Raw genomic sequence first — 54,024 nt, 5'->3', positions numbered from 1 at the left:
GAGGAGTATAGAATCTTTCATGGAAAAGCTTTTTGGAGGATCAGTGATGGTTCTTATGAGTATTGGATTTATATGGTTTGGAATTAAACTTGATAAAGAATCTTATGAACAACATTGTAGTAATTCATTTTTATTTAATTTATTTGATCCATTTTCACTAGTATTGTCAATAAGTTATATTCTTTGTAAAGTATTCATGATAGGTTTAGGAGTGCTTTTATTATATTTAACTTTTTCTGGTAAAATCGACCTTGAATAATACAAAACCTTTCAAAGTATTCGTGAAGTATAAGTTTAAATAAGACCTTATTTTATTGAAAAAACGTGAAAGTGAAATGCTATAAAGAGAAAATATTACTATTTTTAGAGACAAAAAACAGTAGCATTTTATTACTAGTAAAAGAGTTGAGGTACAATATACTAGCTATTGGCAACATCCTGTTTTAAGTATGAAGTTATTTTTATAGTGGTATATCTTTTATGAAAAGCGGATAAATTTTTTGTGGAAAAACAGACCGAACCGTCCAGTTTTGTAATTTAACTTACTAGATGAAAGAAGCATTGTCTGTTAATGCGAGATCTTTGGAGAAGATGTTTGATGGGAAGTAATTAAATTGGATAAAAAAAGAGACACCATATCAGGTAGTAGGTTGATATGGTGTCTCTTTTTTTATGACCCCGGAGAGGCTCGAACTCACGACCTCCACCCTGTCAAGGTGGCGCTCTCCCTGCTGAGCTACGGGATCTTCAAAAATGCTTATGTAATAGCATCTTTAATCATTATGCTAAAGCAATTATATATAATTAACTGAAATTTTACAATATTTTTATAGTAAGTTTTTAAAGAGGGAGCATGCGCAAGTATATTAGTAGTGAATAAAGGGAGAATTAATAAGGAGAGAACTGAATAGAAAGTAGGTTTTGAATGTAGCGGTTATATTATTTTCGATATTTATCTAAAGGATTTTCGTCACTTAGATCAACAAGTAAAGGACATAAGAATAGCAAAGGTAAAGCGGCGTTAGCATGATGAAAGGTATCATTAGACATATATTGCCGTCCGAAACAATACGGACAATCTTTTTCAAATGTCGTGAGTATCGACCAAACCTCTTTTACTTTCCACTTCGTTTTACAATACGTACAACGCGCCATGGAGTTCCTCCTCATTTCAAGGTGTTTTCTAATATATTCCACTTAATTGTACTAAAGTCAAGTGTAGTTGGTGTGATAAAATGTAAGTTGTTTTATTTTTTTATATGGATGTATTACGCAATTTATGATCAAATGAATGTAGTTTGAGAATTATATAATAAGAGATTTTCATTTTCAGTATGCGATTTGGCCAATATATCCTTTTTACAATTTTCAAGAAATCATGTATAAATGAAGTACAAGATATTTATAAATATTCAGGAGTAGAGGGAGAATTATTGTAATGGTAAGAAAAACGTTCAAGATGCGCGTGTCTAGAAATAGAACGATTTCAATTAATGGATCGATTCTTGATGTGGATGTGACACATGATGAGTTTTTGCAAGAGTTTGTAGAGTGGGTTGATTCTAAAGGTTGGTCGTTTATGGGTATGACGGATGAGATTACAGCCGAGGAAGCTGGGCAAAAGTTAATAGATTCGTTGATTGATGAGAAGGATAAGAAAGAGTAATTCCTTCTTATTTTTTGTTGTATATTTATGTTCCTCATCGTAAAAGTGTGATATAGTAAAAAATAGTGAATATCCTTCCAATTTAATACAAATTACATATAGATTGGTAGAGTTATTTTATAGAATGTGAAAGTAAAGTGAAAAGGGAGAGTCATATGGTAAATTTTAAGAAAATTTCGGTTTTTATTATGGTTATTTGTTTATTTTTTTTGACACCTATGACGTTATATGCTGAGACGAATATTGGAGTAAATCCGGAGCAAGTGGCACCGCCGCCTGCGGAAGGGCCGAATGTTTTTAGTCAGTTTGCGACTACGATTGATGCGAAAACAGGAGATGTGTTGTACGACAAAAATGCACATCATCGTGCGTTTCCTGCTAGTATAACGAAAGTGTTAACGGCGATTTTACTGATGGAACATACGAAGCCAGAGGATCAATTTACGTTTTCACAATTAGCATTAGATCAAGAGAAGAGCAATTATCAAATTGAGTTTCAACCTGGTGAAACTATTAATAGAAATACTGCACTTATGATTTTAATGGTGCTGAGTGCGAATGATGTGTCGTATGCGATTGCGGAGCGTATTGGAGGAAGTGTTGAAAATTTCGCTAATATGATGAATGAAAAGGCGAAACAATTAGGGGCGAAAGATAGCCATTTTGTAACGCCAAATGGATTGCATGATCCAAATCATTATACGACGCCATATGATATGGCCATGATTACAAGAGGGGTGCAGAAGTATCCTGAGATTTTACAAGCGATGAATACGAAAAGGACGACGGTTACGACGTCTAGCCAGACGGTTTCTATTTTTAATAAGTCTACTTATTTTGAAAATCCATATAGTATTGGTGGTAAGACGGGTTTTACGAATGAAGCGCGCAATACGCTCGTTTTATTAAATGAGAAAGATGGAAATCGTATTATAAATGTAGTAATGGCTTCTCAAAGACCTGAAATTTATGAAGATTTAAAGCAGATGGCGGAATATTCTTTTGGTCAATTTGTGAAGCAAACGGTACTAGATAAACATAGTTGGCATCAAAAGACAACGTATTTAAATAAAGATATTGATAGTGAACTTGAAAAAAGTGTAGAACTTATGCTTAAGAAAGATGAAGGAAAGAATGTGAGAACGGCTTTCCGGGCGGCTTCATTAGATAAAGATTCGTTGTATCATAAAGGAATCCACCGTGGTGAGGTAGTTGGTGCAGTGGATATCACGAAGAATAATCAAACAATTGCGACGATAAATGTTCTTTCAAAAGAAGATGTTACTTTTACGATGCCTAAAAAAGATACAGTTGAACCTGAAGTAAAGGAATCGAATGTGAAAGTGATAAGTGTTGGAATAGGTGCGATTGTATTATTTGGAGCGATTTTATATGTAGTGCTGCGCCGAAATAACCAAGGGATGAAATCAGAAGAAAAATAAAATGGCTAGTGTGGAGACTGTGATGAGATTTTGTCACGGTCTTTTTTTGCGTTAATACACCCCTTATTAATAACTAATAATTGTAAATTTTCTTATTGCATTCCTCTAATGTTCGTTATATTATTTAGTTGTGTTCTCGTTAAAGAACTAAGGTGGGTATTGCATACTTCAAATAATATAAAACAACGGAGAGGGAGAGAGACGATGAAATTAATTTGGAAGGTGATTAGCAACGTTATCTCATTTGTTTTATTTGCAGTAATGGTTTGTTTAGCTTTTGTAGTTATTTCTTCAAAAGCTAGTGGTGGGGACCCGACAGTGATGGGCTATCAATTTAAGAGCGTTCTTTCAGGGTCGATGGAACCGACATTTTTAACAGGATCAATCATTGCGATCGAGCCAACGAAAGATGGTTCTAAATATCAAAAAGGTGATGTTATTACGTTTAAAGAGAAAGATAACAAAATTGTCACTCATCGTATTATCGGTGTGAAAGATATAAACGGAAAAGTAATGTATGAAACAAAAGGGGATAACAACAACGGACCAGATTTAGCACCAGTACTTGCAGAGAATGTAATCGGAAAATATGCAGATATTACAGTTCCATACCTTGGTTATGGACTGAATTATGCGAGTTCAAAAGCGGGAGCAGCATTACTTCTTATTATTCCAGGAGTCCTTTTACTTGGCTATTCCGCGATTTCTATTTTTGGCGCTATTCGTAGCATCGACGGAGAAAAGAAAGATAAAAAAGTAGAACAATCCGTCTAGTTATCTTAGTTATAATTTCCTACTAGGAAATTAACAAATATATATTATGGGGGATTTGGACATGACTTTAAAGAAAAAATTAGGGATGGGTATCGCATCGGCAGTACTAGGAGCAGCATTAGTTGGTGGAGGAACATTTGCATTCTTTAGCGATAAAGAAGTGTCAAATAATACATTTGCGTCTGGTACGCTTGATTTATCATTAAATCCATCAACAGTTGTTAACGTATCGAATTTAAAACCTGGTGATACAATTGAAAAAGAATTTAAACTAGAAAATAAAGGTTCTTTAGATATTAAGAAGGTTCTATTAAAAACAGACTATAGTGTAGAAGATACGAAGAAAGATAATAAAGAAGATTTTGGCCAACATATTAAAGTAACATTCTTAAAAAATGTAGATAAGCATGAGACGATTGTGAAAGAAACTACATTAGATAAATTGAAGGGTGATACACTTACAGCAGTAAATAATGATTTAGCTGCTTGGTTCTGGGATGAAAAAGGTATTTCTGCAGGTAAATCTGATAAATTCAAAGTGAAATTTGAATTCGTTGATAATAAAAAAGACCAAAATGAATTCCAAGGCGACAAGTTACAATTAACTTGGACGTTTGATGCACAACAAGGCGATGGTGAAACGAAATAATAATGACAACAAAAAGAGACTATCAAAGGTAGTCTCTTTTTGTGTTAAAAGAGAAATGTAAAAAGAAACATAATTTGTATTTCATTTTGTAATTCACTTTATTATAATAAAGATATAGTTCTTGATAAAGAACGAGTTGTTCGATAGGAGAGATTAAGATGCTGAAGGCACCTCGCAAATTCAAAAAGATGCTTATATTGCCATGTTTGTGCTCTATTACTTTTTATTTAGGTTCTCAAATGATGACTTATACAGAGGCGGCTTTTGTTCATGAGACGAAAGTGCAGGCTACTATTTCTACAGCAAGTATTTTTCCAAAAACAGTTGATCAGTTAACAGAGCAAGCTAAGCAACATAAGGACGTTATTTTGCATGAGTATGAAGAGATGAAATCAAAATTAACTTTCACTTCCACTCAAGAGTTAGAGCAGGTGCTTGCTACGTGGAAACAAGGACGTGAGAAAATTGTTGCGGAGAGGGAACTGTTACAAAAAGTATATGTATCAATAGAAAATCCGTATAACAAAGTGAAAGAAGAGTTAAAGGAAAATAAAAGTGAATCCACTAAGCAAGTATTCTCTTATGTGAATGCTGGTTTTCATATAGTGAAAGAAAACTGTGAGTATGTTGATAAAGAGGTTAATTTACAGGTAATTGATAAACAAATTCAAGCTTTTGAGAAATTATTAGTAGATGAAACAACAAAGCAAAAGAACCTTGAAGAGAGTAAGAAACAGGAAGAAGCGAAAAAGCTAGAAGAGAGTAAGAAACAAGAAGAAGCGAAAAAGCTAGAAGAGAGTAAGAAGCAAGAAGAAGCGAAAAAGCTAGAAGAGAGTAAGAAACAAGAAGAAGCGAAAAAGCTAGAAGAGAGTAAGAAGCAAGAAGAAGAGAAAAAACTAGAAGAGAGTAAGAAGCAAGAAGAAGCGAAAAAGCTAGAGGAAAGTAAGAAGCAAGAAGAAGCGAAAAAGTTAGAAGAGAGCAAGAAACAAGAAGAACAGAAGAAATAGGAATAGCAAGTAAAATACAGCAGCATTTCGGAAGGTATAAATACAATCATAAGACAAATAGATGAGAGAGCCCTACTACTCATCTATTTGCTTTGTTTTTTTGAAGGTATAAGGGCCAAAAAATTCAACGAATGCGAAGAAGTTAGTTGGCCGCACACTATTTGGTGAAGGTTAATAATCAGTGGGGATGGACAAAAAACACTGATTAAAGTTTCACTTTATTTCTCAATACTTTTCTGAAAAAAAGAAAAATTGTTGATAAATAAAAATAATCAAAAAATATATTGTGTTTATATAGTTTCGTTCGTTATAATGAACTTAAGGTTTTTAAAAAGAACAAATATTAGCTAAGCTAATATAGTTTTAGTTACACCTCTTATTTTGAAATAAGAGATAAAAATACAAAAAACAGCTAGGGGGAATTGATTGTGAGTCTGAAAAAGAAATTAGGTATGGGAGTTGCATCAGCGGCATTGGGGTTATCTTTAATTGGTGGAGGAACATTTGCATTCTTTAGCGATAAAGAAGTATCAAACAATACATTTGCAGCTGGGACGTTAGATCTTACATTAAACCCTAAAACGCTTGTAGATATTAAAGATTTAAAACCAGGGGATTCTGTTAAGAAAGAGTTCTTATTAAAGAACGATGGGACGTTAGATATTAAAGAGATTAAACTAGCGACAAAGTATGATGTAACGGATGCTAAAGGCGATAACGCGGGAGAAGATTTTGCTAAGCACATTAATGTGAAATTCATTTGGAATTGGGATAAGGGAAGTCAGCCTGTATATGAAACAACATTAGCAGACTTAAAAGATGAAAGTCCAGATGTAGTAGCGAAAGAAATCTTTGCTCCTGAGTGGTCAGAAAACGGTGGTTTAGCAGCTGGTGATCAAGATTACTTATGGGTGGAATTTGAGTTCGTAGAGAATGACAAGGATCAAAATAAATTCCAAGGTGATTCATTAAACTTAGAATGGACATTTAATGCTAAGCAAAAAGATGGCGAAGAAAGATAATAAATCAAAAGCGGGTATCCCCCGCTTTTTTTTATAAAGAAAAAGAAGTGCCGATTTTAAGCACTCCTTACTATGTATTATTGTTGATTTTTCTTCCATTGTGTAAATTCGAGAAATTCACGAAACTGTTCTTTTGAGACACCAGAGCTCATCGCATCTTTAACAAGCTGGGTCCATTCGGAGTCTAGATGACTTTCCGTTGTTGTTTCATCGTGAAGTAAAGTATCAACTGGAATTTGTAGAACAGCTGCAATTTTTTCAAGAAACTGGATGGAAGGGTTTTTTTGTAAATTTCGTTCTATAGAACTAATGTAAGATTTAGCAACACCAGCTTTTTCGGCGAGTTCTGTTAGTGAAATGCCTTTTTGTAAACGAAGGCGTTTTATACGTTCTCCTATCATATTTGCGCACCTTTCTATCAATATGTAGTCGTCTTATGATGTGATTATTATAACATAAAATTCGTTAAAAAGAACGAGGCTATTGAGCCTGGCTCGTATGCTTCATACGTTGAAAAAAGTGTTCAATATCTTGCAGGGCAATGCCAGCATCTAGAGCCTCAAGTATTAAATCAATCCATTCTTGATCTAGTGAGTCAGCCTTATCTTTGTACAAGTGTAATTCCTCCCTAATTATTGGTCATAATTGCTGCTACATAGTAGACGATAATTAACCGACTTTTATATTTTATGTGTCAAATTATCGAATATTGTGTAGGTGAAACAAAGATAAAATCCCCATTAAATTCCCTCTATGGAAAGTATAAGGTTTCTGTCAAAACTTTTCAATATTTTCTGAAAACATTGTTGAATTATGATATATTCGTATACTAACTAAGAAATTTTTACAAATATATTAAAAAAATTACATAACATGACTAAATATTGAAAAAATACTGAATTTTTAATAAAATACAATGTGTAATACATATTTTTTTATTAGGGGAGGAAATAAGGGATGAAAAAGAAACCGTTTAAAGTGTTATCATCAATCGCTTTGACAGCTGTTCTAGGCTTGTCACTTGGTGCTGGAAGTCAGCCTACATATGCTGAAACGCCGGAGAACAAGACAGCTACAAGCCCAGTTGATGATCACTTAATCCCAGAAGAGAGATTAGCAAATGCGCTAAAAAAACGTGGGGTAATTGATGCATCTGCTTCAGAGACAGAAACAAAGAATGCTGTCGAAAAGTATGTAGAGAACAAAAAGGGTGAAAATCCTGGGAAAGAAGCGGCAAATGGGGACCAACTTACGAAAGATGCATCTGACTTTTTAAAGAAAGTGAAAGATGCGAAAGCAGAAACGAAAGAAAAATTAGACCAACCTGCGACAGGTACACCTGCAGCGGCAGGCCCAGTTAAAGGCGGGCTAAATGGTAAAGTACCAACTTCACAAGCAAAACAAAAAGAGTATAACGGTGAAGTTCGTAAAGATAAAGTACTCGTTTTACTTGTAGAGTATGCTGATTTCAAACATAACAATATTGATAAAGAACCTGGTTACATGTATTCCAACGATTTTAATAAAGAACATTATGAAAAAATGTTATTTGGTAACGAGCCGTTTACGTTAGATGACGGAAGTAAGATTGAAACGTTTAAACAATATTATGAAGAACAATCTGGTGGTAGTTACACTGTGGATGGAACAGTTACAAAATGGTTAACAGTTCCTGGTAAAGCAGCTGATTATGGTGCAGATGCTGCAGGCGGCGGCCATGACAATAAAGGCCCAAAAGGACCACGTGATCTAGTAAAAGATGCATTAAAAGCAGCAGTAGATAGCGGTATTGATTTATCAGAGTTTGATCAATTTGACCAATATGATGTAAATGAAGATGGAAATAAAAATCAACCTGATGGTTTAATCGATCACTTAATGATTATTCATGCGGGTGTTGGACAAGAAGCTGGCGGCGGTAAATTAGGTGATGATGCAATTTGGTCACATCGCTGGACAGTTGGACCAAAACCATTCCCAATTGAAGGAACAAAGTCGAAAGTTCCATATTGGGGCGGAAAGATGGCTGCGTATGATTACACAATTGAACCAGAAGATGGTGCAGTTGGTGTATTCGCACATGAATATGGTCATGATTTAGGTCTTCCGGATGAGTATGATACACAATATAGCGGTCAGGGTGAGCCGATTGAAGCTTGGTCTATTATGAGTGGCGGAAGCTGGGCTGGTAAAATCGCAGGCACAACGCCAACAAGTTTTTCACCGCAAAATAAAGAGTTTTTCCAAAAAACAATCGGTGGTAACTGGGCAAATATCGTAGAAGTAGATTACGAGAAATTAAATAAAGGTATCGGTCTAGCAACATATTTAGACCAAAGTGTTACGAAATCTGACCGACCAGGTATGATTCGTGTTAACTTACCAGATAAAGATGTAAAAACGATTGCACCAGCATTCGGTAAACAATATTATTACAGCACAAAAGGTGATGACCTTCACACAAAAATGGAGACACCGCTGTTCGATTTAACGAATGCAACGAATGCGAAATTCGATTTCAAGTCATTATATGAGATTGAAGCAGGTTACGATTTCCTTGAAGTACACGCTGTAACAGAAGACGGTAAACAAACGTTAATTGAACGTCTTGGTGAGAAAGAAAATAGTGGAAATGCAGATACGACAAATGGAAAATGGATTGACAAATCATACGATTTAAGTCAGTTCAAAGGTAAGAAAGTGAAATTAACATTTGATTACATTACTGATGGTGGTCTAGCATTAAACGGATTCGCTCTTGATAATGCTTCATTAACAGTAGATGGTAAAGTTGTATTCTCAGATGATGCAGAAGGTACACCACAATTAAAATTAGATGGTTTCGTTGTATCTAATGGAACAGAGAAGAAAAAACATAACTACTATGTAGAGTGGAGAAACTATGCTGGTGCAGATAAAGCATTGAAATTTGCTCGTGGTCCAGAATATAACACAGGTATGGTTGTATGGTATGCGGATTCAGCTTACACAGATAACTGGGTTGGTGTACATCCAGGACACGGTTTCCTTGGTGTAGTTGATTCTCATCCAGAAGCGATTGTAGGAACTTTAAATGGTAAACCGACAGTTAAGAGTAGTACACGATTCCAAATCGCTGATGCGGCGTTCTCATTCGACAAAACGCCAGCTTGGAAAGTTGTATCTCCAACGCGTGGAACGTTTACGTATAATGGCTTAGCGGGTGTACCGAAGTTTGATGATTCTAAAACGTATATTAATCAACAGATTCCAGATGCAGGACGTATTTTACCGAAGCTTGGTCTGAAGTTTGAAGTAGTAGGACAAGCTGATGATAATTCTGCAGGTGCTGTTCGTTTATATCGTTAATACAGTAAAACTACCGAGAGATTTTCTTTCGGTAGTTTTTTGTGAGCAATGAATTTTAAATAGCTGGAAAAGTCATATATAATGTAACTTTACGAATAGAAATTTGTTACATATAAAATCTATATAAATAATGAAAGAATTGGATAAAAATAGTGGAAGCAGGTGAGTGAATGAGTAGTTCCTCTATTGTAAATAAACAAAAGGAATATTTTTATAAAGGACATACGAGAAGTGTAGAAACGAGAAAGAATAATTTGAAGAAGCTTTATGAAGGAATTCAGCGTTTTGAGGATGAGATTTTTCAAGCGTTGAAATTAGATTTGAATAAATCAGTTCACGAATCATTTACAACAGAAATTGGATATGTATTAAAAGAGATTTCGTTTCAAATGAAGCATATTTCCTCTTGGAGTAAACCAAAGCGAGTTCGCACAGCACTGACTCATTTTGGATCAAAGGGGAAAGTAGTGCCAGAACCGTATGGTGTGACTCTTATTATCGCACCGTGGAACTATCCGTTTCAATTAGCAATTGCACCACTTGTAGGAGCGTTGGCAGCCGGAAATACAGTTGTTTTAAAGCCATCAGAATTAACACCAAACGTCTCAAAAGTGCTTACGAGAATGATAGAAGAATTATTCCCAGAAGAGCTTGTATCGGTAGTAGAAGGTGGTGTTGAGGAAAGCACTGCACTTTTAAAGGAGCCATTTGATTATATTTTCTTTACAGGTAGTGTTGGAGTCGGAAAAGTTGTGATGGAAGCAGCGGCGAAAAAATTAACACCTCTTACGTTAGAACTTGGCGGGAAAAGTCCATGTATTGTACATAAAGATGCGAAGCTAGATGTAACTGCAAGACGTATCGTTTGGGGCAAATTTTTAAATGCAGGACAGACGTGTGTAGCACCTGATTATATGTATGTTCATTCTTCAGTGAAAGAACAGTTAATCGAGGCATTACGACATGAAATCACGGAGCAGTATGGAAAAGAGCCTTTACAAAATGACAATTACGTGCGAATTGTGAGCGATCGTCATTTTGAACGATTATGTACATTTTTACAAGACGGTAAGCCGGTGATTGGCGGGAGTTATAAGAAAGAAACATTGCACATTGAGCCGACAGTCTTAACAAATGTTACATGGCAAAGTGCTGTTATGGAGGATGAAATTTTCGGACCAATCTTACCGATTATTGAGTATGATAAACTAGAAGATGTAATTAAAACGATTCAGCAACATCCGAAGCCTTTAGCTCTATATGTTTTTTCTGAAGATAGAAAAGTGCAAGAGCAAGTGACGAATAATATCCCATATGGCGGAGGATGTATTAATGATGTTGTGTATCATCTTGCAACGCCATATTTACCTTTTGGGGGAGTGGGGAGCAGTGGATTAGGCGGCTATCATGGTGAAGAAAGTTTTCGGACTTTTTCCCATTATAAAAGCATTTTGTCCCAATCTACAGCGTTCGACATGAAAATTCGTTACTCTTCTACAAAAAGTGCTTTAAAATTCATACGAAAGTTGTTAAAATGATGATGGTGTTTATCAGTAGGCGTAGCCGTATGATAATAGCCCCTTCGCAATGGAAGGGGTTTTTCTGTTCGACATATGTATCATGCGAAAATGAATCAAACATACTACATATAGAATAGAAGTGAACGCTTGCTAAATAACCATTTTTGTTTGGATCGAAACAAAAAATAGTCTATAGAACATAAATATTTATTCATGAATATAAAAATTAAAATTTAAGGTAGATAGGACGGGAAAATGAAAAAGATTATTAAAGTTGAAGCAGTAGAAAAACATTTTGGAAATCAAGTGATTATCCCCCCTCTTTCTTTAGATATTAAAGAAGGAGAATTTTTAACAATTTTAGGACCGAGTGGTTGCGGGAAAACGACTTTACTTCGTATGATCGCAGGATTTGAAACGCCAACTAAAGGGAATCTTTTATTAGATGATGAAAAGATTAACGATTTGCCGCCATACAAGCGTCATATGAACTTAGTGTTCCAACATTATGCACTATTCCCGCATATGAATGTGGAGAAAAATATTTGTTTCGGTATGAAAATGCAAAAAGTCTCAGCTGCAGAACAGAAACAACGTGCTGAAGAGGCAATGCGTTTAACGCAGTTACTTGAATTCCGTAATCGTAAACCTTCGAAGCTTTCTGGTGGACAGCAACAGCGTGTAGCAATTGCAAGAGCAATTGTAAATAACCCACGTGTATTACTATTAGATGAGCCACTTGGAGCGCTTGACTTTAAGCTAAGAAAAGATTTGCAACGTGAATTGAAGAACTTACAGCGTAATTTAGGAATTACGTTCATATACGTAACACACGATCAAGAAGAAGCGATGAGTATGAGCGATCGTATTGTCGTTATGAATAAAGGGCATATCGAACAAGTCGGCACGCCTAAAGAAATTTACAATAAGCCGAAAACATTGTTCGTTGCGACGTTCATCGGTGAAAATAATATCGTGAAAAATGGGGAAAACTACGTAGCAGTTCGCCCTGAAAACGTAAAGGTTCGTTCGGTTGAAGAGCCAATTTTAAAAGAATACCATCTTGGACATATTGAAGACATTGAGTTTGTTGGAAATATGGAAAAGCTTTATGTACGTGATGAGAAAACAGCAGAATTGCTGATGGCTTATCAAACTGCTGAAGAAGCAGCGCAGTGGAACATTGGAGATAATGTATATGTAGGCTGGGAGCAAGAGGACGAGGTGACCTTAAATTGAAAAAAGGGAAATTACTCGCATTACCTACAGTCGTATGGCTGTTACTCTTCTTCCTAATTCCACTTTTGTTCGTATTAGCATTTGCCTTCATGCAGCGCGGAGCATACGGGACAGTGGAAATGAAATTTACATTAGATAACATAGTGCGTGTGTTTGATCCATTATATATGGGGACGTTATGGGAAACAGTGAAAATTGCGGTTATTACGACAGTACTATGTTTATTAATTGGTTATCCATTTGCCTATACAATTACAATTGTGGATCGTAAATATCGTTCTATCCTTTTATTATTGGCAACGATTCCGTTCTGGATTAACTTCCTTGTTCGTTCATACGCATGGATTGTTATTTTACGTTCACAAGGTCTTGTAAACACATTGCTATTGAAACTAGGTATTATTAGTGAACCTTTAAATCTGTTGTATAATACACCTTCTGTAATACTCGGAATGGTATATTCTTTATTACCATTTATGATTTTGCCAGTGTATGCAGCAATTGAGCAGCTTGATAAGCGTAAGCTAGAGGCAGCTTATGATTTAGGGGCAACGCCAGTAAAGGCATTTTGGAATGTAACAGTACCGATGACGATGTCAGGGATTGTTACTGGTTCTATTTTAGTATTCGTTTCTTCTATTGGAATGTTTGTTGTATCAGACGTTATGGGTGGATCGAAAGTAGCGTTAATCGGAAACGTAATTCAAAATCAATTCTTAGGTTCGCGTGACTGGCCGTTTGGCTCCGCGTTATCTATGATTGTTGTTCTATTCTCTGTTCTGTTAATTTACTTATATTATCGTGCAACGAAAGTATATAAATATGATGGAAACGGAGGGGAATAGGCAAAGATGAAGAAGTTTCTAGTTTCTTATTCTTGGTTAATTTTATTGTTTTTGTATTTTCCAATGATGGTTTTAATGGTATATTCCTTCAACGATTCACGCATTAATGCGGAATGGGAAGGCTTTACATTCCATTGGTATACAGATTTATTTCAAAAACAAGATGTTATTGATGCGTTTATAAATAGTATGACGATTGCAGTTATAACGACGGTTGTAACGACAATTCTTGGTGTGATTTTTGCGATTGCATTACATCGTTATAAATATCGTTTTGAAGGGGCTATTAATGGTCTTGTATACTTACCAATTTTAATTCCTGATATTTTAATGGGATTATCTTTACTAATCTTATTTAGTCAATTAGGTATGGAACTTGGACAAGTAACGATTATTATTGCACATATTACATTTAGTATTTCATTTGTTGTTGTTATTTTAGCGGCACGTCTTTCTAGTATGGGACGTGATTTAGAAGAGGCAGCAAATGATTTAGGAGCAACACCGTGGCAAACGTTTCGTTATGTAACGTTTCCAGCAATTGCGCCGGGAGTTGTTTCAGCAGCATTATTAACATTCACATTATCAATTGATGATTTTGTAATTAGTTTCTTCGTATCAGGACCAGGATCAACAACATTGCCATTATATATTTACAGTATGGTTAAGCGCGGAGTATCACCTGAAATTAATGCTCTTTCTACAATTTTAATTGTTGTTATCGTAGGATTAATGGTTCTATCTGAAATCTTCCGTAACAAAGGTGCAGATGGTGAAGAAAACTCTGGAGGACACCTTCCTTTATAATACGAATGATATAGAAAGTACGAGGAGGTAATAAACCGATGAAATTAGTGAAGAGATTAGCTGGTGTAGCAATTAGTTTCAGTCTTGCTGCAGGTGTACTTGCTGGTTGCGGTGAGAAGAAAGAAGAATTAAATATTTATAGTTGGGCTGACAATTTTGATGAGCAAGTTTTAAAAGATTTTGAAAAGAAATATAACGTGAAAATCAATTATGATAAATATGCAAGTAATGAAGAAATGCTTGCGAAATTACAAGCTGGTGGTGCGACGTATGATCTAATTCAACCATCTGATTACATGGTGAAAACAATGGCGAAGATGGACTTATTAGAGCCTTTAGATAAGAAGAACATCCCGAACATCGAGAACCTTGTTTCTAACTTTAAAACACCTGCGTTTGACCCAGAGAATAAGTATTCTCTAGTATATACTTGGGGTGTAACAGGCATTGCATACAATAAAAAGTATGTGAAAGAAACGCCGACAAGCTGGAATGATTTATGGAACGATAAATATAAAGGACATGTTACTTTATTAAATGATTCTCGTGAAGTATTAGGAATGGGACTTAAGAAAAATGGTTTCTCTAATAGTACAAAAGAGGATGCACAGTTAAAGACAGCGTCTAATGATTTACAGAAGCTACTTCCAAACTTATTAGCATTCGATACAGATAATATTAAACAAAAATTTATTACAGAAGATGCTTGGATTGGGACTGTATGGTCTGGAGACGCAGCATTTATCGCGAAAGATAACAAAGATGTAGGATACGTTGTACCAAAAGAAGGCGGCACAATTTGGGCTGACACGTTAGCGATTCCAAAAGGTGCGAAACATAAAGAACTTGCAGAGAAGTTTATGAATTACTTATTAGATGAAAAAGTAAGTGTGAAAAACTATGAGTCAATTGGTTACAGTAATCCAAATGAAAAAGCTCGTCCTCTTCATAGTAAAGAATATCGTGAAAACCACATGATTTTCTTAACGAAAGAAGAATTAGATCGTACTGAATGGCTTGTTGATGTAGACGATAAGTTAAAAGACTATGATCGCTACTGGACAGAGTTAAAAACAAAAGGTAAATAAGTAAGGGAATGCGGTTTCTAAAGTAGAAATCGCATTTTTTCATAAGTAGGAGGAAATCGTTTGAAGAAAAAGTTACATCGATATGAGTTCATGTGTATGATTTTATTACTTGCTTTATTCGGCATTATCGCTTGGAGAGTACAAGCAAGCGGAGTTACAGCAGTGGATACATATGTCCGAGAGATGGTAAAAGGATTACAAACAGAAAGCTCAATTACATTCTTCACATATTTTACAAAGTTAGGATCTGCAATTGGAGTTATAACGACACTAATTATAAGTTTGCTCGTTTTTTGGAAAAAACGTTATTATGCTGCTATGATCGTGTATCCAATGGCTATATTAACGACACATCTTGTTAATAAAGGGATAAAAGAAATTGTGAAAAGGGATCGTCCATCGTTAAATGAAGCGCTAGATGCACTTGGATATAGTTTCCCTAGTGGGCATGCAATGTTATCTATTATGACATTTGGGTTTCTTGCTTATATCATTGCGGCAAATTTGAAGAGCATAACTGGGAAATATGTCATAACGATTTTGATGGGGATATTAATTGTATCGATTGGATTAAGTAGAGTCATTTTAAATGTACATTATCCAACTGATATTTTAGCAGGTTATTGCGTAGGTGGTATTTTGTTAATTATGGCGATTTACTACCATCGTTTACTTACCGAGAGATTGGGACTTAATAACGAGAGATAGAAAAACGTCTGGAAAAACTAGTATTATAGTTTTTCCAGACGTTTTTTGTTTATGGGGAGATGTGATACAGTATAAATGACAAATGAATTATTTAAAGTAGGTGAAAATGTGTGAAGACAAATGTACATAAAGTTGATAAGTGGGGGAAGTTAGGTGCTTTTTTGTATCATTTTCGTTATACAGTAATCGTCGTATTACTACTACTTGCAATAGCGCTAGGTATTTTTGCTCCAAAGCTTCCGGGAGTATTGGGTGGTGATGGTTTCCAAACAGAAGGGGATTATCAAAAGACGAAAGAAATTTTAGATAAAGATTTTAAGCAGTCTCAAGATACGCTTTTACTCGTTTTTGAGAAAGAAAAGAATGCTTCTCAAGAGGAGTTTCAAAAGCGTATAGATGGAATTATAAATCACATTCAAGAGAAGGAAACATACGAATCTTTCCATCATCCGATGCAAAATAAAGAGATGCTAAAAGATGATATCGGTTATGCAACGATATTATTTTCCGGGAAAACAAATAAAGAACGAATGGAAAAGACATTACAATTCGCTGAAAAAATTGAGAAGGAAAGTAATGCAGTATTAAAAGTAACACCGACAGGATATCCGAAAATTAATCAAGAGATTAATGAAAGGACGCAAAATGATTTAAAAGTAGCAGAGATGATTGGTTTGCCTATTGCTTTTCTTGTACTATTATTCTCATTTGGTAGTCTGCTTGCGTCTATTTTGCCGATTTTAAATGGCCTACTTAGTGTAATTAGTACGATGGGGATTTTATATTTTATAGGTAGCGATAAAGAGTTATCTATTTTTGTATTAAATGTTGCACCGATGATTGGGCTTGCATTATCAATTGATTTTGCATTGTTATTTGTAAATCGCTTTCGAGAGGAAGTGGCGAAGAGAACAGTGAAAGAAGCGATAGCGACTACGTATCAAACGGCAGGGCGTGCTATCGTATTTTCAGGGCTGTGTGTATTCGTCGGTTTATCAGGTTTATTTTTCTTTAAGATTGATTATATTCAGTCTGTTGCTATTAGCGGGATGATTGTCGTTATTATGAGCATTTTGTTTTCGCTCACACTTCTTCCGGCGCTATTATCTTTAATTGGTAAAAGGATATTAAAAAAGAATCAGGCGGCGCCTACGCCATCAAATGCATGGCGTAAATTTGCACAGTTTGTAATGAAACATCCAATCGTCATGATTATTGCTGTTACAACATTTATTGTTATTTGTTTATTACCGCTACGTACAGCTAACTTGCAGTTTCCTGGTGTTGAAGCGTTACCTGAAAAGAGTGACACAAGGGTTGCTTATGAGAAATATGAAGAAGCATTTAATAAAACTGTCAAAACACATGCTGATGTTACATTAGTAGTAGAGACGAAGAAAAATATGACAGAAAAAGAAAGCTTACAAAAGGTAGAAGATGTTGTTCAAAAGTTAAAAGATGATAAGAAAGTATATAAGGTGAAAAGTGTATATGACGGGCTAAATGGAATGAAAGCAGATCAAGTTGCTGGAATGTTACAATCACCAGAAGCTGCGAAAATAACTCCTATATTTGAAGCGTATACGAAAGAGAATAAGACAACAATTGAAGTCTTTTTGGATACGAAACCTCGTACAGAAACTGCTAAACAATGGGTTCGTGATTTCAAGAATAATTATAAAGAAAACGATGTTACCTATTATTTAGGCGGGATGACAACGTTCCAACAAGAGTTAGAAGATGAAATTAAAGATAAAGTTGCAATTGGTATGTCTGTTATATTTGGGTCAACATTTGTCATTTTATTATTCGCATTCCGTTCTATACTCATTCCAATTAAAGCAATTATTATGAACGTACTTAGTTTAAGTGCAACAATTGGAATTGTTATTTGGTTATTTGAAGGTGGACATTTCGGGTTAGAAGAGAGTTCAGTTTTATTTGTATTACCCATCTTCATTTTCGGCCTCGTATTTGGACTTAGTATGGATTATGAAGTATTTCTTATTTCACGTATTCATGAGTTGTATGAGGAAACAGGAGATAACGATCAAGCAACGTTAGAAGGGCTTGTATCAACAAGCCGTATCATTACATCCGCTGCTTTAATTATGATTGTTGTTACCGGTGCGTTTGCATTTACAGATATTTTACCAGTAAAGCAGATGGGGATTGGGGTTGCATTAGCCATATTTCTTGATGCAACAATTATTCGCCTTATGCTAGTACCAAGTTTAATGAAATTGTTTGGAGATTGGAACTGGTGGTTACCATTCCGAAAGAAAAAAGAAAAATCGTCCTAAAAAATACTCATCTATAAGGTGAGTATTTTTTTTATGAATAGCAAGGCCTATATTTTGCAAATAGTATGTGATAAGAACATTACATACAAGTAGGTGAAGGCAATGTTTCGTTATTTTAAGTTTAAGCTAAATGATACAGTACAGTTTGCTGAAAAAGATGGACATATGTATCGCATTGTCGGTTATCGGTTAGAAAAAGGATTTTATCCAAAAGATGAATGGACTCATATCATTTATGAACTGCTTAGAGAATTTGATGGGTATACGATGGATGCGGAAGAAGAGGAACTTGTAAAGGTCATTCAAGTAGAGGATGAGTATTACAAAATACAAGAAGTATCGGGGTATCGTTATCCAGTAAAAATGAAGCAAAAGCAGCAAGCTATGAAAGGAGAGAAGATAGACGACTTATTAGATACGTACAACGACTATAAACGATTGGCAGATTTCTTTAAAGATTTATCGTATGAACAAAAAGCTGAAGCAGTATTGCAAGAAATGAAAAGGATTAGAGCATGAGGGGCAGTCTATTATAAGACTGTCTTCTCTTTTTGACGGTGCATCAAAGTGTGTTTTCCGTTACAATGAGAGAATCAATAGAAATAAGGTGATACAGTATGGAAACAAAGAAAAAGGGCGAATGGTGCGAAATTACGGTTCCAGCGATATGGAATAGTATAAGCATTGAATCGTTGTTAAAAGTAGAATGGGAAGTGCCAAAAAAGTTATTACATCAGCTTCGTATGGAAAAAGGTATTACGGTTAACGGAGAACAGAGGAGATGGGATGAACTTTTAAAAGAAGGAGATAAGTTACAAGTTCATATGTTTATGGAGGAGGAGTACGGCGTAGATCCAGAATATGGTGAATTAGATGTAGTGTATGAAGACGATCACGTACTCATTGTAAATAAGCAGGGGCAAATGGATACACATCCATCTGAAAAAAATGGGACGGGAACACTTGCTAATCTTGTTGCTTTTCATTTTCAAATGCAAGGTTTAGAGACGAAGGTTCGCCATATTCATAGGTTAGACAAAGATACGACAGGTGGTGTTGTATTCGCAAAACATAGAATTGCGGGTGCAATTATGGATCGTTTATTAATGGAACGGAAAATTAAAAGAACGTATGCGGCACTTGTTGAAGGAAAAGTAAAAAGAAGCAAGGGACAATTGATGCAGCTATCGGAAGAGATCGACATCACGCTACGAGACGCCGTGTTTCTCCAAAGGGAGACCAAGCTATAACATATTATAAAGTAGAGAAATATTTTAACAAACAAAATGCTACGCTCGTAACGTTACAGTTAGAAACCGGTAGAACGCATCAAATTCGTGTTCATATGAGCTATAATGGAAATCCGTTAGTTGGGGATGTATTATATGGCGGTCAAACAAAATACATGTCTCATCAAGCGCTACATGCGATGAAGATTAATTTTGTGCATCCAATTACGAAAGAAGAGATCGTGGTTGAGGTACCTTTCCCTGCAAACTTAAATAATACAATGAAAAAATTTGAAAGAGAAAACGGGTAAAGTGTAAGTTTAAAATTGAAAAAGGTAGATTTTTGCAGGGATTTCTCGAAAAGAGGCGAAGCCGTTAAGAGAAAAGAGAGGTGAGAATCACTTGGTCAAATATAAATATGTGCTAGGAATATTTTTCGCTTGTCTTTTACTTACTCTATGCATCTATACATATTTACCAACTCGTATGGCAGTGCATTGGAACGAGAATGGTGTAGCGAATGAGTTTATAAGTAAACAAGTTGTCGTGTTATTTCTGCCTGTCCTTATTATTTTTTCACATGGATTCGTGTATATTATTTCACATAATATATATAAGTTTAACGAAGGAGAGCATTTTATTGTAAGCGGATTTATAAAGAGTATTACTTTATTTATGTTGTTTATCCATATGCTTATTCTTTTTATTAATTTGAGAAGTAGTATATTCTTTCAGACAGGACTAACGATTGGAATTAGTATGTTTCTTTTTATGCTTAGTAAAGTGTTTAAAAAGGTGAAGGATACAGAGAAAGAACCGATCAAATTACAAAAAATCCGTTTAGTTAGTAGTCGAATCTTTCAAGTGATGGCATGTAGCATATTATGTTCATTGCTTTTGAGCCTGAAATGGGGATTTTATTTGTTAATTAGTGTCATAAGCTGCGGGTCTATTTTGTTTATGTTCTACATTTTATACGCATACATATTAGAAAGCTATGAAACATAAAAAAGAGTCTTCTCCTAGAAGACTCTTTTTCTATTTACTTCGTAATAAATTGTTGTGTCCAGTAGTTGCCGCTTTCTACATAACCAACACCGATGTGAGTGAAGCCGTTATTTAAAATGTTTGCACGGTGTCCAGCACTGTTCATCCAAGCTTGTACTACTTCTTCAGGTGTACGTTGGCCTTGAGCGATGTTCTCACCTGCAGATGTATAAGAAATGCCAAATTTCTTCATCATGTCAAACGGAGACCCGTATGTAGGGCTGTTATGATCAAAGTAGTTATTTTTTTGCATATCTTCAGATTTAATACGTGCTACTTTGCTTAATTCAGTATCGATTTGTAATGCTGATAAACCTTGTTTTGCACGCTCAGCGTTTGTTAATTCAACAACACGTTGTTCGAACTCGCTTAAAGATTTTGCTTCTTCAGCAGGCTTTTGCTCAGCAGGTTTTTGTTCAGCTGGTTTTTGAGTATTGTTGTTTTCAGCAGGTTTTTGAGCTTCTGGTTTTTGAACTTCTTCAGCAGGCTTTTGCTCAACTGGTTTTTGCTCAGCAGGCTTTTGAGTTTCTGGCTTAGCTGTTGGTTGTTCAGTCACAACATTTTCAGTAGGCTGTTGTCCAGGAATGAAGCAATCTTGTTGGAATTGTCCTTGATTCCATTGTGCTAATGATTCAACTCCCATAGATTGTAAGAATGCTTGTAATTCTTGTTGGCTCATTTGCTTCATCATCATTTTTGAATGCTGAATATTTTGAACCTTTATGTTAGATGGTTGTACTGTTGCAGCTTGTGCATCTAAAGAAGATACTCCTAAAGTAAGAGCTGTTGCAGCAGCTACAGATAATAAAACACGCTTTTTCATGATGTGTGTCCCCCTATATAAAGTTTTAATTTGTTTTCACACGATTTGTTTTTGACAGCCTGTCTGACTGACAAATTCATCGTAGCATACAATTTACAAGAAAAAAGATGGAAAAAAATTCATAGACTTCGAAATTACCTAATTTATCCTAAGGAAAGAAAAGGGCGGAAATAAGAGAAACATAGAGTATAAAAGGAATTTTCAGCATTTTTATACTTCGTTTTAAGAGGGGGTTTTTGGATAAAGTTACCTAAATAGAAAATGAAGAATCCTATTGTATCAATGGTTTGAGCGATTTTTCGAGGAATATAATGGATTGATTTTTACAAAACTGTAATGTTTCTGTTGTTCTTTTTTATAATAAAGTAACATATTTTTAATGTTGTAGCAGACAAAAAAGCGGCTATCTCTTTACATAGACGAAGGAGATAGCCGTTTTCCTATTATTACGTATGTTACGAGTTATTACGAGTTAGTTTCAATTGCTTCTAATAATAAATCTACGATGTGAATTCCTCTCATTTTATGAGAAAGACCTTCCCGTTCAATGCCTAATTTCATTTGTAATAGACAACCTGGATTTGCAGTAACAATCGTTGCTGCATCTGTTTCATGTACACAGTCCATTTTATAATCTAGGAATTCCATTGATAACTCTGAATGAACAATGTTGTAAATACCAGCAGAACCACAGCAGCGGTCCGCATCTTTCATTTCACGGTATGTCGCGCCTTGGATGGCTTCTAGTAACATACGAGGTTCAGAAGATGTTCGCATAACATTGCGTAAATGACAAGAGTCTTGATACGTAATGATTTGTGGCGTGAGTCGTAAGTCAGTACGTTTATGGAAATCTAATTCTACTAGTATAGCGGTAATATCTTTAATTTTAGAAACAAACTGCTTTGCACGTTCAGCCCACTTATGATCATCTTTTAAAAGATAATCATAGTCTACGAGGTAAGCTCCGCAGCCACCTGCATTCGTAATAATATAGTCTATTTGTAAATCTTCGAATGCTTGTATATTTCGTTTCGCTAATTCTTTTGCTCCACTTTTTTCACCAGCATGCCCATGTAATGCCCCGCAGCAACTTTGTGTTTTCGGAATAACGATATCGCAACCAGCTAACTGAAGAAGTTTCATCGTTGCGTTATTTGTTTCTAAAAACATCGTATCCATTAAACAACCTGTGAAGAATGCAACTTGTTTTTTTCTTTGCTACCTCAGCAGGTAAAAATTCAGGACGATTTTTCATTGCTTTCATTTTAGGGACTTTTGGTAAAACGAGATCCATCGTTGCAAGTGTTTCAGGGAATAACTTCATAATCCCTGTTTTATGTGTTAGCGTTTGTAAACCAGAACGCTGGTAAAATCCGATTAGTCCTGTTAATGTTCTCATTCGATTTTGATGAGGGAATAGTCCTTCAAAAACGACTTTACGAACGGCTCTCACTGGCACCGAGAACTTTTTGTTTTGATTTATAATATCACGAGCTTCTTCTAATAAATGTCCATAATTCACACCAGATGGACAAACAGGCTCACAAGCGCGGCAGCCAAGGCAAACATTTAATGTATTTTCAACATCCTCATCTGGCTCAATTAAACCATCGACGACGGCTTTCATTAATGCGATACGTCCGCGTGGTGAATGCGATTCTTTATACCCAGATTGAATATAAGTAGGGCAAGTCGGTAAACAAAAGCCGCATCGCATACAGTTTAGTAGTTCATCTTCACTTAATCGTTCTTTAAATTCCTTTTGAATGTTTTCTGTATTTAATGTGGTCATCGCTCAACCACCACTCTTTTACGAGAGTCTTTCGCGAACATTTTACCTGGATTCATAATGTTATTTGGATCGAATGCTTGTTTAATTCCTTGCATAGCAGCAATACCTTCTTTACCTAATTTCATTTCTAAATAAGGAGCTTTCATCGCGCCAACACCATGTTCACCAGTAATCGTGCCACCAAGTTCAATTGCTTTCGCAAATATTTCAGCAAAAGCTTGTTCAGCTCGGTGCATTTCTTCTTCATTACGGGCATCTGTCATACAAGTTGGGTGTAAGTTACCGTCACCAGCATGACCAAAAGTACAAATAGGAATATTATATTTCTTTGCAATTGCATTAATTGCTTCAACCATTGGAGCAATTTGTGAACGTGGTACCGTTGCATCTTCCAGTATTGTTGTAGGTTTTAGTCTTGCAAGTGCTGATAGTGCACTACGGCGAGCTGTTCGAAGCGCATCTGCTTCCGCTTCACCTTTTGCAACGCGAACATCGACTGCATTCATAGAACGACAAACGTTAGCCATTTTTTCAATATCTCGATTGACAACTTCGGGCGGGCCATCTTGTTCAATTAATAAAATTGCCTTAACGTCAGTTGGTAAACCGATTTGTGCAAATTCTTCTACAACTTCAATTGTCGGTTGATCTAAAAACTCAAGTGTCGCAGGAATGATTTTATTTGCAATAATAGAAGAAACAGCACGTGCAGCTTCGTTAATATCTTCATATAGTGCGAGCATTGTTTTCTTCGTTTCAGGCATAGGAACAAGTTTTAATATCGCTTCCGTAACAACACCAAGTGTTCCTTCAGAACCGATAAATAGACGAGTTAAATCGTAACCAGCTACATCTTTTGCTAATTTACCGCCAGTGCGAATGATATCGCCGTTTGGTAAGACAAGCTCAAGCCCCATTACATAATCACGTGTTACACCATATTTTAACCCACGCAATCCACCTGAGTTTTCATTAATGTTACCGCCGATTGTAGAAATTTTCATAGAGCTTGGATCTGGTGGATAAAATAAACCTTTTTCTTCTACTGCTTTAATAATATCAAGTGTAATAACACCAGCTTGTACAGTAATTGTTAAATTTTCTTCGTCAATTTCTAAAATATTGTTCATATGGCGGAAAATAAGGACAATACCGCCTTCAAGTGGACACGTTCCAGCACAAAGATTTGTTCCAGACCCGCGAACATATACAGGAATTTTATGAGTGTTACACACTTTTAACACGTCTGCTACTTCATTTGTATTACGAGGAGCAATGACTGCATCAGGCATCGCTTGGAAGTTTGGAGTGGCATCATAACTATAAGTTAAACGCCCCATATTGGATGTATCTACATTATCTTCGCCAACAATGGATACGAATGAATCAATAATTTGCTTTTCTAACATTGGAAATCCCCCTCAAACTGTTAACGTATTTAGTAATAATAAAAAACGTTGTAACAGTGCTTTCATTATAATGATAAAAAAGTCAGGGGATTCTTTCTATGTGTAATCATCTAAAGATTAATCTGTTTTATCGTTCTTTTTTGTATGATTATCTAATAATAGAAGTGCAAAGTATAAAACATTTAAATCTTTGAATTGTTTTGGGTCAAGTTCTGTATGTTCCTCAATCTTTTTTAACCTGTAATGCAATGTGTTAATGTGTATATGTAATTGCTGAGCTGTTTGCTTATAGGATTGGTTATAATCAATAAATAAACGTAAAGTGTGCATAAGTTCAGGAGATGATACTAAGTTTTCGATGGTACGCTCTAAAAACTGTTCCCGCGTTTCAGTAGAAATATCTTGTAAGCACATTTCTAAACGTAAATCTTCATTAAATACAATTTTTTTCGTTTCAAGTGATACTGAAAGAGCTTGTAATGCTTGTTCGTACGATAAGTTCATATTGCTTGGTGTAACTGTTTGTCCAATCCCGATATATAAAGTAATAGAAAATAAAGTTTCACAGTCTTGTTTTAATCGTTTTAAAAATTGATAAGTTTGCTCTTTGGAGCTTATCGTTGTAAATAAGATGAATCGATCATTTCCCCAGCGAACAAAGAGATGCTCCTTTGTTAATATATTGCGTACGTGTTGCCAAATTTTACGCTGAAGCATCGTGTCATTTTGATCGATAGAGAACAAAATAAGTTGTTTCTTCTTACATAAATCAATACCAAGTGTTTTTGCACGATCGAAAAAACTTGGAGACCAGTCTGTATTTTGAAGCCAATCAAAAACAAATGCTTCATAAGAACGGTGCTCAAGTTCTAGCTGTTCTAAAAAGTAATTTTCGTGAATTAATAGTTCGGTCATCTTACGTAATATTTCTCCATATTGGGAAATGTTTTCAGGTTCTCCTGTGATTCCAATAACACCGATTACTTCATCATGGAATAGCAAAGGAAGATTGATCCCCGCCTTTACGCCTTGCAGTCGCCTTTCATCTTCTTTTGTAATAATGACAGTCTTTTTTTGTTTCGCACAGCGGAGTGCGCCTTCATGAAATTGACCGATTCTTTCCGCATCTGTACTTGCGATAATAACACCGTGTATATTAATGATAATAATATTTTCTGTAATTAGTCTTCGTACTTCCCGTACAATTTTATTGGCTAAATCAGGAAAAAGCATAATTTGCACACCTCAAATTCTATTTGTTGTACATTATATATGTAAGTTTATTAATAAAGGAAGATTTCACATTTTCCACACATTTATTTGTTATTTTACAATTATAACGAAATCATCCGAAGATGGAGGGAATCTTTTGAGAAAGTTTATTTTTCTTCTCTGTTTTTTATTTCTATTAGTAGGGTGTCAAGGAAGTTCATATACACCAATTGCTAAAGATAAAAATGTTATTATAACAACGAATATAAAAGAAGGTAGTATTAGTTTTATTGATAAAAAATCTAAAAAGTTAATCACGACATGGGAATTAAATGAACCGATGGCAGGAATTGCACTACTTCCAAATAATGAGGAAATACTTGTATACGGCAAGCAGTTAGAATATATGTATGTATACTCACTAACAGAAGGAAGACAGGTGGACAAATATAAGACTGGAAAAGGAATTGTGAATGTAGTCGTATCAGAAGACAAAAAACAATTATTTGCTGCCGATCAAAATGCTCAAAAGGTAAGGTTCTTTACGATAAAAGGGAAAGAGACAGGGAGTGTTTCAACAGGAAAAGGACCAATAACGATGGTAGAGCATGATAAGCGACTAACCGTGCTAAACTTTTATGATACGAAACTAACGACAATTGATACAAAGAAAAAAGAGGTTATACAATCCTTTATGATTCCCCCAGCATCAACAGGAGCAACGGTTAGCGCTGATGGGAAAGAAATATGGATTGGTGGACATGGTGATGGAAGTCAAGTGAATGAGAAAGTATTAGTGTATTCTTTACAGAGCGGAGAGATGGTGCGTTCTTTACATGCTCCGTTTATGCCTGTGAATATAACAAAGGATGATAAGTATGTATATGCGCTAAGTCACGGTTCAAATACGCTTAGAAAGTTTGATGTTAGCACGTATCAAGAGGTAGCTTCTGTAGAAGTAGGATCGAACCCATTTTCATTTTTGAAAAGCGGAACAGAAGGATATGTAGCTAGTTATGATGGCGATGAAGTATGCGTTATGGATATGAAGAATATGAAAATAAAACAAACAATTAAAGTCGGCAAAGGACCGTTTCAACTCATAGAGAGAGAAGGGGAAGGGCAATGAGTAAATATAAAGTGCTAGTTGTAGATGACGAAAGTGATATGAGACAACTTGTCGGAATGTACTTAGATAACTTCGGATACGAGTGGGGAGAAGCTGAAAATGGAAAAGAAGCACTTCAAAAATTAGAGAATGATCATTATGATTTCGTCGTACTAGATATAATGATGCCAGAGATGGATGGACTTTCAGTTTGTAAAGAGATTCGAAAAACATCGGATGTACCGATTATATTTTTAACAGCAAAAGGTGAAGAGTGGAATAGAGTAAACGGCTTACGTATGGGAGCCGATGATTATATTGTAAAGCCATTTAGTCCGGGGGAATTAATTGCTCGTATGGAAGCTGTACTAAGACGGTATACAAAGCAAGAGCAGCAAGAGGAGATTCAATTTGGCCCGATCCTTATTAATGAAAAAAGTAGACGAATTGAGACGGATGGACAAGCAGTGTCACTTACAGTTAAAGAGTTTGATTTACTATATTTTCTTTGCCAACATAATGGACAAGTATTTAGTCGGGAGCAATTGCTTGAAAAGGTATGGGGATATGATTATGCAGGAAGTACAAGAACAGTAGATACGCATGTGAAAACGATGCGTCTAAAGCTCGGAGAAAGTGGAAACTACATTCAAACCGTTTGGGGTGTAGGTTATAAATTTGAGGTGTAACGTATGTTTACGATGGTACAAAAGCTTTGGCTTACAGTAGTATGTGCAGTATGTGTAACAGTTTCTTTTCTTTATTTTGTATCTTTATACTCATATGAAAAGCTATACGTGGACAATTTAAAAGATTCATTAGTAATGGAAGGGAAGCGTCTTGCTACGCAATATGATAAATATGAAGGAGTATCCACTTTTGAAGAGAAAGTAAGGGCATACGATCAAATATCTAGTTCAGATGTTCTTTTCGTGTATAATCCGCGTGATTTAAGTGCATGTTTGCCTTTCGATGTGCACCATCATTCTCTTATAAGTGAAGGGGATAGACAGTCACTATTAAATGGAAAAACTGTGACTAAGATAGGGTATGAAGAACATTTTAATCGCAATATTATGGGTGTTGTCATTCCTGTTTTAGATAATAAAAAATTAGTTGGTATTGTATACTCTTATATTCCTTTAAAAAGTATAAAAGATTTAATATTTGATATGGGCCTTATTTTAGCGCCGTTAGCACTTGCTATGATTCTAATTACAATATGGATTGGTAGAAAAATTATTATTGCTATTACAAGACCACTTTCGCAAATGGAACGGGTTGCAAATCATTTGGCTACTGGAGATTTCTCAGAGCGGATTACAATTTCTTCAGAAGATGAAATCGGACGATTGGGAAAAGCGTTTAATAAAATGGCAAATTCTTTAGAAACAGAAGATGTAAAGCGTAAGGAGTTTTTAGCTAATGTTTCGCATGAGCTTAGAACACCACTTAGTTATATTAAAGGATATAGTGAAGCTATTTTAGACGGTGTGGCAAAGGGGCCGCAGCAGGAAAAAGTAACGCAACTCATCCATAAAGAAGCAGATCGCATGCAGCGCCTCGTTCATGATTTATTAGATTTAGCGCAGCTAGAAGGTGAACACTTTCCTCTAAAGAAACAACCTATCGTTTTTTCACAGCTTATTGAAGACGTACTTGATACGTACGAGTTACAGTTTATAGAAAAAAAACTTCGTATTTCAACGAATTTAAATCCTGAAATTATCGTAATGATTGATGATGATCGTATGCAACAAGTACTTCATAATGTGTTAGATAATGCGATACGTTATACAAATCAAAACGGGGATATCATAATAACATTAAAGCAAATTGATGATTACTGCGAATTGCACATAAAAGATACAGGAATAGGTATTGATACAGAGCATTTAGAAAATCTCGGGGAACGCTTTTACCGAGTAGATAAAGCGAGAAGTCGTCAACACGGTGGCACAGGTTTAGGCCTTGCAATTGTAAGACAAATTGTTCATATACATGATGGTGAGTGGAGAATAGAAAGTGAAAAAGGTAAGGGAACGGCAGTTATTATTAAATTAAATGTACAAGATGAGGAGAGCATGTTCTAACTTCGGAGATATGCTCTTTATAGTTACACGGAAATATATTAATTAATATCTAACAAATATCAAAAATTTGACTATTTTATGAACAAAACATTTGTACTTCTTACTAATTCGTTCTAAAATAGTTATGGATGCTAAGTTCTTATAAAACGTTACAATTGTTGTTTGGAAGATACTGAGGTGATTTAACTGGAGTACAAATCTATTAAACCAAAAAAAATTTACGAAGAAGTATCTGAAGCTATTTTAACAATGATTAAAAATGGTACGTTAAAACCTGGTGACAAGCTACTTCCTGTTCATCAATTAGCAGAGCAGTTTCAAGTTGGCAGATCTGCAGTTCGTGAAGCGCTAAGTGCGCTCAGAGCAATGGGCTTAATTGAAATGAAACAAGGAGAAGGTACATATGTAAAGAATTTCGATTCTTCTTCATTAACAAAATCATTAAATAATAAATTATTAATGAAGAAAGAGGATATTTTGAATTTATTAGAAGTGCGGAAGGTGCTTGAAGTGGGGGCAGTTCGAGCAGCTGCGGCAAAACGTACGGATGATAATTTGCAAAATATGAAACATTGGTTAGATGAAATGGCAAAAAGCATTGGAGATGAAAAAGCTGGTGAAAAAGCAGACTTTCAGTTCCATATGGGAATCGCACAATCTTCGCATAATAGCATCTTACTTGAGCTCATGAATCATGTTTCAGAGATGATTGCTGAAACAATTGGTGAATCAAGACGCATTATTTTATATGGTGAACAAACGACATCAGAACGACTTTTAGAGGAGCATCAATCTATATATGATGCGGTGTTAAAGCAAGATGTGGAATTAGCGCAGCAAGCGATGCTAGATCATTTAACAAATGTAGAACATATTGTCACAGGTAAAAGCGATATAAATTCGTAATTTAATCTTTTAAAAATCTAATTTTCTGATAAAATAGAAAGAGATTAAGTAAGCGTTTTCTTCAGGAAAGGGAGAGGATAGGCCATGGTTGAGCCTACTTCTTCTAATCTTAGTCATCTGATGACCGTATGATTGTTGGCGAAGTTGTAATGAGGGGGAATTATAGTTATGAAAGTTACTTTATTTGTTACTTGTTTAGTCGATATGTTTGAAACAAACGTCGGTAAAGCAACAGTTGAAGTATTGGAGCGTTTAGGTTGTGAAATTGAATTTCCAGAAGCACAAGTTTGTTGTGGTCAGCCTGCTTATAATAGCGGCCATGTAGAAGCAGCAAAAGAAGCGATGAAACATATGATTGAAACTTTCGAAGATGCAGAATATATCGTCACGCCATCTGGCTCTTGTGCGACAATGTTTCATGAGTATCCGCATGTTTTTAAAGATGATCCAAAATGGGCTAAACGTGCACAAAAGGTTGCTGATAAAACATATGAATTTACACAATTTATTGTAGATGTTTTAAAAGTTACAGACGTTGGTGCAAGTTTACCAGGGATTGCTACTATTCATAAATCCTGTCATATGACACGCCTACTCGGAGTAAAAGAGGCACCAGGGATTTTATTATCAAACGTAAAAGGATTAACTGTAAGAGAACTGCCAAACGAGCAAAATTGTTGTGGGTTTGGGGGAACGTTTTCAGTTAAGATGACACCTATTTCTGAGCAAATGGTGGATGAAAAAGTAGATAGTGTAATGGAAACAGGTGCTGATTATTTAATCGGTGCAGATTGTGGGTGTTTGTTAAACATTGGCGGACGTATTGAGCGTTTAGGTAAAGAAGTAAAAGTAATGCATATTGCTGAGGTACTGAATAGTCGCTCATGAAGGGGGAACATAAGCTATGTCTATGAAAATCAGTGAGAAAAAATTTAATGATCGCGTAGGCGATGGAATTCAAGATTCGTTTATGCGCGGAGCGGTATCTTCTGCACAAACGAGATTATATACAAATCGATTAAAAGCAGCTGACGAATTAGGAAACTGGGAAGAGTGGCGTGAACTAGGTGAACAAATTCGTCAACATACATTAGAGAATCTTGATTATTATTTAATGCAGTTAAGTGAAAATGTATCAAAAAGAGGCGGTCACGTTTACTTTGCAAAAACGAAAGAGGATGCGGCAAAGTACATTCAAGACGTTGCGAAAAAGAAACAAGCGAAAAAAGTTGTAAAATCAAAATCAATGGTAACTGAAGAAATTAGTATGAACCATGCGCTTGAAGAAATTGGTTGTGAAGTGTTAGAAAGTGACTTAGGAGAGTATATCTTGCAAGTAGATAACGATCCACCTTCACATATTATTGCGCCTGCACTTCATAAAAATAGAACGCAAATTCGCGATGTGTTTAAAGAAAAACTTGGCTATGAAAATTCTGATGATCCATACGAAATGACAAAGTTTGTTCGTAAACAACTTCGTGAAAAATTTATGGATGCGGAAATTGGTGTAACAGGTTGTAACTTCGCTGTTGCAAATACTGGCTCTCTTTGTTTAGTAACGAACGAAGGTAATGCCGATCTTGTTATGTCGATTCCGAAAACTCAAATTGCAGTAATGGGTATGGAACGTATGGTTCCGACAATGGAAGAATTAGATGTTTTAGTTGGTTTACTATGTCGTAGTGCAGTAGGTCAAAAATTAACAAGTTATGTAACAGTAGCAGGACCAATTCAAGAGGAAGAGGTAGATGGACCAGAAGAGTTTCATTTAGTCGTTGTTGATAATGGCCGCTCTCAAATTCTTGGCTCGGAATTCCGTTCAGTATTGCAATGTATTCGTTGTGCTGCTTGTGTTAACGTATGTCCTGTATATCGTCACGTTGGTGGACATTCATACGGTTCTATATATTCAGGACCAATTGGTGCAGTGTTAACACCACTTCTAGGTGGATATGATGATTACAAAGAACTTCCTTATGCATCTAGTTTATGCGGAGCATGTACAGAAGCTTGTCCAGTAAAAATTCCATTGCATGATTTATTATTAAAACATCGTCAAGTTATCGTTGAGCAAGAAGGCCGTGCTCCACTTGCAGAAAAATTAGCAATGAAAATGTTTAGTATGGGTGCTTCTTCAGCAGCTTTATATAAAATGGGATCAAAAATGGCACCAGCAGCAATGAGTCCATTTACATCTGGTAACCGTGTATCAAAAGGCGTTGGACCACTTAAAAACTGGACAGATATTCGTGAATTCCCGGCTCCAAGTAAAGAAAGATTCCGTGATTGGTATAAAGATCATAAGAAAGGCGGGGACAAATAATGACAGGATTAATTCAAAACCGTGAGTCCTTTCTAGATAATATCGCAAAAGAACTTGGACGCGCGCGTAAAACAGAAGGCGTAGAACGTCCAGCATGGAAAAGTAATGTGAATGTAGAAACGTTAAAAGACTATTCACAAGAAGAATTGTTAGAAGTATTTAAAAATCAATGTACAAACATTCATACAACTGTTGTGGAAACGACAAACGACCGTTTACGTGAAGATATTCAAAAGGTAATCGTCGAAAACGGCGGGGGACCTATTATGTTATCAGCAGATGAACGTTTTGATTCCTATGGATTGACTTCTTTATTTAAAGAAGAGCTTCCAAAGCAAAATGTTGAAGTAAATGTATGGGATCCTGAGAAAAAAGAAGAGAATATGCGTATAGCGGAAAAAGCGAATATTGGAATCGCATTTAGTGATTATACTTTAGCTGAATCTGGTACGATTGTTGTACAGAGTCATAAAGGTCAAGGGCGTTCTTTACACTTTTTACCGACTGTATACTTTGCTATTATTCCACGTGAAACACTTGTACCTCGTATTACGCAAGCAGTTCAGGATATGAACTCACGTGTAGAAAATGGCGAAGCAGTTGCATCTTGTATTAACTTTATAACCGGACCAAGTAACTCTGCAGATATTGAAATGAACCTTGTTGTCGGAGTTCACGGACCATTAAAAGCAGTATATTTCATCGTATAAAATAGGGGAAAGCAGGCCGGAAAACGGCCTGCTTTTTTAATAGAATAAAGATAATATGAAGTAGAAGTTCTCTCCTTTTTTTGCTATGTTCTTCTGGAAAGGAGAGGAAGGGATGTTCACTTATTTATATGCATTGTTAGTGGGGATGGTGTTTGGTTCTTTTTTTATGGTAATCGCAATGAGGGTTCCAGTAGGTGAATCTATTATTACACCTCGTTCGTATTGTCACTACTGCAAGTATACGTTACAGCCGAAAGAACTTATTCCAATCATTTCATTTTGTATGCAGAAAGGGCGTTGTACGAGTTGTAAAAGAAAAATCTCAAGTTTGTACATAGTATTTGAATTTGTTACAGGGAGTTTATTTTTTCTTACTGTATATGTAATTGGAATAGAACAGGAGCTCATAATCATTTTATCGCTCATTTCTTTACTGCTTATTATTTCAGTTACAGATTTAGTATATATGTTAATACCTAATCGTATTTTAATTTGGTTTGCTTTTTTGCTTATTTTAGAATGTATTTTTGTACCGTTAGTTACTTGGATAGATAGTATAGCTGGCAGTGGAACTATATTTATTTTGTTATATTGCATGCAAAAGATTTATCCAGCGGGTCTTGGCGGAGGTGATGTGAAATTACTTTCATTACTCGGATTTATAATAGGAGTGAAAGGCATTTTTATAACTTTATTTTTAGCATCTTTCCTTAGTCTTTGTTTTTTCGGAATAGGTATAGCATTAAAACGTATAAAGATAAGAACTCCAATTCCGTTTGGACCTTTTATTAGCCTTGGAGCAATATGTTACGTATTGGTCACGTATGCAAAATAGAGGAGAGATAGAAAATGAATGTATATATGGATGATCAAAGAAGTTGCCCGTACGGATATGTTTTGGCAACTACAGTAGAATCTGCCTTGCGTATGGTTAGGGATAATGAGATAAATATTATTTCCCTCGATTTTAATATGGGATGGCGAAAAAAAAGTGGGTTAGATTTTGTAGAAGCTTTCTGTAGGGAAGGTTTATATGCAAATAAGATTCACCTTCATACAAATGATGTCATCGGTATGCATCAGATGAAACAGAGAATAGAGAGAGGGAAGGAAGAAGGGGAAATTAATCCTTGTATTGTCTTGAAATATGTAGGGAGCTAAAAACTCCAAAGCAAAACTTTGGAGTTTTTAATGTTTCATATGTGCTTGTAAAGGTATGATTTCCTCTGTTTGAGCTGCGACTAATTCAGTTTCTTCTTGTTCAACAACAGGTGCTTTCTTTGTTAAGTAATGATAGACCATACCGACAAATACCGACCCGCCAATAATGTTACCAATTGTAACTGGAATTAAGTTATGAATAGCACCTGCAAAAGAAATTGTCTCCGGATGCGGTGAAACTAAAGATAAAGCAAACAGTGATAAGTTTGCAATACTATGCTCGTAACCAGATAAGAAGAATGTGAAAACAAGTAGCATCATCATCATGATTTTTGCTGTATCACCTTTTACTTGAGAAGGTAAAAAGCAAGCAAGACATACGAGCCAGTTACATAAAATCGCTTTAAAGAATAATTGCATTGTAGGTGTATTCATTTTTCCTTCAACTACTTTATTCATTAAATGACCGTGATCAATTGCTTCGAAAATTCCAGTTGCGTAAAATAGTAAGGCAAAGAATAAAGCACCAGCTAAGTTACCTGCATAACAAGCAACCCAGTTGCGAAGTGTATCAGAAATAGTTGTTTCTTTTCTTAAAGTTGCCACTGTGAAGTACATTGTATTGCCAGTAAATAATTCAGCGCCGCCATATATAATAAGTACGAGAGCAATTCCGAAAAACATGGAGGAAGCTAAATATGTTGCTGGTGAATCTGCAATGTGAAAAAAGTTACCTAATTTAAAACATAGTACAATAACAAAACCGATATAAATACCAGCAAGTGCAGCACGAATGAAATATTGCATTGGGTTTGTATCTATCATTTGCTTTTTGCTCTTAGCCAGTTTGACAACATAATCTAATCCTTGTTCTAGCATGAGTAATACGCTCCTTTAGTACATCGTCTATAAATACTCCTTATATGAATAAAGTACATGGATTTGTTCTCGTTTTCAATAAGTTTGTGCAATGTTTCACAAAAAGGACATACATAAATTAAGAAAGCGATTACAAAAGGTAGTATAATGGAATTTTTTCTAAAAATAGAGAGGAAATTGAAACAAAAAAGAAAAAGCGCTGTAATTACAGCGCTTTTTCGTCTAAATTCTTTTCTACTTTTACTTCTACCTCTTTTGAGAAGAACCAACCGCCAACTGCGATTCCGACTAATACAATCCAGAATGTAAGCTTCCACGGAGTAGATTCTGGGAATGAGTGCGGAAGGACACCTAAAGCAGGGTGTGCTAGCGTATAAATCGCTAATTTCACACCAACCCAACCTACAATTAAGAATGCTGCAGTTTCAAGTCCTGGTTTACGTTTTAATATTTGTACGAAAGCAGTTGCTGCAAATCGCATTATAACTAATCCGATAAGTCCACCTGTAAAGATAACGATAAATTGACCTGTATCAAGACTACCAATCGTACCTAATCCTGTTTTCGGTAAAGTCACGGCTAATGCAACTGCCGCTAAAATTGAATCAACAGCGAAGGCGATATCAGCAACTTCGACTTTAAATACAGTCCACCAAAAGTTCTCTTGCTTTTTCTTTTCTTCTTTTTCTTCTGTGTCTTCATCCGTATTCTTTTTAACATACGTTTTAAATAAGTGATTTCCCGCGATAAACATAAGGTAAATCGCACCAATTGCTTGCACTTGCCATACATCGACTAGGAATGAAATCATAAATAGTGATCCGAAGCGGAAAACGAACGCTCCTGCTAATCCATAAAATAGTGCTTTCTTTCGTTTTTCTTCTGGTAAATGTTTTACCATGATTGCGAGAACGAGAGCGTTATCAGCCGCTAAAATCCCCTCTAGTGCAATTAGGATGAGTAATACCCAACCATACTCCAATAATAATGATACATCCATGTACATTCTCCTCTCATTTCTATAAATGCTAAACAAGTGAAGAAGTTCCCACTGTTTAGCTTCCCCATACTCCTGCGCATCAACGGTGGAAGGAATTGGTAAAAACAAAAAAGACCTCTGCCGTTGATAGGCAAAGGTCTTGCTAGACATATGTAATGAAAATGCCAACAAAGCCGGAAGAACTAAGTTCTACGTAATGACGACTTTGTTTCCAAGAAATAGTTCTTGGACGCTACTCCCCTTTGGAGATATGCTATTGTATTCTCATTATATGGATAATTTATACGGTTGTCAACCTGTTAAAATATCTTCGTTTGGATATTTTATTTTTCTTTGTTTTTTACGTGCAAATGAAAAGGCTAATGTTAAGGGCCCCATCTTTCCAAAAAACATCATAAAGATAATAATTGTTTTGCCGATGATTGTTAAGTGTGGCGTCAAATTCATGCTAAGGCCGACAGTTCCAAATGCTGAAAATACTTCAAAAGCACTCATTAATAAAGGAACTCGTTCAGTGATGCTTAAAATTAAAATAGAAAGAAAAATAAACGAAATTGAAATAATGGTAATCGTTAAAGATTTGACAATGAGCGTATCTTTAATGGATTTTTTAAACACGACAATATCATCTTGTTCATGCAAAAATTTAAATACGCCTAAAAACATAATTAAAAAAGTTGTTAACTTAATCCCACCACCAGTTGAAGCACTGCCAGCACCAATAAACATAAGAAGCATCATTAATAAAAGTGAAGGTTTTGATAATGCAGAGATATCAACAGTATTAAACCCGGCAGTACGTGTTGAAACCGCTTGAAAATAAGCTGCCATACCTTCTTCAAATGGTGTAAAACCTCTCATGGAAATTGAATTATGGAACTCGAATATGAAAATAAAAGTTGTAGCAATAATATTGACGATTAGAGTAGAAGAGAGCATAAGTTTTGAGTGCAATGTAAGGTTTTTAAAGTTTTTCTTTCTTTTTATATCTACGATCACTGTAAAACCAATTCCCCCTAAAATAATGAGAGAAGAAATAACAAGATTGACGAGAACGCTATGAGAGTGGGACATTAAATTATCGCTCCATATAGAAAAGCCAGCATTGTTAAAGGCAGAGATAGAATGAAAAAAACTGTAATAGATCCCTTTGGCAATCCCGTATTTTGGTACCCATTCAAAAGAGAGAAGTAAAGTAGCAATACATTCTACAGCAAAAGAAAATAAAAATAATGCTTTTGCAAGACGAATGATTCCACCGACATTTGTTTGGTTTAATGCTTGTTGTAATAAAATTCTGTTTTGAAGACCAATTTTTCTGCCGAGCATAATTGCAATTAAAACAGCAAAGCTCATAATGCCGAGCCCGCCAACTTGTATAAGCGTTAAAATTACACATTGGCCAAATAAGGTAAATACTTTTCCAGTGTCCACAACACCAAGCCCTGTAACCGTACAAGCAGAGACCGTTGTAAATAAGGCATCGAGCCATGAAATAGAAGTTGTTGTAGCAATTGGCAATTTTAATAAGCATGTACCAATAATTGATAGCGTAATAAAAGATAAAGTAAGAACACGGGGAGGGCTCATGCTAATGTTAATCCGTTTCATGTCACATATCGTTCCTTTCAATTTGCTCTTACTAGTATGTGAAGAAGAACTATTATGTATGTTAAAAAAGAAAGAGGCAGAGAATATCTGCCTCTAAGCCATATGTTATATAATTATCCGCGTAATTGTTGTTGAGCTAAAGCAACAAGACGTTTTGTTACTTCACCGCCAACTGAGCCGTTAGAACGAGATGCTGTGTTAGATCCTAAGCTTACACCAAATTCTTGCGCAATTTCATATTTAAATTGTTCAAGCGCTTGTTCTGCACCTGGAACTAGTAATTTGTTTGTTTTTACCATGTTGATACACATCCTTATGAGTAGTCCAGTTCAGCTAAGTACTATCTGAACTGGTACCGTTATTTTATGTGGAAACGGCGTGCTCATACACGGAAGTAATCGGTGTGTTTAGAAGTTCTTGGATAGAAAAAAAGAGTAGCAAATTTGCTACTCTTTTTTCAGTATTGTCGCTGTACCTTCCACGACAATATCATCGGATTGATTATATATGTTTGTTTGCAGCGTAATGATTTTTTTATCGTCACGTTTTTTTATAACTTCTGCCACAACGCGAAGTGTATCACCGATTTTGACAGGAGCACGGAATGAAACGTTTTGAGATAAATAAATCGTATTTTTGCCCGGGAGTTTCGTTCCAAGAATGGTAGAAATAAAACTTGAAACGAGCATGCCATGAGCAATACGTTCTTTGAACATTGTCGTTTTTGCAAAAGAGTCTAGAATATGAATAGGATTTACATCTCCAGTCAATTTTGCGAAATTGATAACGTCCTCATCCGTAATTTTTTTTGTTAGTGATGCTTGATCACCGACTTGAATCTCATCGTAACGAAGCTCCGGAACAGTTTGTGCTTCTTGAAATGGATTCATTTTGTCCTCCTTCTTTTCCATATCGAAAAATGCAAGCCATCTTGATGTAGTAGGAGGAAGAAAGAGTTTTGTTTGTGCTGCAGTTAGTTGCCACATTTTTCTTACTTGATGGAAGTAAATAGATTTTTTGAGTTTTCCTCGAACTGCTTTGCGAGTTCTAGTTGTTTGGACTTGAACTCTCCCAAAAAAACTTCTAACTGTTTTTGAACCTCTTCACGTTGCGATTGTTGTTGTTCGATAAAGTGTTTTGTTGTTTCTTCAAATTGACCGCTAGTTTGAGTAAGAATAGACAAAGATGTTTTCGTAGGAGAAACAGTAAGTTGGTGCATTTGAGTAGAAAGCTCATTCCATTTTTCTTGCCACTCGTTAATTTGATCATTTAAGGAGTTTCCAGTTAATTGCTTCACGTAATCCGTATATTGGTTATTGAACTGAGCAGTGAATTGATGTAGTTCTTTTTCTAGTTCATCTACTCCTGATGTTAATTTATGCAAAGCGTCTTGTTGTTGTTTTAACGTTTCTAAAGTAAGTTGCTCTAATTGTTTCCCAGCTGAAGAGAAGAGGGAAAGAGATTGAGACCAGTTTTTCCAAAATGCATCGACTAATTCGTATGGCTTAGTTTCCATTGTTTGACCTCCAAATGTTTTTTTACATATTGTGAACGCAGATTACTCTGCTGTACCACCAGGTGAAGATGAAGAATCCTTTTCATCCTTTTCTGGAGAAGTAGAAAATGGAAAGAATGCATTGGTGTATAACGTGAAAAACGTCCGCAACATATTTTGATAATGTTCAAAAGAAGTCGCACATGTTGTTAAATATTGCTCTCCATATTCTGTTAAAGAATAAATTCGTTTCGCTGGCCCGCCTTCACTTGTATCCCAAGTGGAAGAAATGAGATTTTCTTTTTCTAACTTGCGCAATGTTCTATACACATTACCTTGGTCAACAGAAGAAAAGCCGATGTCCATTAGCATTTGAATGAGTTTGTAACCATGAAGACTCCAGTCTTTTAGACAGAGAAGTAAGAAAGGAACTAAGAAGTTTTTTGGCATGGAGTTTGGTTGTTTCGCTTGGTTTTTTTCCAAACTTTCTGGGTGTTCTGGTTCATTATGTAGCATGATTGTGCATCACCTCATGAATCAGTTAGATGGAATTTTTTGCTTATAAGTGCAATTTACACCTATCTGTTTTTAATGTCAATACATTTGTTAGAAAATAAAGAAAAATAAAATATAGACTTGAAGTTTTATTCGGAATATTAGAAAATAGTGAATAGGTTGAATTGTTTCAAAAACAAAAAAGGGAGTGTAGGCGAAGTGATTGATCAAAAATTCGATCCATTGCAAGCATGGAAAAATGCTTATGAACAAACCGAAACATTTTGGGGAAAAGCGCTCAATGAAACAATTAAAACAGAAGAATATTCTGCTTGGATGGGCAGCGTTCTAGACTTGAATTTGTTTTATCAAAAAGCATTAAATGATACGACAAAAAGTTATTTAGAACAAGTGAATGTGCCAACGAAAGAGGATATCGCTAGAGTAGCTACGCTTGTTATTAACTTAGAAAATAAAGTTGATAACATCGAGGAAGTTCTAGAAGAGAAAGTGGATTCATTAGGACAAGCTCCTACATTAAAGCGTGATGTTACGAAAGTAAAACAAGATATTCGCACGTTAGAAACGAAAGTTGATCAAATTCTAGAATTACTAGAAAAGCAAAATGCGGTACTAGCTAAACTACAAGTACCTGTAAAAGAAGAAGTAAAGCCTGCGAATAAGCCAGAAAATAAAAAATGATAAAAGCGTTTGTTTATAACGTGAAAAAGAGAGAGGGAGAATCTCTTTTTCATGAATAAACAACGAAACATAATTAATATATGGACTCTATTAGTATGAGTACCAAAATGATTCATAACAATCGTTCACAAATTCATTTAAGGGGGAAAAGAAATGGTTCAATTAAATGGCAAAGTAGCAATCGTAACAGGTGGGGCAAAAGGAATTGGGAAAGCAATTACAGTAGCGTTAGCACAAGAGGGAGCAAAAGTTGTTATTAACTATAACAGCAGTAAAGAAGCAGCTGAAAACTTAGTAAATGAATTAGGAAAAGAAGGACATGACGTTTATGCAGTTCAAGCAGATGTTTCTAAAGTAGAAGATGCAAACAGACTTGTAGAAGAAGCTGTGAATCATTTTGGTAAAGTTGATATTCTTGTTAATAATGCTGGTATTACAAGAGATCGTACATTCAAAAAATTAAATCGTGAAGATTGGGAGCGCGTAATTGACGTGAACTTAAGTAGCGTATTCAATACGACAAGCGCAGTACTTCCATACATATCGGAAGCAGAAGAAGGAAGAATCATTAGTATTTCTTCTATTATTGGCCAAGCTGGTGGATTTGGACAAACAAATTACTCAGCAGCAAAAGCAGGTATGTTAGGATTTACAAAATCATTAGCGTTAGAACTTGCTAAAACAAATGTAACTGTAAACGCAATTTGCCCAGGATTTATTGATACTGAAATGGTAGCGGAAGTACCAGAAGAAGTGCGTCAAAAAATCGTTGCGAAAATCCCGAAAAAACGTTTTGGTCAAGCTGATGAAATTGCAAAAGGTGTAGTATACCTATGCCGTGACGGTGCGTATATCACTGGTCAGCAATTAAACATTAACGGCGGATTATACATGTAATGAAGTAAGAAAAAAGTGCATATCCATAGCAGGAATGCACTTCTTTTTTTAGAAAGAAATCGACCGAAAAGGGGATAAAAAAATGACTACATTCGTAACAGAATGGGAAAAGCAATTAGAGTTGTACCCAGAAGAATATCGCAAAGCATATCGTCGTGTGAAAAGAGCGAGCGAAATTTTATTACGCGAACCAGAACCACAAGTTGGTTTAACACCGAAAGAGGTTATTTGGACGAAGAATAAAACGAAGCTGTATCGTTACATTCCAAAACAAGAAAAAACGCAGAGAGTTCCAATCTTATTAATATATGCTCTTATTAATAAACCATATATTATGGATTTAACTCCAGGAAATAGTTTAGTGGAATATTTAGTAGATCGTGGTTTTGATGTATATATGCTTGATTGGGGCACATTTGGTTTAGAAGATAGTCATTTAAAATTTGATGATTTCGTGTTCGATTATATTGCAAAAGCAGTGAAAAAAGTAATGAGAACTGCAAAATCGGACGAGATTTCTTTACTTGGTTATTGCATGGGTGGAACATTAACATCTATTTATGCAGCACTTCATCCGCACATGCCAATTCGTAACTTGATTTTTATGACAAGTCCTTTTGATTTCTCTGAAACAGGATTATACGGTCCTTTACTAGATGAGAAATATTTCAATTTGGATAAAGCGGTTGATACATTCGGAAATATTCCGCCAGAAATGATTGATTTCGGAAATAAGATGTTAAAACCAATTACAAACTTCGTTGGTCCATATGTTGCTTTAGTCGATCGTTCAGAAAATGAGCGCTTCGTCGAAAGCTGGAAGTTAGTTCAAAAATGGGTTGGTGACGGTATTCCATTCCCAGGTGAATCGTATAGACAATGGATTCGTGATTTTTATCAAAATAATAAATTAGTGAAGGGTGAACTCGTTATTCGCGGACAAAAGGTAGACCTTGCAAATATTAAGGCGAATGTCTTAAATATTTCCGCGAAACGTGATCATATTGCTTTGCCATGTCAAGTAGAGGCTTTACTTGATCATATTTCTAGCACAGATAAACAGTATGTATGTTTACCGACAGGACATATGTCTATTGTGTATGGTGGAACGGCTGTAAAGCAAACATATCCGACGGTTGGAAATTGGCTTGAAGAGCGTTCTAATTAAAAAGAAGAAATCCAACTAGCGTATGTTAGTTGGATTTTTTTATGAAAAATGACGAAACATAGGGAGGAGAAAAATACATTGTAGGAGTATAATTATGAAGCTTATGACCGGTAAGTTGTTTTGGAGTGCTGGAGTTTCTGTACCTTGTTATCCAACGTTAGAAAATGATATGATATGTGATGTGCTAGTAATTGGAAGTGGAGAAGCGGGTGCTCATATAGCGTATTCGTTAGCTAAAATTGGAATGCGTGTTATGCTCATTGAAAAAAGAGCAATTGCATGTGGTAGCACAGCTGCAAATACAGGATTATTACAATTTGTTCATGATAAATCGTTGACCTCTCTTATTCATACATTTGGTGAAGAGAAAGGGGTGCGGGCATATAGACTTTGTTATGAAGCACTTAGAACAATGGAGAAAGTTGTGCCAACTCTCGATATTGATCCCCATTTTATTCCACGAAATAGTTTGTATTATGCAAGTAGAGATGAAGATATTTCATTTTTACAAGAAGAATATAATACGTTACGCCATTATGGGTTTCCGGTTGAATATTTTACAGAGTCTGATATTAAGAAGCGTTATTCATTTGCAAAACAAGCAGCGTTATATACAAACGGTGATGCAGAAGTGAATCCATATTTATTAGCGCATAGTCTTTTGCATAAAGCGAAACAAATGGGTGCTACTATATATGAGCATACAGAGGCATTACATATTAAACAAATCCACAATGATTTAATTTGTTATACGAACACAGGAAATAAAATCGTAGCAAAGAATATTATTATGGCGACAGGTTATGAAGCAATCTTTGGAAAGAAAGAAAAAAACACAACAGTAGAAACGTCTTATGCTGTTGTAACAAATAAAATAGATCATTTTGGAGGCTGGCATGAGCAATCATTAATTTGGGAAACAGCGCGGCCTTACTTATATTTTCGAACGTATCAAAACCGCATTATTGTAGGTGGATTAGATGAAGCGATGCAAATTCAAACAATCGGCGATACGAAATTATTGCATAAGCGTGATATCCTTATTAACATTGTAAAAGAAATGTTCCCGCAAAATAAAAATATACAGGCAGAGTACTATTGGGCAGCAGCATTTGGTGGCAGTCATGATGGTCTCCCTATTTTAAAAGAAGATAAAAAAATACATAATTTATATTACGCACTGCCATATGGGGGAAATGGAACTGTATACGGAATGGTATTTGCGAAATTATTCGAGAAGTTATTTACAAATGAAGAAAGTGATGATTTTTCTTTATTTAATCGATAGAAAAAAGGTAGCGAAGTGATGGAATGAGAGATATAAAAAAGTTTTTACAAAAATTACGTCCCGTGCAACTCATTGTTTTGTTTTATTTATTAGCAGTAGTCGTATCGGTGATATTGCTTAGTTTACCGTTTGTTACGAAGGATGGTGTGAAATGGACGTTTATCGATGCCTTATTTACATCCGTTAGTGCGGTAAGTGTTACGGGATTGTCTGTTGTTACGATTTCAGATACATTTACTACGGCAGGAATTATTGTTCTAGCCCTAATTTTACAATTAGGCGGCTTAGGAATTATGGCGCTTGGTACATTCGTTTGGATCATAACGGGGAAAAAGATTGGTTTGCAACGAAGAAGATTAATTATGGCAGACCATAATCAAGGGAATTTATCGGGTCTTGTAGAATTGATGCGTTCTATTTTAATTGTAATTATTTCGATAGAGCTCATTGGAGCAATACTGTTAGGTACAAGATTTCTACTTTACTTCCCGACTTGGCAAGAAGCTTATTTTCACGGTTTCTTTGCCGCTGTTAGCGCAACTACGAACGGAGGATTTGATTTAACTGGACAATCACTGATTCCGTACAAAAAGGATTATATTGTTCAAATGATTCATATGTTACTTATTATTTTAGGAGCTATAGGCTTCCCGGTGTTAATGGAAGTAAAGCAATTCCTTAGTAAAAGGCGACAGCAACTATTTCGCTTTTCATTATTTACAAAATTGACGACAACGACATTTTTTGCACTCGTTATTGTTGGAACAATTATGATTTTTCTATTAGAACGAAATCATTTTTTAGTAGGAAAGTCATGGCATGAAACTGTATTTTATACGCTATTCCAATCTGTGACGACGCGAAGTGGTGGACTGGCTACAATGGACATCCGTGAATTATCACAACCAACGCTTTTATTTATGAGTATATTAATGTTCATTGGAGCATCTCCAAGCTCAGTTGGGGGCGGAATACGTACAACAACATTTGCTGTTAGTATATTATCCTTATATACATTTGCTAGGGGCGGGAGAACAGTCCGAGTTTTCAAACGTCAGATACATGAAGAAGATGTACTGAAAGCATCTGTTGTTATGACGATGGGGATTTTATTATGTGCCTCAGCGCTATTTATTTTATCCATTACAGAAAATGTACCACTTATGAGCTTAATAGTTGAAGTTTGTTCTGCTTTCGGGACAACGGGACTATCAACAGGTATTACTCCCGATTTAACAACTGTTGGTAAACTGGTACTCATTGTACTTATGTTTATCGGACGCGTCGGTATTTTAACATTTATATTAGCTAGTGGCGGAAGAGAGCAACCACCTCGCTATAAATATCCGAAAGAGAGAATTATTATTGGATAGTATGAAACCATTCTACCTATGTTAGGTAGAATGGTTTTTTAGTCGTTAATTCCAAATTGAGGATGCATAAAAGCATCATTTTTCTTATCAACTTCGTTTTTAAGTAGTTCTTGATTTTCTTCTGAAATCCACCCAATATCATTTGTAGGATGTATCCATTCTTCCCCAGCCATAATGGCGGGGTCTACCTCATCACTCCAATTATTAAGAGGACTGTTAGTGGAATCATATTTACTGTCTCCAATTACAACATCATATTGATTTATAAAAGGTTGTTGCATCTTTTTTCCTGTGCCTTTAAAAGATGGAAAGTTCATTTGATGAGGGAGCATCTCGTCTAAAATTGGCGATTGGATCGTTTCTTTCTCCTTCAAAGTCATCGCTCCTTTTTGTAATGGCTTGTTCGTATGTAGTATTTCCATATATAAGCTCTTATGTACTTGTTAACACTTCCCAGTAATAATTACTTTAAGTTGTTTCAAACTAGAATAGAAAGTTATTTAGTGAGAGCAGGTGAGTATGTTGGTAAAAAGGAAAGTAAAACAAAATGCAGCAATTAATAATAATAAAACTCCGAAAGAAAGCTTACCCGATGCAGAATTTGCAGTAGAGTATGAAGGAGAAAATAGTGCGAAGTACGCAAATCGTAATTCAAAAAAAGGTAAACAAAAATGAGGCGTTTTTTACAAACGCCTCATTTTTTTGTGGGATTATAAAGGTTTTTTTAATTATTTGTAAATTTCACGATTGATATTAGCAGAAAAATGAGAAAAAACATAGAAGTAGCAACGTATTACACAAAAACAAACAACAAACAAAAGATTAATGTTGGTTTAATACTGCTTTTACACTAGTTGTTTATATTTGAGTTGTACATAAGATTTGTAAAAGGAGAGAGAGACAGTGAAAAAAACAATCTTTAAAGCTGTAGCAACTGGAATGGTATTTTCGTTATTAATGGGGTGTGGTGCAAAGAAAGAAGAAAGTGCTGGGGCAAAAGTAAAAGATGATAAATTATCTGGGTCATTAACTGTTTACACAGCGATTGAAGAAGAACTTGTGCCAATTTACCTTGATTCTTTTAAAAAGAAATATCCAGATGTGAAGTTGAACATTGTACGTGATTCAACAGGAGTTATTACAGCGAAATTGCTAGCAGAAGGGAAAAATACACAAGCAGATGTTGTATGGGGAACTGCTGCATCAAGTCTATTAGCTTTAGATAAAAAAGATATGTTAAAAGGATACTCTCCAAAAGGAGCAGATCGTGTTCTTCCGCAATTTAAAGATGATAAGCAACCGGAAAAATGGGTAGGAAATACTGCATTTATGACGGGGATTGCTGTGAATAAAGAAGAATTGAAGAAGAAAAATTTACCGATGCCAGAATCATATGAAGATTTAACGAAACCAGAATATAAAGGAACACTAGTTATGCCACATCCAGCTTCTTCTGGAACAGGATTTTTAACAGTTTCTGCATGGCTACAAATTATGGGAGAAGATAAGGGCTGGGATTACATGAAGAAACTTCATGATAATATGGCAACTTATACTCATTCAGGTTCAAAACCAGCGAAATTAGCAGGTGCAGGTGAATATCCAGTTGGTGTATCAATGGTTTATAGTGCTTTGAAAGAGAAACAAAAAGGTGCACCAGTTGAAGTTGTATTGCCGAAAGAAGGATTAGGTTGGGAAGTAGAAGCAAACGCACTTATTAAAAAAGATAATGCAAAAAATGATAAATTAGCGCAAGCATTTTTAGATTGGGCAATTACTGATGATGTAATGAAGTTATACTTCGAGAAAAATGGATTTGCGACAATTAAAAATGATTATAAACTTCCAGATGGATTCCCTAAAGATGTGACAGAAAAGTTATATAAAAAGAATGACTTTAAGTGGGCAGCAGAAAATCGCGACAAAATTTTAGAAAAATGGGAAAAAGAGTTTGGCCAAAAAGCAGAACCGAAAAAGTAAGTGAGTGGGAGAGAGAAAAAATGAGCGAATATTTATCAATTCAACACATTCAAAAACAGTTTGATGCATTTACAGCGTTAAAAGATATTTCTTTTACTGTGAAAAAAAATGAGTTTGTATGTTTATTAGGCCCAAGTGGTTGTGGGAAAACAACATTGCTTCGAATTTTAGCAGGGCTAGAAGAGGCAACAACAGGTAGTATAGCTGTGGATGGAAAAGATATTACAGCATTACCTCCCGGAAAGAGGAACTTCGGAATGGTGTTTCAATCGTATGCATTATTTCCGAATTTAACAGCACTTGAAAACATTGAATACGGCTTAAAGACAAAAAAATATGGAAAAGCAGAAGTAAAAGAGAAGGCGCTATCGGCGTTAGAACTTGTTGATTTGCTGAATGTAAAAGATAAATATCCTGCTCAAATGTCTGGTGGACAACAGCAGCGAGTGGCACTTGCACGTGTGCTCGCTCTGTCTCCCGATATTTTGTTACTCGATGAGCCGTTATCAGCTTTAGATGCAAAAGTGCGTGAAAAGTTGCGTAGAGAAATGCGCGATTTGCAAGAAAAAGTGGGAGTAACAACTATTATGGTAACGCATGATCAAGAAGAGGCATTAACGATGGCTGATAAAATTGTTGTAATGAATCATGCGGAAATTATGCAGATTGGAACACCAGAGGAGATTTATCAAAGACCAGCCAATCCGTTTGTGGCAGATTTTATTGGTTCTATTAATTTCTTTTCGAAAAATAACGAAGAACATGCAATTCGTCCGGAACATGTAACAGTTGTACAAAATAATGGTATTAAAACAGTTGTAGAAAGCATGGAATTTCGCGGCTCTGTATACCGGACGGAAGTGCGGGTTATAGAAGAGAAAACACACCTTTATAACGAGAAAATTGTAGTGGATATATTGGCATCAGAAGTAGAGGAAACTGCTATTAGAAAAGGAAAGCCAATTCAAATCTCTTTCTCAGAAAATCATATGTTGTCATATGGAAAGAAGGTCATTGTATAGATGGAGATGTTAGAAAATTTAAAGGTGGAAAGTGCGAAAAAAAAGATTAAAAGACGTATCGGTAAAGAAGAGTGGCTACAAAGACTATTAATTATTGGTATGCTTCTTTCATTTTTTATCATGCTTGTATTGCCTCTATTACAACTATTTACACAAGCCTTTTACGATAAAGACGGAGCTAGCGTTGGTGTTGCGAATTTCAGTAAATATTTCACAACACCAACGCTAGTACAATCATTACAAAATACGATATGGATTTCGGGCGCTACAACAATTATTTCAGTTACACTCGCGTTCGCTTATGCATATGCGATTGCTCGTACCAATGTTTTTGGAAAACGCGTATTTCAATACGTAGCATTATTACCATTATTCGCACCGACGATGATGCACGGTATTGCGCTTACATATTTATTTGGTAATCAAGGATTAATAACAAAAGGGATGTTTGGTTTATTTGAAGGAATACAAATACCGTTATACGGACCAGTAGGAATTGTAATGGCTGAAGTTATGTATACATTTCCACAAGCATTCCTTATTTTATTAATTGCTTTCCAAGGTTCTGATTATCGTTTATATGAAGCTTCTAATATGTTAGGTGCAAGTAAAGCGAAGCAGTTTCTTACGGTTACTTTACCTAGTGTGAAATACGGATTAATTAGTGCGATGTTCGTTGTATTTACACTTAGTTTCACTGATTTTGGGGCACCAAAAATTGTTGGTGGACAATATAATGTGCTTGCTACTGACGTATATAAGCAAGTAATTGGACAGCAAAATATGTCCATGGGCGCAACTGTCGGAATGATTTTATTAATCCCAGCTATTTTCGCATTTGCAGTTGATCGTATTACGCAAAGGAAACAGGCGAATCTCTTATCTTCAAAAGCAGTACCTTACAGAATAATAAATAATAAGAAAAGAGATGTTATTTCATTCGTATATTGTAGCGTAGTAACGCTTATGATCATTCTTTTATTTGTGGCAGTTGGTATTGCTGCAAGTGTGAAAGTATGGCCATATAATATGAGTTTTACATTTGAGCATTTTAATTTTTCAAGTTTGACAGGAGACGGACTTGAAGCATTTAAAAATAGTGTAATTGTCTCAGCCGTTACGGCAGTTATCGGGGCGATTTTAACATTTGTGTTCGCTTATGCGATTGAAAAAATAGAACAGCTACAATTTTTAAGAAAAGTAGGTTATTTCTTCTCAATTGTACCGTTAGCGATTCCTGGATTAGTACTTGGATTAGGATATGTCTTTTTCTTCAGTCAACCAACAATTCAAATTCTAGGACTTTCAATAACAAATCCGTTTCATTCTTTATATGGCACAATTGCCGTTTTAGTATTAGTAAATATCATTCATTTCTACTCTGTAACATTCGTTACGGCAACGACGGCTTTAAAGAAACTAGACCGAGAGTTTGAGCTTGTTTCGCAGTCGATGAGCATACCGTTTTATAAAACTTTCTTTCGAGTAACGGTACCGATGTGTTTACCAGCCATTTTAGAAATGGTTATGTACTACTTCGTAAATTCAATGGTAACTGTATCGGCAGTCGTGTTCTTGTATGCGGCTGATTTTAAACTAGCTGCTGTATCAATTGTAAATATGGATGATGCAGGAAATGTAGCACCAGCAGCTGCAATGAGTGTACTTATTGTTGTTACAAATATTGTAGTGAGAGTTGTATATGAATGGGGAACGAAAGCACTTCGTAACCGAACGTCACAATGGCAAAAAAGATAAGTAAGAAGGGTGATGGATAGAATGAAAATAGAAGCAGTTATTTTTGATTGGGCAGGTACGACAGTTGATTACGGATGTTTTGCACCACTGGAAGTATTTATGAAAATTTTTCATAAACGTGGTGTTAAAATTACAGCAGAAGAAGCACGTAAGCCAATGGGATTATTAAAAATAGATCATGTAAGAGCACTAACAGAAATGCCTCGTATTGCGAATGAGTGGAAGCATGTTTTCGGACAATTACCAACAGAAGCAGACATTCATGAGATGTATAAAGAATTTGAAGAAATTCTCTTTGCTATTTTGCCAAACTATGCCACGCCAATTGATGGGATAAGAGAAGTGATGGCTTCATTACGTAAAAGAGGCATTAAAATCGGCTCAACAACTGGCTATACGAGAGAAATGATGGACATTGTTGCAAAAGAAGCAAAATTACAAGGGTATAAACCTGATTTTCTTGTGACGCCAGATGATGTTCCAGCAGGTCGTCCGTACCCGTGGATGTGCTATAAAAATGCGATGGAACTTGGTGTGTATCCGATGAATCATATGATAAAAGTGGGAGACACGGTGTCAGATATGAAAGAGGGCAGAAATGCTGGGATGTGGACTGTTGGCGTAATTCTCGGTAGTAGTGAGCTCGGCTTAAGCGAGTGGGAAGTTGAAACTATGGATCCGGTAGAACTTCATGAAAAGATGGAAGTAGTTCGTAATCGTTTCGTTGAAAACGGGGCTCATTTTACGATTGAAACGATGCAAGAACTCAAGGACGTAATTGAACATATCGAGAAACAAGAACTTATTATTTCATAAAAGGGGCACGGGATCATGAATGAAAATCACTACTTATTATTAACGCCAGGACCATTAACGACAACAAAAACTGTAAAAGAAGTTATGTTATATGATTGGTGTACGTGGGATGTTGAATATAACACGATGGTGCAAGATGTAAGAAATAGGCTTGTATCGTTAGCAACAAAGGAAGAAGAAAAGTACACAACAGTTTTAATGCAGGGAAGCGGTACTTTTTCGGTTGAAGCAGTAATCGGTTCTGTTATTCCTACAAATGGAAAGATGCTTATTTGTACAAATGGTGCCTATGGTAAACGGATTGTGCAAATGGCGGAGATGTTACATATAGATGTGGTGGTCAGTCAAACGGAAGAGTGGGAGCCTACTAATATTGTAGAAGTAGAAAAGTTATTACAGCAAGATAAAGAGATTACGCATATTGCCGTTGTTCATTGTGAAACAACGACAGGTATTATTAATCCAATTGTAGATGTATGTAAATTAGGGAAGCAGTATGGAAAAGTTACAATTGTTGATGCAATGAGTAGTTTCGGCGGTATTGAAATAGACATTGCTGATTTACAAATTGATTTTTTAATTAGTAGTGCGAATAAGTGCATTCAAGGTGTGCCTGGATTCGGCTTTGTTATCGCAAAGCGTGATGAATTGTTGAAGTGTCAAGGGCAGGCACGTTCATTATCTTTAGATTTATACGATCAGTGGGAAACGATGGAAAATCAAAATGGAAAATGGCGTTTTACGTCACCTACACATGTTGTACACGCTTTTTATCAAGCGCTCCTGGAACTAGAAAAAGAGGGCGGAGTAAGAGCACGTTACAATCGATATTATAACAATCAAAAACTATTAGTGAATAGAATGAGAGAAATCGGATTTAAGCCACTAGTAGATGAAAAATATCAATCTCCTATTATTACATCTTTCATTTATCCAGAAGCAGGATTTGAATTTCAGCAATTATATAACGAATTAAAGCAGTACGGATTTGTTATTTACCCAGGGAAGATTTCGAAAGTAGATACGTTCCGTATTGGAAATATCGGTGATGTACATGAAGAAGACATTAATCGTTTAGTTGATAGTATTGCTAAAGGAGTTGTTATAGGGTGAAAGTATTTTGCTTAGGTGGAGCAGGTAAAATTTGTCGTGAAGCAATTTTAGATTTAGTACAATTTTCATCTTTTGAGACGATTACAGTAGCTGATTTTAATGAAGAAGAGGGCCTGAAAGTAGTAGAATGGCTCAACGATCCTCGCGTAGATTTTGTAAAAGTAGATGTAACGAATCATGAGGATACGGTTGCAAAAATGAAGGGCTATGACATTGTAATGGATGGCACGACGATAAAGCTAAATGGTTTGTCAACTCGATGTATTGCTGAAGCAGGTTGTCACGGTGTGAATTTGAATGGATTTGGTGAAGAAAATGATTCGCATTCTATATTTGTTCAAAACGGAAAAACATGTTTACCTGGTTTTGGTATGACGCCAGGTGTAACGCAAATGATGGCTATGCATGCAGCAAATCAACTAGATACTGTAGAATCAGTTCGAGTAAGCCATGGCTCATACCGCCCAATTGCTTTTTCAGCATCAATTACAGAAACAACGACATATGAATATGATCCACATTTACCATCGCGTACAGTGTATGAAGGCGGTGAATTTCAGCAAGTACCTCCGTTTGCGCGCCCAAGAGAAATTGAATTACCAGCGCCTTACGGAAAAACAACGCAGTATATAATCCCGCATTCAGAAACGATTACGTTGGCGAAGGCACTGAAGGACAAAGGTATTGTGCTGATAGAAACGAGAGGTACTTGGCCTGAGCAAAATATGCAGCTCATTCGTGCTTTATATGATTATGGTATATTGCGTAATGATCAAATTGAAATAAACGGTAAAGAAATAGGTATTATGGATTGTATTTCGAAGTATCTACTAAAATCGAAAGAAGGAAAAGAAACAGAGCTTTATGGTTATGCACTTCATGTAGAGGTAGTAGGTATGAAAAATAATGAAAAACAAAGGCATGTGTTATATCATACACATCCGTTATCTGATGGTTCTGTAGTAGGTTGGGAGAAATTAAGAGCTTATACAAGAAATGTCGGAATCCCATTCGGAGTCGCTACAGAGTTAATTGCAAAAGGAGTAGTTAATAAAGTCGGTGTTATTACTCCTGAAGAAGCTTTTGAAAATCCACAAATCATTTTTGACGAATTAGAAAAGCGTGGTATTTATATTCATGAAGAGATTTCTACTTACAAAGAAAATTATAACTTTGTATAAGTAAGGCAGTTTATGAGGTAGATATAAATGGGGTGAGGCTATGTCTGTAGTAGGTGAAGAAAGAAAGCGAACAATTCTTGAGAAGGTAGAGTTTAAAGGGAAAGTAAAAGTTTCAGAATTAGCGAGAGAGTTTGCTGTATCAACAGAGACGATTCGCCGTTATTTAGAAGAATTAGATCGTGAAAAGAAGTTGAAGAAAGTGTATGGTGGAGCCGTTCAACTTCCGGGAGTTGGAATAGAGGCACCAATGTTAGAACGAGAGATGCTGCATATAGAAGAGAAGAAAAGAATTGGGTATAAAGCAGCAACGTTTGTAGAAGATGGAGATGTTATTGCGATTGATGATGGAAGTACACCACTTCAAATGGTACCATATCTTGTTCATCGTAAAAATTTAACGATTGTTACGAGTTCTTTTCCAGTAGCGACACAATTAATATCTTCTATTAATAAAAAGATGTTTCACGGTGAGGTTTTATTTATTGGTGGAAAAGTATCCCCAAAACATTCACGGGTGTCAGGGTCTATTTCACAGCAAGTAATCCATCAATTTCATTTTCATAAGGCATTCGTTTCGATTGATGGGTTGTTGCCAGGCTTTGGGGTTTCTAGCTTTGAATTAGAAAAGGCGAAACTTTCAGAAGCGATGATTAAGCTAGCTGAGAAAACATTTATTTTATGTGATCATACAAAGGTAGGCGTAAAAGGGAATTATAGAATAGCAGCATTTTCTCAAATTCAACATGTCATTTGTGATAAGAAAATGCCTTATAGTTTTGAAGAAGAAGTCAAAAAACATAATATTCAATGGACAATTTGCTAAATGAATTGAATACATCTAGACTCCCGCCTAATTTTTAGGTGGGAGTTTTACTATCAGTAAGTAACAAAATAAAAGATTTGTATTTATGCAAAAAGTGGACACATTTTCTCATCTCATTCATATAATTTACCAATACAAAAAAAGTTGGTCGAAGGAAAGAAGGGGAAGTATGTCAGAACGGATATA

At 35.6% G+C, this 54,024-nt stretch carries 53 protein-coding genes, 1 tRNA gene, 2 pseudogenes and 1 riboswitch; of the genes and pseudogenes, 40 read left to right on the top strand and 16 right to left on the bottom strand.

All coding sequences use genetic code 11. The annotated features are described in order from the left end of the window. A partial coding sequence (locus CDB3_RS17940; protein ID WP_256869873.1) for a hypothetical protein occupies positions 1 to 259 on the top strand: 259 nt, incomplete at its 5' end. Between the two features lie 414 nt (positions 260 to 673). Here the strand turns inward: CDB3_RS17940 and CDB3_RS17935 are convergent. Both CDB3_RS17935 and CDB3_RS17930 read right to left on the bottom strand, forming a co-directional pair. Beyond that, positions 674 to 746 (bottom strand) — tRNA-Val (locus tag CDB3_RS17935). A gap of 193 nt (positions 747 to 939) precedes the next feature. Continuing rightward, positions 940 to 1,155: a hypothetical protein gene (locus CDB3_RS17930; protein WP_128855427.1), complete on the bottom strand. Its 216-nt coding sequence runs from the start codon at positions 1,153 to 1,155 to the stop codon at positions 940 to 942. Positions 1,156 to 1,438: 283 nt separating this feature from the next. Between CDB3_RS17930 and CDB3_RS17925 the strand changes: the two genes are divergently transcribed. The 6 genes from CDB3_RS17925 (at position 1,439) to calY (ending at position 6,560) form a co-directional block, all read left to right on the top strand. After that, complete coding sequence (locus tag CDB3_RS17925; protein WP_000251863.1) at positions 1,439 to 1,666, top strand: hypothetical protein; 228 nt, start codon at positions 1,439 to 1,441, stop codon at positions 1,664 to 1,666. A gap of 155 nt (positions 1,667 to 1,821) precedes the next feature. Continuing rightward, positions 1,822 to 3,108: a D-alanyl-D-alanine carboxypeptidase family protein gene (locus tag CDB3_RS17920; RefSeq protein ID WP_097830127.1), complete on the top strand. Its 1,287-nt coding sequence runs from the start codon at positions 1,822 to 1,824 to the stop codon at positions 3,106 to 3,108. A 204-nt stretch (positions 3,109 to 3,312) separates the two neighbouring features. Next, on the top strand, positions 3,313 to 3,882 hold the full coding sequence (gene sipW / locus CDB3_RS17915) for a signal peptidase I SipW (protein WP_128855426.1): 570 nt from the start codon (positions 3,313 to 3,315) through the stop codon (positions 3,880 to 3,882). A gap of 61 nt (positions 3,883 to 3,943) precedes the next feature. After that, a complete protein-coding gene (locus tag CDB3_RS17910) occupies positions 3,944 to 4,531 on the top strand; it encodes a CalY family protein (protein WP_128855425.1) in 588 nt (195 codons plus the stop codon). Between the two features lie 158 nt (positions 4,532 to 4,689). Continuing rightward, positions 4,690 to 5,538 carry a DUF4047 domain-containing protein gene (locus CDB3_RS17905; protein ID WP_128855424.1) on the top strand — a complete coding sequence of 283 codons (849 nt, stop codon included), beginning with the start codon at positions 4,690 to 4,692 and terminating at the stop codon, positions 5,536 to 5,538. A gap of 428 nt (positions 5,539 to 5,966) precedes the next feature. After that, positions 5,967 to 6,560 carry a biofilm matrix protein CalY gene (gene calY, locus CDB3_RS17900; protein WP_128855423.1) on the top strand — a complete coding sequence of 198 codons (594 nt, stop codon included), beginning with the start codon at positions 5,967 to 5,969 and terminating at the stop codon, positions 6,558 to 6,560. A gap of 77 nt (positions 6,561 to 6,637) precedes the next feature. Here the strand turns inward: calY and CDB3_RS17895 are convergent, their stop codons facing one another. Next, a complete protein-coding gene (locus tag CDB3_RS17895) occupies positions 6,638 to 6,961 on the bottom strand; it encodes a helix-turn-helix domain-containing protein (RefSeq protein ID WP_002011473.1) in 324 nt (107 codons plus the stop codon). Positions 6,962 to 7,040: 79 nt separating this feature from the next. Next, positions 7,041 to 7,175, bottom strand: coding sequence for an anti-repressor SinI family protein (locus CDB3_RS17890; protein ID WP_002011474.1), 135 nt, complete (start codon positions 7,173 to 7,175; stop codon positions 7,041 to 7,043). Between the two features lie 342 nt (positions 7,176 to 7,517). On the opposite strand from CDB3_RS17890, the gene inhA1 reads away from it, so the two are divergent. The 11 genes and pseudogenes from inhA1 to CDB3_RS17835 all read left to right on the top strand — a co-directional run bounded on the left by inhA1 (position 7,518) and on the right by CDB3_RS17835 (position 20,655). Then, positions 7,518 to 9,908 (top strand): M6 family metalloprotease immune inhibitor InhA1, encoded by a 2,391-nt coding sequence (gene inhA1 / locus CDB3_RS17885; protein ID WP_128855422.1) that lies wholly within the window; start codon positions 7,518 to 7,520, stop codon positions 9,906 to 9,908. Between the two features lie 170 nt (positions 9,909 to 10,078). Next, a complete protein-coding gene (locus tag CDB3_RS17880) occupies positions 10,079 to 11,446 on the top strand; it encodes an aldehyde dehydrogenase (RefSeq protein ID WP_128855421.1) in 1,368 nt (455 codons plus the stop codon). Positions 11,447 to 11,683: 237 nt separating this feature from the next. Further along, complete coding sequence (potA, locus tag CDB3_RS17875) at positions 11,684 to 12,667, top strand: spermidine/putrescine ABC transporter ATP-binding protein PotA (protein ID WP_128855420.1); 984 nt, start codon at positions 11,684 to 11,686, stop codon at positions 12,665 to 12,667. Beyond that, positions 12,664 to 13,512 carry a spermidine/putrescine ABC transporter permease PotB gene (gene potB, locus CDB3_RS17870; RefSeq protein ID WP_128855419.1) on the top strand — a complete coding sequence of 283 codons (849 nt, stop codon included), beginning with the start codon at positions 12,664 to 12,666 and terminating at the stop codon, positions 13,510 to 13,512. Before potA ends, potB begins: the two co-directional genes overlap by 4 nt. Positions 13,513 to 13,518: 6 nt before the next feature. Further along, positions 13,519 to 14,319, top strand: coding sequence for a spermidine/putrescine ABC transporter permease PotC (gene potC, locus CDB3_RS17865; protein ID WP_000714188.1), 801 nt, complete (start codon positions 13,519 to 13,521; stop codon positions 14,317 to 14,319). Positions 14,320 to 14,357: 38 nt separating this feature from the next. Beyond that, positions 14,358 to 15,407, top strand: a complete 1,050-nt coding sequence (potD, locus tag CDB3_RS17860) for a spermidine/putrescine ABC transporter substrate-binding protein PotD (RefSeq protein WP_128855418.1) — start codon at positions 14,358 to 14,360, stop codon at positions 15,405 to 15,407. Between the two features lie 60 nt (positions 15,408 to 15,467). Further along, positions 15,468 to 16,115, top strand: coding sequence for a phosphatase PAP2 family protein (locus tag CDB3_RS17855; protein WP_128855417.1), 648 nt, complete (start codon positions 15,468 to 15,470; stop codon positions 16,113 to 16,115). 110 nt (positions 16,116 to 16,225) lie between these two features. Then, positions 16,226 to 18,418, top strand: coding sequence for an MMPL family transporter (locus CDB3_RS17850; RefSeq protein WP_128855416.1), 2,193 nt, complete (start codon positions 16,226 to 16,228; stop codon positions 18,416 to 18,418). Positions 18,419 to 18,520: 102 nt separating this feature from the next. Beyond that, positions 18,521 to 18,937 carry a histidinol dehydrogenase gene (locus tag CDB3_RS17845; RefSeq protein ID WP_128855415.1) on the top strand — a complete coding sequence of 139 codons (417 nt, stop codon included), beginning with the start codon at positions 18,521 to 18,523 and terminating at the stop codon, positions 18,935 to 18,937. Positions 18,938 to 19,035: 98 nt separating this feature from the next. After that, positions 19,036 to 19,958 (top strand): annotated as a pseudogene (locus CDB3_RS17840) (RluA family pseudouridine synthase). A gap of 91 nt (positions 19,959 to 20,049) precedes the next feature. Further along, on the top strand, positions 20,050 to 20,655 hold the full coding sequence (locus CDB3_RS17835; RefSeq protein WP_128855414.1) for a DUF1648 domain-containing protein: 606 nt from the start codon (positions 20,050 to 20,052) through the stop codon (positions 20,653 to 20,655). A 34-nt stretch (positions 20,656 to 20,689) separates the two neighbouring features. Here CDB3_RS17835 and CDB3_RS17830 read toward each other — a convergent pair whose 3' ends face one another. The 4 genes and pseudogenes from CDB3_RS17830 to CDB3_RS17815 all read right to left on the bottom strand — a co-directional run bounded on the left by CDB3_RS17830 (position 20,690) and on the right by CDB3_RS17815 (position 25,954). After that, complete coding sequence (locus CDB3_RS17830; RefSeq protein WP_128855413.1) at positions 20,690 to 21,517, bottom strand: CAP domain-containing protein; 828 nt, start codon at positions 21,515 to 21,517, stop codon at positions 20,690 to 20,692. Between the two features lie 465 nt (positions 21,518 to 21,982). Continuing rightward, a pseudogene (locus CDB3_RS17825) lies at positions 21,983 to 23,312 on the bottom strand ((Fe-S)-binding protein). Further along, on the bottom strand, positions 23,309 to 24,721 hold the full coding sequence (gene glcD, locus CDB3_RS17820) for a glycolate oxidase subunit GlcD (protein ID WP_128855412.1): 1,413 nt from the start codon (positions 24,719 to 24,721) through the stop codon (positions 23,309 to 23,311). The pseudogene CDB3_RS17825 and the gene glcD overlap by 4 nt, the downstream one beginning before the upstream one ends. A 117-nt stretch (positions 24,722 to 24,838) precedes the next feature. Beyond that, complete coding sequence (locus CDB3_RS17815) at positions 24,839 to 25,954, bottom strand: CdaR family transcriptional regulator (RefSeq protein ID WP_128855411.1); 1,116 nt, start codon at positions 25,952 to 25,954, stop codon at positions 24,839 to 24,841. 136 nt (positions 25,955 to 26,090) lie between these two features. On the opposite strand from CDB3_RS17815, the gene CDB3_RS17810 reads away from it, so the two are divergent. From CDB3_RS17810 to CDB3_RS17770, 9 genes are all read left to right on the top strand, one after another. Beyond that, entirely contained in the window at positions 26,091 to 27,062 is a 972-nt protein-coding gene (locus CDB3_RS17810) for a YncE family protein (RefSeq protein WP_128855410.1), read from the top strand. Continuing rightward, positions 27,059 to 27,730, top strand: coding sequence for a response regulator transcription factor (locus CDB3_RS17805; protein ID WP_098499892.1), 672 nt, complete (start codon positions 27,059 to 27,061; stop codon positions 27,728 to 27,730). The genes CDB3_RS17810 and CDB3_RS17805 overlap by 4 nt, the downstream gene beginning before the upstream one ends. A 3-nt stretch (positions 27,731 to 27,733) precedes the next feature. After that, the gene (locus CDB3_RS17800; protein ID WP_128855409.1) at positions 27,734 to 29,134 is read left to right on the top strand and encodes a sensor histidine kinase; all 1,401 of its coding nucleotides are present in this window, start codon (positions 27,734 to 27,736) and stop codon (positions 29,132 to 29,134) included. A 216-nt stretch (positions 29,135 to 29,350) separates the two neighbouring features. Then, a complete protein-coding gene (locus CDB3_RS17795; protein ID WP_255257118.1) occupies positions 29,351 to 30,040 on the top strand; it encodes a FadR/GntR family transcriptional regulator in 690 nt (229 codons plus the stop codon). 168 nt (positions 30,041 to 30,208) lie between these two features. Then, positions 30,209 to 30,928 carry a (Fe-S)-binding protein gene (locus tag CDB3_RS17790; RefSeq protein ID WP_071770241.1) on the top strand — a complete coding sequence of 240 codons (720 nt, stop codon included), beginning with the start codon at positions 30,209 to 30,211 and terminating at the stop codon, positions 30,926 to 30,928. Between the two features lie 16 nt (positions 30,929 to 30,944). Then, positions 30,945 to 32,366, top strand: a complete 1,422-nt coding sequence (locus CDB3_RS17785) for a LutB/LldF family L-lactate oxidation iron-sulfur protein (RefSeq protein WP_000061921.1) — start codon at positions 30,945 to 30,947, stop codon at positions 32,364 to 32,366. After that, on the top strand, positions 32,366 to 33,076 hold the full coding sequence (locus CDB3_RS17780) for a LutC/YkgG family protein (RefSeq protein ID WP_097830148.1): 711 nt from the start codon (positions 32,366 to 32,368) through the stop codon (positions 33,074 to 33,076). Before CDB3_RS17785 ends, CDB3_RS17780 begins: the two co-directional genes overlap by 1 nt. Positions 33,077 to 33,188: 112 nt before the next feature. Next, positions 33,189 to 33,911: a prepilin peptidase gene (locus CDB3_RS17775; RefSeq protein ID WP_128855408.1), complete on the top strand. Its 723-nt coding sequence runs from the start codon at positions 33,189 to 33,191 to the stop codon at positions 33,909 to 33,911. A gap of 14 nt (positions 33,912 to 33,925) precedes the next feature. Next, the gene (locus CDB3_RS17770; protein ID WP_128855407.1) at positions 33,926 to 34,237 is read left to right on the top strand and encodes a cyclic-phosphate processing receiver domain-containing protein; all 312 of its coding nucleotides are present in this window, start codon (positions 33,926 to 33,928) and stop codon (positions 34,235 to 34,237) included. A gap of 27 nt (positions 34,238 to 34,264) precedes the next feature. On the opposite strand, the gene CDB3_RS17765 is transcribed toward CDB3_RS17770, so the two are convergent. From CDB3_RS17765 to phaQ, 7 genes are all read right to left on the bottom strand, one after another. Further along, a complete protein-coding gene (locus tag CDB3_RS17765; protein ID WP_128855406.1) occupies positions 34,265 to 35,116 on the bottom strand; it encodes a formate/nitrite transporter family protein in 852 nt (283 codons plus the stop codon). A gap of 205 nt (positions 35,117 to 35,321) precedes the next feature. Then, complete coding sequence (locus CDB3_RS17760; RefSeq protein ID WP_128855405.1) at positions 35,322 to 36,116, bottom strand: TerC family protein; 795 nt, start codon at positions 36,114 to 36,116, stop codon at positions 35,322 to 35,324. A 78-nt stretch (positions 36,117 to 36,194) separates the two neighbouring features. Further along, a riboswitch (yybP-ykoY riboswitch) is annotated at positions 36,195 to 36,369 on the bottom strand. Positions 36,370 to 36,407: 38 nt separating this feature from the next. After that, positions 36,408 to 37,727, bottom strand: coding sequence for a TrkH family potassium uptake protein (locus tag CDB3_RS17755; protein ID WP_128855404.1), 1,320 nt, complete (start codon positions 37,725 to 37,727; stop codon positions 36,408 to 36,410). Positions 37,728 to 37,840: 113 nt separating this feature from the next. Beyond that, positions 37,841 to 38,026, bottom strand: a complete 186-nt coding sequence (locus CDB3_RS17750) for an alpha/beta-type small acid-soluble spore protein (protein WP_000241212.1) — start codon at positions 38,024 to 38,026, stop codon at positions 37,841 to 37,843. A 147-nt stretch (positions 38,027 to 38,173) separates the two neighbouring features. Next, positions 38,174 to 38,617: a MaoC family dehydratase gene (locus CDB3_RS17745; protein ID WP_001067911.1), complete on the bottom strand. Its 444-nt coding sequence runs from the start codon at positions 38,615 to 38,617 to the stop codon at positions 38,174 to 38,176. Between the two features lie 101 nt (positions 38,618 to 38,718). Beyond that, positions 38,719 to 39,243: a polyhydroxyalkanoic acid inclusion protein PhaP gene (phaP, locus tag CDB3_RS17740; RefSeq protein WP_000448577.1), complete on the bottom strand. Its 525-nt coding sequence runs from the start codon at positions 39,241 to 39,243 to the stop codon at positions 38,719 to 38,721. Positions 39,244 to 39,285: 42 nt separating this feature from the next. Next, positions 39,286 to 39,738 carry a poly-beta-hydroxybutyrate-responsive repressor gene (gene phaQ, locus CDB3_RS17735; protein ID WP_000903018.1) on the bottom strand — a complete coding sequence of 151 codons (453 nt, stop codon included), beginning with the start codon at positions 39,736 to 39,738 and terminating at the stop codon, positions 39,286 to 39,288. Positions 39,739 to 39,936: 198 nt separating this feature from the next. On the opposite strand from phaQ, the gene phaR reads away from it, so the two are divergent. The 5 genes from phaR to CDB3_RS17710 all read left to right on the top strand — a co-directional run bounded on the left by phaR (position 39,937) and on the right by CDB3_RS17710 (position 45,145). Further along, positions 39,937 to 40,419 (top strand): polyhydroxyalkanoic acid synthase subunit PhaR, encoded by a 483-nt coding sequence (gene phaR, locus CDB3_RS17730; protein WP_000566960.1) that lies wholly within the window; start codon positions 39,937 to 39,939, stop codon positions 40,417 to 40,419. A gap of 153 nt (positions 40,420 to 40,572) precedes the next feature. Then, entirely contained in the window at positions 40,573 to 41,316 is a 744-nt protein-coding gene (locus tag CDB3_RS17725; RefSeq protein ID WP_000250411.1) for an acetoacetyl-CoA reductase, read from the top strand. 82 nt (positions 41,317 to 41,398) lie between these two features. Further along, positions 41,399 to 42,484: a class III poly(R)-hydroxyalkanoic acid synthase subunit PhaC gene (phaC, locus tag CDB3_RS17720; RefSeq protein ID WP_071744751.1), complete on the top strand. Its 1,086-nt coding sequence runs from the start codon at positions 41,399 to 41,401 to the stop codon at positions 42,482 to 42,484. Positions 42,485 to 42,578: 94 nt separating this feature from the next. Next, the gene (locus CDB3_RS17715) at positions 42,579 to 43,772 is read left to right on the top strand and encodes an NAD(P)/FAD-dependent oxidoreductase (RefSeq protein ID WP_128855403.1); all 1,194 of its coding nucleotides are present in this window, start codon (positions 42,579 to 42,581) and stop codon (positions 43,770 to 43,772) included. 23 nt (positions 43,773 to 43,795) lie between these two features. Further along, complete coding sequence (locus CDB3_RS17710; RefSeq protein ID WP_128855402.1) at positions 43,796 to 45,145, top strand: TrkH family potassium uptake protein; 1,350 nt, start codon at positions 43,796 to 43,798, stop codon at positions 45,143 to 45,145. Positions 45,146 to 45,183: 38 nt separating this feature from the next. Here the strand turns inward: CDB3_RS17710 and CDB3_RS17705 are convergent, their stop codons facing one another. Then, positions 45,184 to 45,567, bottom strand: coding sequence for a DUF3905 domain-containing protein (locus tag CDB3_RS17705; RefSeq protein ID WP_128855401.1), 384 nt, complete (start codon positions 45,565 to 45,567; stop codon positions 45,184 to 45,186). Positions 45,568 to 45,664: 97 nt separating this feature from the next. Between CDB3_RS17705 and CDB3_RS31740 the strand changes: the two genes are divergently transcribed. The 8 genes from CDB3_RS31740 to CDB3_RS17665 all read left to right on the top strand — a co-directional run bounded on the left by CDB3_RS31740 (position 45,665) and on the right by CDB3_RS17665 (position 53,838). Continuing rightward, positions 45,665 to 45,820, top strand: a complete 156-nt coding sequence (locus CDB3_RS31740) for a hypothetical protein (RefSeq protein WP_000960560.1) — start codon at positions 45,665 to 45,667, stop codon at positions 45,818 to 45,820. Positions 45,821 to 46,048: 228 nt separating this feature from the next. Beyond that, on the top strand, positions 46,049 to 47,125 hold the full coding sequence (locus CDB3_RS17695) for a putative 2-aminoethylphosphonate ABC transporter substrate-binding protein (protein ID WP_000750898.1): 1,077 nt from the start codon (positions 46,049 to 46,051) through the stop codon (positions 47,123 to 47,125). Between the two features lie 20 nt (positions 47,126 to 47,145). After that, a complete protein-coding gene (locus CDB3_RS17690) occupies positions 47,146 to 48,147 on the top strand; it encodes a putative 2-aminoethylphosphonate ABC transporter ATP-binding protein (protein WP_128855400.1) in 1,002 nt (333 codons plus the stop codon). Continuing rightward, on the top strand, positions 48,148 to 49,905 hold the full coding sequence (locus tag CDB3_RS17685; RefSeq protein ID WP_128855399.1) for a putative 2-aminoethylphosphonate ABC transporter permease subunit: 1,758 nt from the start codon (positions 48,148 to 48,150) through the stop codon (positions 49,903 to 49,905). It abuts the gene before it with no gap. 21 nt (positions 49,906 to 49,926) lie between these two features. Beyond that, on the top strand, positions 49,927 to 50,721 hold the full coding sequence (gene phnX, locus CDB3_RS17680) for a phosphonoacetaldehyde hydrolase (RefSeq protein ID WP_128855398.1): 795 nt from the start codon (positions 49,927 to 49,929) through the stop codon (positions 50,719 to 50,721). Between the two features lie 15 nt (positions 50,722 to 50,736). After that, a complete protein-coding gene (gene phnW, locus CDB3_RS17675; protein WP_128855397.1) occupies positions 50,737 to 51,834 on the top strand; it encodes a 2-aminoethylphosphonate--pyruvate transaminase in 1,098 nt (365 codons plus the stop codon). After that, a complete protein-coding gene (locus tag CDB3_RS17670) occupies positions 51,831 to 53,015 on the top strand; it encodes a saccharopine dehydrogenase family protein (protein ID WP_128855396.1) in 1,185 nt (394 codons plus the stop codon). Before phnW ends, CDB3_RS17670 begins: the two co-directional genes overlap by 4 nt. Before the next feature lie 40 nt (positions 53,016 to 53,055). Further along, complete coding sequence (locus tag CDB3_RS17665) at positions 53,056 to 53,838, top strand: DeoR/GlpR family DNA-binding transcription regulator (RefSeq protein WP_097830161.1); 783 nt, start codon at positions 53,056 to 53,058, stop codon at positions 53,836 to 53,838. Positions 53,839 to 54,024 lie beyond the last annotated feature (186 nt).

This window comes from Bacillus sp. CDB3, assembly GCF_002081505.1.
GTDB classification, from domain to species: domain Bacteria; phylum Bacillota; class Bacilli; order Bacillales; family Bacillaceae_G; genus Bacillus_A; species Bacillus_A cereus_AT.
Note: the sequence above shows the minus strand (reverse complement) of the source record. Positions and strands in the feature narration are given on the sequence as shown.

Excerpts from the sequence above, each read along its gene's own strand:
- phnX (WP_128855398.1), top strand. The coding sequence starts at position 49,927 with ATGAAAATAGAAGCAGTTATTTTTGATTGGGCAGGTACGACAGTTGAT.
- CDB3_RS17930 (WP_128855427.1), bottom strand. The coding sequence starts at position 1,155 with ATGGCGCGTTGTACGTATTGTAAAACGAAGTGGAAAGTAAAAGAGGTT.
- phaC (WP_071744751.1), top strand. The coding sequence starts at position 41,399 with ATGACTACATTCGTAACAGAATGGGAAAAGCAATTAGAGTTGTACCCA.
- potD (WP_128855418.1), top strand. The coding sequence starts at position 14,358 with ATGAAATTAGTGAAGAGATTAGCTGGTGTAGCAATTAGTTTCAGTCTT.
- CDB3_RS17790 (WP_071770241.1), top strand. The coding sequence starts at position 30,209 with ATGAAAGTTACTTTATTTGTTACTTGTTTAGTCGATATGTTTGAAACA.
- CDB3_RS17715 (WP_128855403.1), top strand. The coding sequence starts at position 42,579 with ATGAAGCTTATGACCGGTAAGTTGTTTTGGAGTGCTGGAGTTTCTGTA.
- CDB3_RS17685 (WP_128855399.1), top strand. The coding sequence starts at position 48,148 with ATGGAGATGTTAGAAAATTTAAAGGTGGAAAGTGCGAAAAAAAAGATT.
- CDB3_RS31740 (WP_000960560.1), top strand. The coding sequence starts at position 45,665 with ATGTTGGTAAAAAGGAAAGTAAAACAAAATGCAGCAATTAATAATAAT.
- CDB3_RS17755 (WP_128855404.1), bottom strand. The coding sequence starts at position 37,727 with ATGAAACGGATTAACATTAGCATGAGCCCTCCCCGTGTTCTTACTTTA.
- sipW (WP_128855426.1), top strand. The coding sequence starts at position 3,313 with ATGAAATTAATTTGGAAGGTGATTAGCAACGTTATCTCATTTGTTTTA.
- CDB3_RS17815 (WP_128855411.1), bottom strand. The coding sequence starts at position 25,954 with ATGCTTTTTCCTGATTTAGCCAATAAAATTGTACGGGAAGTACGAAGA.
- glcD (WP_128855412.1), bottom strand. The coding sequence starts at position 24,721 with ATGTTAGAAAAGCAAATTATTGATTCATTCGTATCCATTGTTGGCGAA.
- CDB3_RS17690 (WP_128855400.1), top strand. The coding sequence starts at position 47,146 with ATGAGCGAATATTTATCAATTCAACACATTCAAAAACAGTTTGATGCA.
- CDB3_RS17765 (WP_128855406.1), bottom strand. The coding sequence starts at position 35,116 with ATGCTAGAACAAGGATTAGATTATGTTGTCAAACTGGCTAAGAGCAAA.
- CDB3_RS17725 (WP_000250411.1), top strand. The coding sequence starts at position 40,573 with ATGGTTCAATTAAATGGCAAAGTAGCAATCGTAACAGGTGGGGCAAAA.
- CDB3_RS17880 (WP_128855421.1), top strand. The coding sequence starts at position 10,079 with ATGAGTAGTTCCTCTATTGTAAATAAACAAAAGGAATATTTTTATAAA.
- potA (WP_128855420.1), top strand. The coding sequence starts at position 11,684 with ATGAAAAAGATTATTAAAGTTGAAGCAGTAGAAAAACATTTTGGAAAT.
- CDB3_RS17895 (WP_002011473.1), bottom strand. The coding sequence starts at position 6,961 with ATGATAGGAGAACGTATAAAACGCCTTCGTTTACAAAAAGGCATTTCA.
- CDB3_RS17760 (WP_128855405.1), bottom strand. The coding sequence starts at position 36,116 with ATGGATGTATCATTATTATTGGAGTATGGTTGGGTATTACTCATCCTA.
- CDB3_RS17785 (WP_000061921.1), top strand. The coding sequence starts at position 30,945 with ATGTCTATGAAAATCAGTGAGAAAAAATTTAATGATCGCGTAGGCGAT.
- CDB3_RS17745 (WP_001067911.1), bottom strand. The coding sequence starts at position 38,617 with ATGAATCCATTTCAAGAAGCACAAACTGTTCCGGAGCTTCGTTACGAT.
- CDB3_RS17845 (WP_128855415.1), top strand. The coding sequence starts at position 18,521 with ATGTTTCGTTATTTTAAGTTTAAGCTAAATGATACAGTACAGTTTGCT.
- phaQ (WP_000903018.1), bottom strand. The coding sequence starts at position 39,738 with ATGCTACATAATGAACCAGAACACCCAGAAAGTTTGGAAAAAAACCAA.
- CDB3_RS17780 (WP_097830148.1), top strand. The coding sequence starts at position 32,366 with ATGACAGGATTAATTCAAAACCGTGAGTCCTTTCTAGATAATATCGCA.
- potC (WP_000714188.1), top strand. The coding sequence starts at position 13,519 with ATGAAGAAGTTTCTAGTTTCTTATTCTTGGTTAATTTTATTGTTTTTG.
- CDB3_RS17920 (WP_097830127.1), top strand. The coding sequence starts at position 1,822 with ATGGTAAATTTTAAGAAAATTTCGGTTTTTATTATGGTTATTTGTTTA.
- CDB3_RS17905 (WP_128855424.1), top strand. The coding sequence starts at position 4,690 with ATGCTGAAGGCACCTCGCAAATTCAAAAAGATGCTTATATTGCCATGT.
- phaP (WP_000448577.1), bottom strand. The coding sequence starts at position 39,243 with ATGGAAACTAAGCCATACGAATTAGTCGATGCATTTTGGAAAAACTGG.
- inhA1 (WP_128855422.1), top strand. The coding sequence starts at position 7,518 with ATGAAAAAGAAACCGTTTAAAGTGTTATCATCAATCGCTTTGACAGCT.
- CDB3_RS17805 (WP_098499892.1), top strand. The coding sequence starts at position 27,059 with ATGAGTAAATATAAAGTGCTAGTTGTAGATGACGAAAGTGATATGAGA.
- CDB3_RS17910 (WP_128855425.1), top strand. The coding sequence starts at position 3,944 with ATGACTTTAAAGAAAAAATTAGGGATGGGTATCGCATCGGCAGTACTA.
- CDB3_RS17775 (WP_128855408.1), top strand. The coding sequence starts at position 33,189 with ATGTTCACTTATTTATATGCATTGTTAGTGGGGATGGTGTTTGGTTCT.
- CDB3_RS17800 (WP_128855409.1), top strand. The coding sequence starts at position 27,734 with ATGTTTACGATGGTACAAAAGCTTTGGCTTACAGTAGTATGTGCAGTA.
- CDB3_RS17925 (WP_000251863.1), top strand. The coding sequence starts at position 1,439 with ATGGTAAGAAAAACGTTCAAGATGCGCGTGTCTAGAAATAGAACGATT.
- CDB3_RS17750 (WP_000241212.1), bottom strand. The coding sequence starts at position 38,026 with ATGGTAAAAACAAACAAATTACTAGTTCCAGGTGCAGAACAAGCGCTT.
- CDB3_RS17665 (WP_097830161.1), top strand. The coding sequence starts at position 53,056 with ATGTCTGTAGTAGGTGAAGAAAGAAAGCGAACAATTCTTGAGAAGGTA.
- CDB3_RS17830 (WP_128855413.1), bottom strand. The coding sequence starts at position 21,517 with ATGAAAAAGCGTGTTTTATTATCTGTAGCTGCTGCAACAGCTCTTACT.
- CDB3_RS17710 (WP_128855402.1), top strand. The coding sequence starts at position 43,796 with ATGAGAGATATAAAAAAGTTTTTACAAAAATTACGTCCCGTGCAACTC.
- CDB3_RS17705 (WP_128855401.1), bottom strand. The coding sequence starts at position 45,567 with ATGGAAATACTACATACGAACAAGCCATTACAAAAAGGAGCGATGACT.
- CDB3_RS17770 (WP_128855407.1), top strand. The coding sequence starts at position 33,926 with ATGAATGTATATATGGATGATCAAAGAAGTTGCCCGTACGGATATGTT.
- phnW (WP_128855397.1), top strand. The coding sequence starts at position 50,737 with ATGAATGAAAATCACTACTTATTATTAACGCCAGGACCATTAACGACA.